Annotated in this window: 66 protein-coding genes and 2 tRNA genes (2 of these 68 only partly in view); 38 read left to right on the top strand and 30 right to left on the bottom strand. The window is 64.5% G+C overall.

Annotated elements, in window-relative coordinates:
- Positions 1-888, bottom strand: partial view of a nucleotidyltransferase family protein gene (locus P0Y59_09045; protein ID WEK01802.1) — the 5' portion only. The gene continues 330 nt to the left of window position 1, outside the view; only the first 888 of its 1,218 coding nucleotides appear in the window; its start codon is at positions 886-888; its stop codon lies off the left edge, out of view.
- Between the two features lie 131 nt (positions 889-1,019).
- Between P0Y59_09045 and P0Y59_09040 the strand changes: the two genes are divergently transcribed.
- From P0Y59_09040 to virB11, 8 genes are read left to right on the top strand one after another with little or no spacing between them, the layout of a single operon-like run.
- On the top strand, positions 1,020-1,355 hold the full coding sequence (locus tag P0Y59_09040; GenBank protein ID WEK01801.1) for a TrbC/VirB2 family protein: 336 nt from the start codon (positions 1,020-1,022) through the stop codon (positions 1,353-1,355).
- Between the two features lie 3 nt (positions 1,356-1,358).
- Positions 1,359-1,643, top strand: coding sequence for a type IV secretion system protein VirB3 (locus P0Y59_09035; protein ID WEK01800.1), 285 nt, complete (start codon positions 1,359-1,361; stop codon positions 1,641-1,643).
- A complete protein-coding gene (locus tag P0Y59_09030) occupies positions 1,622-3,994 on the top strand; it encodes a VirB4 family type IV secretion/conjugal transfer ATPase (GenBank protein ID WEK01799.1) in 2,373 nt (790 codons plus the stop codon). The genes P0Y59_09035 and P0Y59_09030 overlap by 22 nt, the downstream gene beginning before the upstream one ends.
- Entirely contained in the window at positions 3,994-5,259 is a 1,266-nt protein-coding gene (locus P0Y59_09025; protein WEK01798.1) for a type IV secretion system protein, read from the top strand. The genes P0Y59_09030 and P0Y59_09025 overlap by 1 nt, the downstream gene beginning before the upstream one ends.
- Positions 5,256-6,104, top strand: a complete 849-nt coding sequence (locus tag P0Y59_09020; GenBank protein ID WEK01797.1) for a VirB8/TrbF family protein — start codon at positions 5,256-5,258, stop codon at positions 6,102-6,104. The genes P0Y59_09025 and P0Y59_09020 overlap by 4 nt, the downstream gene beginning before the upstream one ends.
- Positions 6,101-6,796 carry a TrbG/VirB9 family P-type conjugative transfer protein gene (locus P0Y59_09015; protein WEK01796.1) on the top strand — a complete coding sequence of 232 codons (696 nt, stop codon included), beginning with the start codon at positions 6,101-6,103 and terminating at the stop codon, positions 6,794-6,796. Before P0Y59_09020 ends, P0Y59_09015 begins: the two co-directional genes overlap by 4 nt.
- Positions 6,796-7,905 (top strand): TrbI/VirB10 family protein, encoded by a 1,110-nt coding sequence (locus P0Y59_09010; protein ID WEK01795.1) that lies wholly within the window; start codon positions 6,796-6,798, stop codon positions 7,903-7,905. Before P0Y59_09015 ends, P0Y59_09010 begins: the two co-directional genes overlap by 1 nt.
- Positions 7,902-8,900: a P-type DNA transfer ATPase VirB11 gene (virB11, locus tag P0Y59_09005; protein WEK01794.1), complete on the top strand. Its 999-nt coding sequence runs from the start codon at positions 7,902-7,904 to the stop codon at positions 8,898-8,900. The genes P0Y59_09010 and virB11 overlap by 4 nt, the downstream gene beginning before the upstream one ends.
- 407 nt (positions 8,901-9,307) lie before the next feature.
- Here virB11 and P0Y59_09000 read toward each other — a convergent pair whose 3' ends face one another.
- Positions 9,308-9,637 (bottom strand): hypothetical protein, encoded by a 330-nt coding sequence (locus tag P0Y59_09000; protein WEK01793.1) that lies wholly within the window; start codon positions 9,635-9,637, stop codon positions 9,308-9,310.
- A gap of 125 nt (positions 9,638-9,762) precedes the next feature.
- Here P0Y59_09000 and P0Y59_08995 point away from each other — a divergent pair, with 125 nt between their 5' ends.
- Both P0Y59_08995 and P0Y59_08990 read left to right on the top strand, forming a co-directional pair.
- A complete protein-coding gene (locus tag P0Y59_08995) occupies positions 9,763-10,479 on the top strand; it encodes a DJ-1/PfpI family protein (protein WEK01792.1) in 717 nt (238 codons plus the stop codon).
- A gap of 40 nt (positions 10,480-10,519) precedes the next feature.
- Positions 10,520-10,723 (top strand): hypothetical protein, encoded by a 204-nt coding sequence (locus P0Y59_08990; protein WEK01791.1) that lies wholly within the window; start codon positions 10,520-10,522, stop codon positions 10,721-10,723.
- Here the strand turns inward: P0Y59_08990 and P0Y59_08985 are convergent.
- Positions 10,720-11,205, bottom strand: coding sequence for a hypothetical protein (locus P0Y59_08985; GenBank protein WEK01790.1), 486 nt, complete (start codon positions 11,203-11,205; stop codon positions 10,720-10,722). The two genes, P0Y59_08990 and P0Y59_08985, sit on opposite strands and share 4 nt — an antisense overlap.
- A 317-nt stretch (positions 11,206-11,522) precedes the next feature.
- Complete coding sequence (gene pncB / locus P0Y59_08980; GenBank protein WEK01789.1) at positions 11,523-12,827, bottom strand: nicotinate phosphoribosyltransferase; 1,305 nt, start codon at positions 12,825-12,827, stop codon at positions 11,523-11,525.
- Positions 12,828-12,889: 62 nt separating this feature from the next.
- Between pncB and P0Y59_08975 the strand changes: the two genes are divergently transcribed.
- The 7 genes from P0Y59_08975 to P0Y59_08945 all read left to right on the top strand — a co-directional run bounded on the left by P0Y59_08975 (position 12,890) and on the right by P0Y59_08945 (position 16,252).
- Entirely contained in the window at positions 12,890-13,474 is a 585-nt protein-coding gene (locus P0Y59_08975; GenBank protein WEK01788.1) for an isochorismatase family protein, read from the top strand.
- Between the two features lie 155 nt (positions 13,475-13,629).
- Positions 13,630-14,112, top strand: coding sequence for a hypothetical protein (locus P0Y59_08970; protein WEK01787.1), 483 nt, complete (start codon positions 13,630-13,632; stop codon positions 14,110-14,112).
- A gap of 164 nt (positions 14,113-14,276) precedes the next feature.
- Complete coding sequence (locus tag P0Y59_08965; protein ID WEK01786.1) at positions 14,277-14,600, top strand: metalloregulator ArsR/SmtB family transcription factor; 324 nt, start codon at positions 14,277-14,279, stop codon at positions 14,598-14,600.
- Complete coding sequence (locus tag P0Y59_08960; protein WEK01785.1) at positions 14,597-15,007, top strand: SRPBCC domain-containing protein; 411 nt, start codon at positions 14,597-14,599, stop codon at positions 15,005-15,007. The genes P0Y59_08965 and P0Y59_08960 overlap by 4 nt, the downstream gene beginning before the upstream one ends.
- A gap of 43 nt (positions 15,008-15,050) precedes the next feature.
- Positions 15,051-15,269, top strand: coding sequence for a hypothetical protein (locus tag P0Y59_08955; protein WEK01784.1), 219 nt, complete (start codon positions 15,051-15,053; stop codon positions 15,267-15,269).
- 7 nt (positions 15,270-15,276) lie between these two features.
- Positions 15,277-15,708, top strand: a complete 432-nt coding sequence (locus P0Y59_08950; GenBank protein WEK01783.1) for a DUF1801 domain-containing protein — start codon at positions 15,277-15,279, stop codon at positions 15,706-15,708.
- A gap of 124 nt (positions 15,709-15,832) precedes the next feature.
- Positions 15,833-16,252, top strand: coding sequence for a DUF1801 domain-containing protein (locus tag P0Y59_08945; protein ID WEK01782.1), 420 nt, complete (start codon positions 15,833-15,835; stop codon positions 16,250-16,252).
- 44 nt (positions 16,253-16,296) lie between these two features.
- Here the strand turns inward: P0Y59_08945 and P0Y59_08940 are convergent, their stop codons facing one another.
- Complete coding sequence (locus tag P0Y59_08940; protein WEK01781.1) at positions 16,297-16,599, bottom strand: hypothetical protein; 303 nt, start codon at positions 16,597-16,599, stop codon at positions 16,297-16,299.
- Positions 16,600-17,028: 429 nt separating this feature from the next.
- On the opposite strand from P0Y59_08940, the gene P0Y59_08935 reads away from it, so the two are divergent.
- The 5 genes from P0Y59_08935 (at position 17,029) to P0Y59_08915 (ending at position 20,343) form a co-directional block, all read left to right on the top strand.
- Positions 17,029-17,226, top strand: a complete 198-nt coding sequence (locus tag P0Y59_08935) for a hypothetical protein (GenBank protein ID WEK01780.1) — start codon at positions 17,029-17,031, stop codon at positions 17,224-17,226.
- Positions 17,227-18,558 (top strand): SPASM domain-containing protein, encoded by a 1,332-nt coding sequence (locus P0Y59_08930; protein ID WEK01779.1) that lies wholly within the window; start codon positions 17,227-17,229, stop codon positions 18,556-18,558. It abuts the gene before it with no gap.
- A gap of 204 nt (positions 18,559-18,762) precedes the next feature.
- A complete protein-coding gene (locus P0Y59_08925; GenBank protein WEK01778.1) occupies positions 18,763-19,035 on the top strand; it encodes a helix-turn-helix transcriptional regulator in 273 nt (90 codons plus the stop codon).
- Positions 19,032-19,676 (top strand): hypothetical protein, encoded by a 645-nt coding sequence (locus P0Y59_08920; GenBank protein ID WEK01777.1) that lies wholly within the window; start codon positions 19,032-19,034, stop codon positions 19,674-19,676. Before P0Y59_08925 ends, P0Y59_08920 begins: the two co-directional genes overlap by 4 nt.
- A 148-nt stretch (positions 19,677-19,824) precedes the next feature.
- Positions 19,825-20,343, top strand: a complete 519-nt coding sequence (locus tag P0Y59_08915) for a hypothetical protein (GenBank protein ID WEK01776.1) — start codon at positions 19,825-19,827, stop codon at positions 20,341-20,343.
- 126 nt (positions 20,344-20,469) lie between these two features.
- Here the strand turns inward: P0Y59_08915 and P0Y59_08910 are convergent.
- Positions 20,470-20,546 (bottom strand) — tRNA-Arg (locus P0Y59_08910).
- 82 nt (positions 20,547-20,628) lie between these two features.
- Between P0Y59_08910 and P0Y59_08905 the strand changes: the two genes are divergently transcribed.
- Positions 20,629-21,372 carry a queuosine precursor transporter gene (locus P0Y59_08905; protein ID WEK01775.1) on the top strand — a complete coding sequence of 248 codons (744 nt, stop codon included), beginning with the start codon at positions 20,629-20,631 and terminating at the stop codon, positions 21,370-21,372.
- A complete protein-coding gene (locus P0Y59_08900) occupies positions 21,365-21,697 on the top strand; it encodes a hypothetical protein (protein ID WEK01774.1) in 333 nt (110 codons plus the stop codon). The genes P0Y59_08905 and P0Y59_08900 overlap by 8 nt, the downstream gene beginning before the upstream one ends.
- Positions 21,698-21,726: 29 nt before the next feature.
- On the opposite strand, the gene P0Y59_08895 is transcribed toward P0Y59_08900, so the two are convergent.
- From P0Y59_08895 to purS, 4 genes are all read right to left on the bottom strand, one after another.
- Positions 21,727-23,847, bottom strand: a complete 2,121-nt coding sequence (locus P0Y59_08895; GenBank protein WEK01773.1) for a DUF4157 domain-containing protein — start codon at positions 23,845-23,847, stop codon at positions 21,727-21,729.
- 311 nt (positions 23,848-24,158) lie between these two features.
- Positions 24,159-24,229, bottom strand: a tRNA-Cys gene (locus tag P0Y59_08890).
- Positions 24,230-24,559: 330 nt separating this feature from the next.
- Complete coding sequence (gene purQ, locus P0Y59_08885) at positions 24,560-25,228, bottom strand: phosphoribosylformylglycinamidine synthase subunit PurQ (GenBank protein WEK01772.1); 669 nt, start codon at positions 25,226-25,228, stop codon at positions 24,560-24,562.
- Positions 25,225-25,455: a phosphoribosylformylglycinamidine synthase subunit PurS gene (gene purS, locus P0Y59_08880; protein ID WEK01771.1), complete on the bottom strand. Its 231-nt coding sequence runs from the start codon at positions 25,453-25,455 to the stop codon at positions 25,225-25,227. The genes purQ and purS overlap by 4 nt, the downstream gene beginning before the upstream one ends.
- Positions 25,456-25,599: 144 nt before the next feature.
- Here purS and P0Y59_08875 point away from each other — a divergent pair, with 144 nt between their 5' ends.
- Entirely contained in the window at positions 25,600-25,749 is a 150-nt protein-coding gene (locus tag P0Y59_08875; GenBank protein ID WEK01770.1) for a hypothetical protein, read from the top strand.
- 40 nt (positions 25,750-25,789) lie between these two features.
- On the opposite strand, the gene P0Y59_08870 is transcribed toward P0Y59_08875, so the two are convergent.
- From P0Y59_08870 to P0Y59_08855, 4 genes are all read right to left on the bottom strand, one after another.
- The gene (locus P0Y59_08870) at positions 25,790-26,569 is read right to left on the bottom strand and encodes a phosphoribosylaminoimidazolesuccinocarboxamide synthase (GenBank protein ID WEK01769.1); all 780 of its coding nucleotides are present in this window, start codon (positions 26,567-26,569) and stop codon (positions 25,790-25,792) included.
- A gap of 203 nt (positions 26,570-26,772) precedes the next feature.
- A complete protein-coding gene (locus P0Y59_08865) occupies positions 26,773-27,672 on the bottom strand; it encodes a hypothetical protein (GenBank protein ID WEK01768.1) in 900 nt (299 codons plus the stop codon).
- Positions 27,673-27,821: 149 nt separating this feature from the next.
- Complete coding sequence (locus P0Y59_08860) at positions 27,822-28,739, bottom strand: alpha/beta hydrolase (GenBank protein WEK01767.1); 918 nt, start codon at positions 28,737-28,739, stop codon at positions 27,822-27,824.
- A gap of 48 nt (positions 28,740-28,787) precedes the next feature.
- Positions 28,788-28,970, bottom strand: coding sequence for a hypothetical protein (locus tag P0Y59_08855; protein ID WEK01766.1), 183 nt, complete (start codon positions 28,968-28,970; stop codon positions 28,788-28,790).
- 112 nt (positions 28,971-29,082) lie between these two features.
- Between P0Y59_08855 and gcvA the strand changes: the two genes are divergently transcribed.
- From gcvA to P0Y59_08840, 3 genes are all read left to right on the top strand, one after another.
- A complete protein-coding gene (gene gcvA, locus P0Y59_08850) occupies positions 29,083-29,982 on the top strand; it encodes a transcriptional regulator GcvA (protein WEK01765.1) in 900 nt (299 codons plus the stop codon).
- A 52-nt stretch (positions 29,983-30,034) separates the two neighbouring features.
- The gene (gene parC / locus P0Y59_08845; protein ID WEK01764.1) at positions 30,035-32,287 is read left to right on the top strand and encodes a DNA topoisomerase IV subunit A; all 2,253 of its coding nucleotides are present in this window, start codon (positions 30,035-30,037) and stop codon (positions 32,285-32,287) included.
- A 152-nt stretch (positions 32,288-32,439) separates the two neighbouring features.
- On the top strand, positions 32,440-34,083 hold the full coding sequence (locus P0Y59_08840; GenBank protein ID WEK01763.1) for a bifunctional diguanylate cyclase/phosphodiesterase: 1,644 nt from the start codon (positions 32,440-32,442) through the stop codon (positions 34,081-34,083).
- Here P0Y59_08840 and P0Y59_08835 read toward each other — a convergent pair.
- From P0Y59_08835 to P0Y59_08820, 4 genes are read right to left on the bottom strand one after another with little or no spacing between them, the layout of a single operon-like run.
- Entirely contained in the window at positions 34,053-35,258 is a 1,206-nt protein-coding gene (locus P0Y59_08835) for a CCA tRNA nucleotidyltransferase (GenBank protein ID WEK01762.1), read from the bottom strand. The genes P0Y59_08840 and P0Y59_08835 overlap by 31 nt on opposite strands.
- On the bottom strand, positions 35,246-35,848 hold the full coding sequence (locus P0Y59_08830; protein WEK01761.1) for a CoA pyrophosphatase: 603 nt from the start codon (positions 35,846-35,848) through the stop codon (positions 35,246-35,248). Before P0Y59_08830 ends, P0Y59_08835 begins: the two co-directional genes overlap by 13 nt.
- The gene (locus P0Y59_08825) at positions 35,845-36,411 is read right to left on the bottom strand and encodes a DUF1285 domain-containing protein (protein WEK01760.1); all 567 of its coding nucleotides are present in this window, start codon (positions 36,409-36,411) and stop codon (positions 35,845-35,847) included. The genes P0Y59_08830 and P0Y59_08825 overlap by 4 nt, the downstream gene beginning before the upstream one ends.
- Before the next feature lie 38 nt (positions 36,412-36,449).
- On the bottom strand, positions 36,450-36,962 hold the full coding sequence (locus P0Y59_08820) for an N-acetyltransferase (GenBank protein ID WEK01759.1): 513 nt from the start codon (positions 36,960-36,962) through the stop codon (positions 36,450-36,452).
- A 92-nt stretch (positions 36,963-37,054) separates the two neighbouring features.
- Here P0Y59_08820 and P0Y59_08815 point away from each other — a divergent pair, with 92 nt between their 5' ends.
- The 3 genes from P0Y59_08815 (at position 37,055) to P0Y59_08805 (ending at position 38,458) form a co-directional block, all read left to right on the top strand.
- Positions 37,055-37,687 (top strand): glutathione S-transferase N-terminal domain-containing protein, encoded by a 633-nt coding sequence (locus P0Y59_08815; protein WEK01758.1) that lies wholly within the window; start codon positions 37,055-37,057, stop codon positions 37,685-37,687.
- Between the two features lie 61 nt (positions 37,688-37,748).
- Positions 37,749-38,120: a dihydroneopterin aldolase gene (locus P0Y59_08810; GenBank protein ID WEK01757.1), complete on the top strand. Its 372-nt coding sequence runs from the start codon at positions 37,749-37,751 to the stop codon at positions 38,118-38,120.
- A 2-nt stretch (positions 38,121-38,122) separates the two neighbouring features.
- The gene (locus P0Y59_08805; GenBank protein ID WEK01756.1) at positions 38,123-38,458 is read left to right on the top strand and encodes a hypothetical protein; all 336 of its coding nucleotides are present in this window, start codon (positions 38,123-38,125) and stop codon (positions 38,456-38,458) included.
- On the opposite strand, the gene P0Y59_08800 is transcribed toward P0Y59_08805, so the two are convergent.
- The gene (locus P0Y59_08800) at positions 38,455-39,276 is read right to left on the bottom strand and encodes a hypothetical protein (protein ID WEK01755.1); all 822 of its coding nucleotides are present in this window, start codon (positions 39,274-39,276) and stop codon (positions 38,455-38,457) included. The genes P0Y59_08805 and P0Y59_08800 overlap by 4 nt on opposite strands.
- Positions 39,277-39,530: 254 nt before the next feature.
- Between P0Y59_08800 and P0Y59_08795 the strand changes: the two genes are divergently transcribed.
- From P0Y59_08795 to P0Y59_08775, 5 genes are all read left to right on the top strand, one after another.
- Positions 39,531-40,190: an energy transducer TonB gene (locus P0Y59_08795; protein ID WEK01754.1), complete on the top strand. Its 660-nt coding sequence runs from the start codon at positions 39,531-39,533 to the stop codon at positions 40,188-40,190.
- A gap of 89 nt (positions 40,191-40,279) precedes the next feature.
- Positions 40,280-41,059: a MotA/TolQ/ExbB proton channel family protein gene (locus tag P0Y59_08790; protein ID WEK01753.1), complete on the top strand. Its 780-nt coding sequence runs from the start codon at positions 40,280-40,282 to the stop codon at positions 41,057-41,059.
- Positions 41,060-41,153: 94 nt separating this feature from the next.
- Entirely contained in the window at positions 41,154-41,639 is a 486-nt protein-coding gene (locus P0Y59_08785; protein WEK01752.1) for a biopolymer transporter ExbD, read from the top strand.
- A gap of 28 nt (positions 41,640-41,667) precedes the next feature.
- Positions 41,668-42,096, top strand: a complete 429-nt coding sequence (locus tag P0Y59_08780) for a biopolymer transporter ExbD (GenBank protein WEK01751.1) — start codon at positions 41,668-41,670, stop codon at positions 42,094-42,096.
- Between the two features lie 184 nt (positions 42,097-42,280).
- Complete coding sequence (locus P0Y59_08775; protein ID WEK01750.1) at positions 42,281-42,637, top strand: tetratricopeptide repeat protein; 357 nt, start codon at positions 42,281-42,283, stop codon at positions 42,635-42,637.
- Positions 42,638-42,953: 316 nt separating this feature from the next.
- Here the strand turns inward: P0Y59_08775 and dcd are convergent, their stop codons facing one another.
- A complete protein-coding gene (dcd, locus tag P0Y59_08770) occupies positions 42,954-43,508 on the bottom strand; it encodes a dCTP deaminase (protein ID WEK01749.1) in 555 nt (184 codons plus the stop codon).
- 232 nt (positions 43,509-43,740) lie between these two features.
- On the opposite strand from dcd, the gene P0Y59_08765 reads away from it, so the two are divergent.
- On the top strand, positions 43,741-43,896 hold the full coding sequence (locus P0Y59_08765; GenBank protein ID WEK01748.1) for a hypothetical protein: 156 nt from the start codon (positions 43,741-43,743) through the stop codon (positions 43,894-43,896).
- A 9-nt stretch (positions 43,897-43,905) separates the two neighbouring features.
- Here P0Y59_08765 and P0Y59_08760 read toward each other — a convergent pair whose 3' ends face one another.
- The 3 genes from P0Y59_08760 to P0Y59_08750 are packed head-to-tail and all read right to left on the bottom strand — an operon-like array spanning position 43,906 to position 45,537.
- Positions 43,906-44,364, bottom strand: a complete 459-nt coding sequence (locus P0Y59_08760) for a cytidine deaminase (GenBank protein ID WEK01747.1) — start codon at positions 44,362-44,364, stop codon at positions 43,906-43,908.
- Positions 44,361-45,050: a GH25 family lysozyme gene (locus tag P0Y59_08755; GenBank protein WEK01746.1), complete on the bottom strand. Its 690-nt coding sequence runs from the start codon at positions 45,048-45,050 to the stop codon at positions 44,361-44,363. Before P0Y59_08755 ends, P0Y59_08760 begins: the two co-directional genes overlap by 4 nt.
- A gap of 4 nt (positions 45,051-45,054) precedes the next feature.
- Positions 45,055-45,537, bottom strand: a complete 483-nt coding sequence (locus P0Y59_08750; protein WEK01745.1) for a UPF0262 family protein — start codon at positions 45,535-45,537, stop codon at positions 45,055-45,057.
- A 127-nt stretch (positions 45,538-45,664) separates the two neighbouring features.
- Here P0Y59_08750 and P0Y59_08745 point away from each other — a divergent pair, with 127 nt between their 5' ends.
- Positions 45,665-47,170, top strand: a complete 1,506-nt coding sequence (locus P0Y59_08745) for a replicative DNA helicase (GenBank protein WEK02539.1) — start codon at positions 45,665-45,667, stop codon at positions 47,168-47,170.
- Positions 47,171-47,188: 18 nt separating this feature from the next.
- Here P0Y59_08745 and P0Y59_08740 read toward each other — a convergent pair whose 3' ends face one another.
- The 7 genes from P0Y59_08740 to astD form a co-directional block, all read right to left on the bottom strand.
- Positions 47,189-47,947 (bottom strand): phosphoadenylyl-sulfate reductase, encoded by a 759-nt coding sequence (locus P0Y59_08740; protein ID WEK01744.1) that lies wholly within the window; start codon positions 47,945-47,947, stop codon positions 47,189-47,191.
- Complete coding sequence (locus P0Y59_08735) at positions 47,940-48,365, bottom strand: DUF934 domain-containing protein (GenBank protein WEK01743.1); 426 nt, start codon at positions 48,363-48,365, stop codon at positions 47,940-47,942. The genes P0Y59_08740 and P0Y59_08735 overlap by 8 nt, the downstream gene beginning before the upstream one ends.
- Positions 48,358-49,989: a nitrite/sulfite reductase gene (locus tag P0Y59_08730; protein ID WEK01742.1), complete on the bottom strand. Its 1,632-nt coding sequence runs from the start codon at positions 49,987-49,989 to the stop codon at positions 48,358-48,360. The genes P0Y59_08735 and P0Y59_08730 overlap by 8 nt, the downstream gene beginning before the upstream one ends.
- Before the next feature lies 1 nt (position 49,990).
- Positions 49,991-50,287, bottom strand: a complete 297-nt coding sequence (locus P0Y59_08725) for a DUF2849 domain-containing protein (protein WEK01741.1) — start codon at positions 50,285-50,287, stop codon at positions 49,991-49,993.
- Positions 50,284-51,072 carry a uroporphyrinogen-III C-methyltransferase gene (cobA, locus tag P0Y59_08720; GenBank protein ID WEK01740.1) on the bottom strand — a complete coding sequence of 263 codons (789 nt, stop codon included), beginning with the start codon at positions 51,070-51,072 and terminating at the stop codon, positions 50,284-50,286. The genes P0Y59_08725 and cobA overlap by 4 nt, the downstream gene beginning before the upstream one ends.
- Positions 51,073-51,169: 97 nt before the next feature.
- Complete coding sequence (locus P0Y59_08715; protein ID WEK01739.1) at positions 51,170-51,841, bottom strand: hypothetical protein; 672 nt, start codon at positions 51,839-51,841, stop codon at positions 51,170-51,172.
- A gap of 76 nt (positions 51,842-51,917) precedes the next feature.
- Positions 51,918-53,233, bottom strand: the 3' portion of a protein-coding gene (astD, locus tag P0Y59_08710; protein ID WEK01738.1) for a succinylglutamate-semialdehyde dehydrogenase. The gene runs 97 nt beyond the window's last position; 1,316 of the gene's 1,413 nt are visible here — the last part of the coding sequence; the start codon falls outside the window, past its right edge — the gene reads right to left on this strand; the stop codon is at positions 51,918-51,920.

Below are 53,233 nucleotides of genomic sequence, written 5' to 3'. Positions count from 1 at the left end.
GAACGCTGCGTTGGCGAGCATGATCGCCGATGCGGCGGGCCGCGCCGCGCCGCCGGCCTGCGCCGCTGCCCAGAGGCCGGCGCCGCCATCCTCGCTGGTGCCAAGCAGGGCGGCGATGTCGGCCAGCCATTTCAGCCGGGCCCAGGCGTGGCCTGAACCGTGGACGCACAGATAGGTGAACAACGCCGGATCGGCGAGCGTCCGAAGCGCGCCGGAGCCGGGAACCTCGACCATTCGATGATCGCTCACGGGCGGCATACCCGCTTCGCCCGCAGCATCGGAAAGCCGCCAGTGCAATTCCACCCTTACCCGGCGTTCGGAATGGACGTGCACGCTGTCCTTGGAGATCGTCTGATAGGTTCTGAGCGCGCCGGGCGGGAGAGGTCGCGACGGTGCGGTCATCCTGTAGCCGGCCTGATCGAGCACGGTCCACGCCCGGGCGACGTCGGCGGGGGCCACGACCATATCGATATCGATCGAATCGCGTACCGCGATCGACCCATAAGCGCGGATGGCAAGCGCCGAGCCCTTCAGGAAAAGCGGCTCGATCCCTGTTTCCTCCAGCAGGTTTTGAAGGCGAAGCGCCTCTCCCGCATTCTTGAGCGCCGATAGGGTCGTCTGGTGAGCGCGGTTGGCGATGCCGCGTGGCGCCGGGAGCCCGGCATGGGTCAATCCCTCGCGGACAAGTCCTGCCACGCGGTGCCGGGCGGCGATCCGTTCGACGCATCCCCAATCCATGCCGGTGGCGGCCAGGGCGACGATCCGCGCGGTGCGCTCGTCCGACTGCGGTCGGGCGATACTGGCGCAGACGAGCGCGAATTCAGGGGATGCCTTGAGGCGAATGGTGCTGCTGCCTGATCGTGGAATGGGGCCGGTACAGCGTAGCATCCCGCTGGAAAAAGGGCGATTGGCAATCGCGCGCTTCGTCCCGCTGCTGGAAACCCGTTGCCGAAAGCTGTTGGCAAGTGCCGAGCCAGCGCGCAAAGTCGAGATCGGGCGAATCAGACTGTTACGCGGGGATGTACGGGTTGAACGGCAAGAAAATACGCGGCGGTGGCTGGTTGGCTGCTGCCTGGGCGACGATCCAATCCAGTGCTGCCCTTGCGCAGGACACACTTGCCGATCCGCAAGGCTCGGGCGCGATCGTTTCTGCCGTGCGGTGGCTTCAGGGCACTTTGCTCGGTACGGTCGCGACGGTCGTCGCCGTGATAGCGGTTGCCTCGGTCGGTTTCCTGATGCTGACCGGCCGGATCAACTGGCGCTACGGCGCGACGGTGATCCTGGGGTGCTTCATCCTGTTCGGGGCGGCAAGCATCGTGGCCGGCATCCAGTCCACCGCCAGCGCCGGATACTGACGCATGAACGGGCTGGAGCGGGACCCGCTGTTCGTCGCGCTCACCCGGCCGCAGATGTTCGCCGGGGTTACCTACAGCTATTTCGTGTTCAACGCGGTCATCGCGACCGAGCTGTTCCTGATTTTCCACGCCTTCTGGGTGCTTGGGGTCGCGCTGATCGTCCATCTCGTCGGGGTGGTGCTGTGCGTGCGGGAGCCGCGCATCTTCGACTTGTGGCTGACGCGCCTTGGTCGCTGCCCGCGTGTGCGCAACCATAAGATCTGGCGATGCAACTCCTACCGCCCCTGACATCCGACCGGCGGGCGGTCGCCCGCGAAAAATTCGCGGGATCCCATCTTCCATACGCGCGGCACGTCGACGATCATACGATCGAGACGCGCGATGGACTGCTCATGCAGTTCATCCATCTGCGCGGCCTGTTGTTCGAGACGGCCGACACCGACGAGATCAACTATCGCAAGGTGCTTCGCGACGCGATGCTGCAGGCGATCGGATCGTCGCGCTTCGCGCTGTATCACCATGTCATCCGTCGCCAGGCGGAGGTGGAGCTGCCGGCAAAATTCCCGGATGAATTCTCCGGGCAACTCGATGCTGCGTGGCGGGCGCGGCTGGCGACCAAGCAGCTTTACGTCAACGACCTGTTCGTGACGCTGATCCGGCGGCCATTGCAGGGGCGCGTCGGCATCGCCGATCGGGTGCGCGGCATATTCGGACGCGCGACCACCACGTCGGAGGCGGCGTCAGCCAATGAGCTGCGCCAGCTCGACGGTGCGCGCGATGCGTTGCTGGCGCAACTCGGCAGCTACGCGCCGCGACTGCTTGGTGCCTATGAAACCAGGCAGGGCATGTGCTCGGAGCCGCTCGAATTCCTGTCAGCGCTCTACAATGGCGAGATGCGGCCGGTGCTGATGCCGATGCAGGATGCCGGCAGCTATATCCCCTATCGCCGAGTCAGTTTCGGCGAGGAGACGGTGGAGCTTGGTCCGGCGGGCAACACCGCGCGCGGCTTTGTCGGGCTGGTCTCGATCAAGGATTATCCGGCGCAGACCGCGCCGGGCATGCTCGACGAATTGCTGCGGCTGCCCTTCGAACTGACCGTGTCGCAGTCGTTCGGTTTCGTCGACCGGCAGGCGGCGCTTGGCAAGATGAACCTGGCGCTCCGGCGCATGCGTTCCGCCGAGGACGAGGCGGTGAGCCTGCGCGGCGAACTGTCGAACGCGAAGGATGAGGTCGCCGCCGGCCGCGCCGGGTTCGGCGAACATCACATGACGATCGCGGTGCGCGGCGACACGCCCGCCGCGGTCGATGCCGGCGTGGCCGAGGTACAGGCATCTCTCGCGGATCTCGGTATCATCGCCGTGCGCGAGGAGATTGCGCTGGAGCCGGCCTTCTGGGCCCAGTTTCCGGGCAACTTCAAATATATCGCGCGGCGCGGGCTGATCTCGACCGGCAATTTCGCGGGATTCGCCAGCAGCCATAATTTCCCGCTCGGGCGTGCGGAGGGCAATCACTGGGGCGATGCGGTGACGCTGCTCGAGACGACGGCGGCGGGACCCTATTATTTCAACTTCCACCAGGGCGATCTGGGCAATTTCACTGTGATCGGACCATCGGGCTCGGGCAAGACGGTGGTGCTCAACTTCCTGCTCGCCCAGGCGCGAAAGTTCCATCCGCGCGTGATCTTCTTCGACAAGGATCGCGGCGCGGAACTGTTCATCCGCGCGATCGGCGGACGGTACGATCTGTTGCGTCCGGGCGAGGCGTCCGGCCTCAACCCGCTTCAGATCGAGGACAATCCGGGCAACCGCCAGTTCCTGATCGACTGGGTCGCGCAACTCGCCGGCGGCGCCGACATCGACGACATGGCGAAGATCAGGGACGCGGTCGACGCGAACTTCGCCCAGCCGCGCGAGCATCGGCGACTTCGCCATTTCGCCGAGCTGTTTCGCGGGGGGCATCGCCCGCATGCTGCCGATCTCTGGGCGCGACTGAGGCCCTGGTGGGGCGAGGGCGAGCGGGCCTGGCTGTTCGACAATGAGGAGGATCTGACCGATCTCTCCGCCGAGGCAGTCGGGTTCGACATGACCGCGATCCTCGACGATCCGGCGGTGCGGACCCCAGCGATGATGTACCTCTTCCACCGCGTCGAGGAACGGCTCGACGGGACGGCGGCGATCATCGTCGTCGACGAGGGATGGAAGGCGCTCGACGACGAGGTGTTCGTCCGCCGCATCAAGGATTGGGAGAAGACGATCCGGAAAAGGAACGGCATCGTCGGCTTCGCGACCCAGAGCGCGCAGGACGCGCTGGAAAGCAAGATCGCCAGCGCGATCATCGAGCAGGCAGCGACCCAGATCTTCATGACCAATCCGAAGGCGCGGGCAGCCGATTATGTCGACGGTTTCGGCCTGACGCCGCACGAATATGAGATCGTACGGACCTTGCCCGACGACGCGCACTGTTTCCTGATCAAGCATGGCACCGACAGCGTCGTGGCGCGGCTCAACCTGTCGGGCGAGCGCGATATCCTGACGATCCTGTCGGGCCGCGAGCGCACGGTGCGACTGCTCGACGAGATCCGCGCCGAGAGCGGGGACGATCCGCAGAGCTGGATCCCGCGCCTGCTGGAGCGTGTCTGATGGCATGCCCATCGATCTCTCCCGGCGGCGCCTTCCTTGCCGGCGTGCTGAACTATGTCGATTGCCAGGTCCAGGCGATCGGGGAGAATGGCTATCAGGCCCTGACCGCGCCGGGCTCGACCGTCGCGGTGCTGCTGACCGGGCTGCTGACCATCTTCGTCGCGCTGTTCGGCTATCGCATGATCCTGGGGCAGGTGCCCGGTGCGCGCGACGGCGTGCTGGCGCTGGTCAAGATCGGCGTGGTGCTGGCGCTGGCGACGAGCTGGCCCGCTTTCCGCACGCTTGCCTATAATGTCGCGATGCACGGGCCGGCCGAACTGGCGGCGAGCATTGGCGGTTCAGCCGGGCTGCCCGGGTCGGGCGGTGGCCTGGTCGGGCGGCTCCAGGGGATCGACAATGGCCTGTCGGAGCTTCAGCGGATCGGCACCGGCAAGCCGGCCGACGCCGAGGAGATCGTCGGGCCGACCCAGCCGCTGACGCCGCAGCAACAGCAGCAGCAATATCAGCGGCTGCAGCAATTGCAGCAAAAGCCGCGCTGGGACCCGACCCGCGACGCGACCATGCTCAGCCAGGCGCGGACCCTGTACCTGACCGGCGCGATCGCGTCGTTCGCGTCGGTGCGGGTGGTCGCCGGGCTGCTCCTCGCGCTCGGGCCACTGTTTGCTTTGTTCCTGCTGTTCGATGCGACACGGGGCCTGTTCGAGGGCTGGGTGCGCGGAATCGCCGGGGCGGCGCTAGGCGCATTGTCGACGGCGATCGTGCTGGGCGTCGAACTGGCGCTGATGGAGCCATGGCTCCTCCAGATCCTGGAACTGCGTCGCCAGAACATCCCGACGCCATCGGTGCCGACCGAGCTGCTCGCGCTGACCCTGGTGTTCGCGCTGACCCTGCTCGCGGCGCTGATCGCAACCGCGCGCGTTGCGCAGGGGTTCCGCATGCCGGTCGCGTGGCGCGGCACGGTGTCGCGCTGGGCCGAGATATTGCGCGATCAGGCTCCACGGCCTGCGCTGGCCGGCACCCAGCAGCACGAGATCGCCGACCCGCGCACCCGCGCTCATTCGGTGGCCGACGCGGTCGCCGCCAGCCAGCGGCGCGAGGCCGGCGTGGCGCCGCCGCCCCCCGCGCAGCTTTCTCATCGGGGGACGACCCAGGCCGTGTCGCGTGATATTCCGGTGGCGGCACCGGTGCCGCTGGGCCAAAGCTATCGGCGCCGCACGCGCGGACGCGTATCGGTCGGCGCGTCCCGGCGGGACAGGAACGCATGAAGAAGACTTCACGAGAATCGCTCGACGCCTATTATCGTGAGGCGGAAAGCTGGGCGAGCGACCGGCAGGATCTGCTGCGTGCCTCGCGCCGTACCGCGTGGATCGTCGCGGCGGCTGCCGGCACGGTCGCGGTGTGCGAAGCGATCGCGCTGATCGTGCTGATGCCGCTCAAGACGGTCGAGCCCTATACGTTGCTGGTCGATCGCCACACCGGCTTCGTCGAAGCACTGAAGCCGCTCGACGCCAATCGGATCGCGCCGGACAAGGCGCTGACCCAGTCCTTCCTGGTGCAATATGTCATCGCGCGTGAAAGCTTCGATATCGCGGAGCTTCAGGCCAATTACCGCAAGACCACCCTGTGGTCGGCCGATCCCGCCAAGGCCGACTATGTATCGAGCGTCCAGGTGTCCAACCCGGCCAGCCCGCTCGCCCGTTATCCGCGGACGACCGTCGTGAGCACCCGGGTGAAGAGCGTGTCGCCGCTGGGTGGCAATTCGACCCTCGTCCGGTTCGACACGCAGCGCCAGGATGCCGGTGGCCATGCCCAGCCGGTCCAGTCATGGGTCGCGGTGATCCGCTACCGCTTCTCGGGCGAGCCGATGACCCGCGAGGATCGTTTCGTGAACCCGCTCGGCTTCCAGGTCACCGGCTATCGCCGCGATGCCGAGGATGTGTCGCCGCCGGAGCCGGCGCCGGCCGCGGCGACCGATTCGTCCACGACGACAACGACGACGACCACCACGCAGGCGCCGGTGCAGAACGGTGTCCCGGCGGCGGCTCCGCCCGCCTTTCCGGTTCCCCAGCGCGCGCCGAACCGTCCAGCGCGGCCGGAGGTCGAGCTTTGAGGTTTGCGGCGTTCCTGCTTGCCCTGCTCCTGCCGGTGGCGGTCACGGCCCAGATACGGCCTACGCCGGGCCCGGGCGATCCGCGAGTCCAGTCGGTGCTCTACGACACCAACCAGGTCGTGCAATTGCAGGTCGCGACGGGCTATCAGCTCAGTGTGGAATTCGCGCCGGACGAGCGGGTCGAGAATGTCGCGATCGGCGACAGCGGCGCGTGGCAGGTCACACCCAACAAGCGCGGCGATCACCTGTTCATCAAGGCGGTGCAATCAGGCGTCACCACCAACCTGACCGTGGTGACCGACGCCCGCACCTATGTGTTCGATCTGCTGCCCTTGTACGGACCGTTGCCGGACATGGCCTATACGGTGCGCTTCACCTACCCAGCGCCCGCCGTCGCGAGCATCGCGACGGCCACGCCAGCTAAGCAGCCCGGCCGCTACAAGCTCGGCGGGTCGCGTGCGATCCGACCGACCGAAATCGATGACGATGGCGAGAAAACCTATATCGTCTGGCCGCCGGACAGGCCGCTGCCGGCGATCTTCGCGATCGACGAGAAGGGGCGGGAGATGCTGGTCGACGGCGCGATGCGCGACGGCCAGTATGTGATCGACAGCATCAAGCCGAAGCTGTTGTTCCGTCTCGACAAGGATCTGGCGAGCGCGGTGCGCGTGATCCCAAGGGCGAAGCGCTGATGGGGATATCATCCTCTGCCGATCGCGGCGATCCCCGGATCGGCGCCGAGGGGGAATCCAGCGTTCGACCGGTGGTCGCGTTGCCGCCGTCGGGCATGCCCTGGTGGATATTCGCGATCGGTCTCGGCCTTGTCGCGGTGATCCTGTTCAGCGTTCTCGACATGCGGCGACGGTCGCTGACGGCGCCGATCATCAAGCCACGCTTCGACGACAATCTCGGTGGTGCCGCCCCGCAGCCGGCACCGCTCTACATACCGCCGGCGCCACCCGCGCCGGTCGCGGTCGAGACCCCGGCACCACCGCCGCCGCCACCACCATCGCCGCCGCGCATGCAGCCGCCGCAGATCGTCTACGTGCCGCAACCGATGGCGCAGCCACCGGTCAATATGGAGCCGCCGGCACGGGCGCGTGCCACCGCGGATCCGGCACTGGTCCTCGATACGACGACGGGCGATGCCGGGGCTGTCGCTGCCGCCGACGGCGCGCCGGCTGCTGCCGGAGACGGCGGCGGTACCGCACTCGCCACGCGTGCCCGCGCGAGCGTGATGCGGCATCGCCCGACCACCGTGCCGCAGGGCACGCTGATCCCCGCCGTGCTGGAGACGGCGCTCGATTCGACCAGGCCAGGCCTTGCCCGCGCGCTCATTCAACGCGACGTGCGCGGCTTCGACGGCAGCAGGGTATTGATCCAGCGCGGCAGCCGGCTGATCGGCGAGTATCGCGCCGATCTCCAGCCCGGCCAGAATCGCGCGATGGTGATGTGGACCCGCCTCGTCCGCCCGGATGGCGTGACCATCGCGCTGGGGTCGCCCGCCGCCGACCCGCTCGGACGCGTCGGGATCAAGGGCAAGGTCAATACCCATTTCTTCGAGCGTTTCAGCTCGGCGATCCTGCAATCGGCGCTCGATGTGGGGGTCAATCTCGCCTCGCGCATCGGCAATTCGAACTCGCCGGTGATCGTCGCGCTGCCGAACACCTTGCAGAACGCGACCGGGGGATTGACCCAGGCCCAGCAGATCCAGCCGACCCTGAAAGTGAAGCAGGGCACCGCGATCAGCGTGTTCGTGGCGCGCGACCTGGATTTCACCAGCGTCGAGACCAAACGGTGAGCGCGGCGGCGCGGGACGACCGCCCGGTCTATCTGCGCAGCTATCTCTCGCCGCTCGCGGGCGTGCTCGAACGGACGGACGTGACCGACATCTATGTCAATCGTCCCGGCGAGGTCTGGGTCGAGACGACCAGTGGCACGATCGAGCGGCACGAAACGCCCGGGCTCGACGAGGCGACGCTCTCGCGACTCGCGCGCCAGATCGCGGCACTCTCGCACCAGGGTATCAGTCGCGAGCATCCGTTGCTCTCCGCTACCTTACCGGATGGCGCGCGCGTTCAGGTCGTCGGGCCGCCCGCGACGCGCGGGCCGCTCGCCCTCGCGATCCGCAAGCATGTTTCGCCCGACCTCGCACTCGGCGACTATGTCGCCAGCGGGGCCTTTGCCGAAACGCGGCATGGCGAAGAAGACACGACCGACGTGGATCGTGCGCTGACGTCGATGCTCGATTCAGGCGATATCGCCGGCATGCTGGCCATGGCGGTCAAGGCGCGCAAGAATATCCTCGTCTCCGGCGGTACCTCGACGGGCAAGACCACCTTCCTCAACGCGCTGATCCGCGAGATCCCGGCTGAGGAGCGGCTGATCCTGATCGAGGATACCCCCGAGCTTCATCTGCGCCATGACAATGCCGTCGGCCTGCTCGCGGCACGGAGCGCGCTGGGCGAGGCGCGGGTGAGCGCTGACGATCTGCTCGGTGCGTCGCTGCGCATGCGGCCCGACCGGATCATCCTGGGCGAACTGCGTGGCGAGGAGGCCTATGCGTTCCTGCGCGCGGTCAATACCGGCCATCCCGGATCGATGACCACCGTCCATGCCGACAGCGCCGAACGAGCGGTCGAGCAGATCGCCTTGCTGGTGTTGCAGACCGGCACGCGGCTTAACCGGGACGATGTGCTTCACTATGTCCGCAGCACGGTCGATGTGTTCGTCCAGCTCGCCCGCGCGGGTGGGCGGCGGCATGTGGCCGAGGTGGTGCTACGCCGGCGGGGATAATGGTTTTCGGTCACGTTGTGGCTGGTTAGTTGCCTGCGCGGGGCAGCTTGTCGGCGCGTGCTATCGACACGACTTCCCTTTCTCCAGATCCGGCATGGGCGGTCGAGAAGCTGCTGCCTGACGGGCAATTCCCTGTTATTCCCGATTAACAGGGAATTTTGTTTTTTCTTCAGCCGTTCTGTGGGCTCTGTGTTCAATATTCTCTTTATATAAAAGAACCTTATAGCAAGATTCCCTGTTATCGAAGAACAGGGAATTTCAAACCCGGGAACAGGGAAAATTCCGCCGGAACAGGGAATTCGATGTTGACCACAATGAGAAAAAGCGTGGACGGGAGCCTTCGCCCGACGCCACGCTGCGCCATTCTTCACGCCCGTTGAATCGATCCGCCAGCGTACGGGCATGAATCAGGTTTCAGCACGATTCCGGTGAGGGCGCAGCACGGCGCGGGGGCGGAGGACATGGGCGCAGGCGGCGTGGCTGTTCGCCTTGGCGGGATCTTCCGGCGGAAACTGGCCGGTGTCGGGAAGGGCTATCCAGGAGATGCCCTCGGCCGTGCAGAGTTCGACAAGATGCTGGCCGGGGCCAGCGGCCTGCACCGGCGATGCCGACAGGACGAACAGGGCTGGCCCGATCAGCAGGAGACCCGGGCGCTCGCCGGACAGGCGGCGGCGCGGGCCGGATTCATCTTCGTCGCAACGGCTCTCTTCCTCCGGCACGCAACGCCCTTTCCTCAAGCGGCAGCGATCCGCGGCGCGTAAGCGGCTGTCGACGGCATCATGGAGCGCTTTGCAGTCTTCGGCGACGGCAAAAAGCCCCGATATGGCGTCATCACAGCATCGGTTCCGCCGGGTGACGCGCTATGTTGCGTCCGGGCTGGGTGGAGGATGCGGCGATGGAAGGTCATGGGGAAGGAAAAGACAGCGGCAAGCCGGTCATCGGCATGCCGGTGTATGATTCAGTCGACATGCTGGACGTCACCGGTCCGTATGAGATGTTCACCTGGGCGGGGTTCGAGGTCGAACTGGTCGCGGCGGAGAGCCGCATGCACTGCTTTCGCGAAGGTTTCCGTTTCGAGGTGCTGACGACGTTCGCCGAAGCGAGCCCGGACTATGCTGCCCTGTGGGTGCCAGGCGGCGACCCGGCCGCGCTTAACGTGCTGATGAAGGACGACACCTATCTTGGCTTCCTGCGCGACAAGGCGGCGGTCACGCCTCTGGTCGCTTCCGTGTGCGAAGGGGCGATGCTGCTGGCGGCGGCGGGGCTGCTCGACGGCTATGAGGCGACGACTCACTGGGCCTTCATCCCGTGCCTCAAGCGCTACCAGGGAGTGAAGGTGGTCGAGGGCTATCCGCGCTACCACCTCGACCGCGACCGGCTCACTGGCGGCGGCATATCCTCCGGGCTCGACGAGTCGTTGCGACTGATCGAACTGCTGAAGGGAACCGAGGCGGCCAAGCAGGTCCAGCTCACGACTCAATATTATCCCTGCCCGCCGGTCGGCGGTGCGATCCCCGGCACCGACGAGTGTCCGCTGGATACCGCCGGGGATAGGATCCCGCTCTGCATTCCCTGCTGACGGGGTTGCAGCGGGCCCTCACGCGCCGCATCTAACGGCGATGCGAACCACTTCCGACAGCGTATCCGTGCGCCTCTATCATTTGTCCGATGGTGATGACGGGGGAGGGGCTTCGACCCTGTTCTACGGCCCGCTCGGCGAGGCCATGGCCATTGCCGCGGCCCAGCCGGAAGAGGTTCAGGGCGGCCTGTTTCTGGCGACGGACAATGATGTGGTGGCGTATCTCGACCTGATCGACGGCTAGCGCCAGACCCGCACATCGAACCAGTCGGCCGCGTCCTCCCCATAGAGCAGGAGGATGGCAAACGCCTCAATGGTCAGCTGGACGAGCGAAACCGCCAGCGCCGCCGTGCCGCCATCATTGACCGGATCGACGATTCCGATGCTGCGCAGGAAGGCGACGCTCGTCACCACGCCCAGCACCCATCGCGCGACCAGCGCGCCGCGCGCTGAGCGCGACTTGAACAGGAAGACGAGCAGCATCAGCGACAAGGCGAAAGCGGCGCCGAACATCCTGATCGCCAGGATCCTGCCGGCAAGGGTCGCGGCTGCCTCAGGCGCGATCGGAAAGCCGAAGGCCATCGATCGCGCAGTGTACAGCGCGAGCGTGACGGAGAGGATGACGGAGAAGCCGAACAGCAGCGCGAACAGGCGGATCGACAATGGTTGTGGCACGATATTTCCCCACCGGATCGACTGCGTATAGCCGAGCGCATTTCGATCCATGCCGCTCGCTTGTTCGGGAGCGAGTAGCCGATAGGGGATTAAAGGCCCGTAAAGTGGCGGGAACGCCGTTCTGCGGCGACTGAAATATGTCGTGGATCATTGTCACGTCTAAGTCGGAGCGACATTCACGTTGGCAAGGTTGCAGCAAAGAGAAGGATTCGCGCAGAGGCGCGGAGGACGCCGAGCTGATGTGAACTCGATCACCACGTGCTTATAGTCGCAAACCGCCTGAGCCGCAGGCCCGACTTTCTCAGCGTCCTTCGCGCCTCCGCGCGAATCATCTTCCTGGGCGGCCGGTTGTGAAAGTCGATCCGGTCCTAAACGACCACCTCGCTCGCAACGCGGCCAGCTTCGCCGAAGACCCGCAGATAGCGCTGGATCTCGGCGGGGTCGCCGGTCGCCTTGGCCGGGTTGTCGGAGAGCTTGACCGCCGGGTGCCCGTTGGCGCTCGTCACCTTGCACACGAGCGAGATCGGCTCGAGCCCGGCGCCGCCATGCGGATCGCAGCCACGGAAATCGTTGGTGAGATTGGTGCCCCAGCCGAAGCTCATGCGAACGCGGCCGTTGAAATGGCGATAGGTGCGCTCGATCGAGTCCACATCCATGCCGTCGGAGAAGATCAGCAGCTTGGTACGGGGATCGACGCCATGTTGTTTCCACCAGGTGATGATCTGTTCGCCGCCTTCGATCGGCGGCGCGCTGTCCGGGCGGAAACCGGTCCAGTCGGCGACCCAGTCGGGCGCGCCGGCCAGGAAGGCGGTCGTGCCGAAAGCGTCCGGCAGGACGATCAGCAGGTTGCCGGCATAATGCTGGCGCCATTCCTCCAGCACGCGATAGGGCGCGGTGGCGAGTTCGGCATCGTCGCGGGAGAGGGCGGCCGCCACCATCGGTAGCTCATGCGCGTTCGTGCCGATCGCCTCGAGATCGGCGTCCATCGCCAGCAGCACGTTGGACGTGCCGATGAAGCGGTCGCCGAGTCCTTCCTTGAGCGCCTCGACGCACCAGCGTTGCCACAAATGGCCGTGACGTCGCCGTGTCCCGAAATCGGAGAGGACAAGATCGGGCAACTGCTTCAGCCGTTCGACCTTGTCCCACAGGCGTGCCTTGGCGCGGGCATAGGTGACGTCGAGCTCGAAGCGGTCGTGATTGCGCAGAGCAGTACGCGAGCGCAGCTCGTTGATGATGCAGAGCGCCGGAATCTCCCACATCATGGTGTGGGTCCAGGGCCCGGCGAAGCGAAGCTCATATTGGCCGTCGACGATGCTGAGCTCATAGGGCGGCAGCTGGAAATCGGCGAGCCAGGCGATGAAATCAGGCGCGAACATCCGCTCCTTGCCGTAGAAGCTGTTGCCGGCGAGCCAGATCAGCTCCTTCTTGCCGAACCGCACAGTGCGCGCATGATCGAGCTGGGCGCGCAATTCCGCCTCGTCGATGAACTCGGCGAGCCTGACCGCCCTGGTACGGTTGAGAACCGAGAAGGTCACCTCGACATCCGGATGGAGATGCCGGATCATCTGCAGCATGAGCAGCTTGTAGAAGTCGGTGTCGAGCAGGCTGCGCACGATCGGGTCGAGCCGCCAGCCGTGATTGTAGGAGCGTGTCGCGATGTCGGTCAGAACCATGGCAACCTTTTTCCGGCAAAAGCCGCGAGCGTCTACCCCCACAAATGCCGCCGGAGCGTGAGATGAAGAAGATCGTGATCGTCGTCGACACCCAGGCCGACTTCATGAACCCCGACGGCGCTCTGGCGGTCGGCGGAGCGGATGCGCTGGTCGCGCCGATGAACGCCTGGCTCGGAGCGTTGAGTCCCGACGAGACCGCCGCGGTGCTGTTCACCTTCGATACGCATTTCGCCGACACCTACCCGTCGTCGCCGGAAGCGGCCGAATTCCCGATCCACTGCATCCGGGAGACCGCCGGATGGCACAATGTCCTCGATGCTGGCCGGGTCGACCCGGCCATCCCGGTCTGGCGGCTGGAAAAGGGCGTGTTCGCGATGTGGGAGGAGGACGGGCTTACGGTGGAGCCGATCGGCGGTGGCGCGCCGGTCGATCGCGAGGCCTTTTTCCGTGACCTGAAGGCATCGGGTGTCGGCGAAGCGATCGTGATCGGCGTGGCGGCGGATTATTGCGTGCGCTGGGCGATCGACGGCCTTGTCGACCGCGGCTTAAGCGTGACCGTGCCCGAAGCGCTCACGCGTGGCATCGCCAGGCCGATCGAGCAGGTCCTGGCCGACGACTTCGCAGGGCGCGCCGTGGCTCTCGCGTGAGAGCGATTGACGACGTTCGCTTGCACCATTGTGGACGGGATCGTGCCGCTTTGGGATGCCGACGGCCCATGCCCGCCCTTGGAACGGCCATGACGCCTGCGCTATCATCATCCTGAAATCGCGGCGGGACAGCCCGGCCGGGTGAAGGGCGCTACATGAAGCTGGTCAGTGAACGCTCCGAAACAGTCATCGCGCAGGAGGCGGCCGCGATGGCAGTCGCCTCCGCGGTTCGAGAACTGACGGCGAACCTCATTCTCGTGTCGCGCGGCGCCGGCAAGGCGCGGGACGTTGGCGGTCAGGCGCTGGCCCTGATCGAGTCGTTCCAGGAATATCATGACGCTTTCGGGCGACTGCCCGAGCAGGAGCTCACCGAATTCCTCGACCATGACCGCCTGTGGGGCGATGTCGACTGGTCGAGGTTCGACGACGATTATGCCGACCGCCATTTCGCCACGATCAAGATGGTCCGGGGTGCGTTGCAGATGACGGCGTCGAGCCTGCAGGGGCAACGGAGCGACTATCTGGCGGGCGAACGCGAGCTGCATGACGGCAGCCGTGCGCGTCAGGATACCCTGGCCAGGGCCGATGTCAGTCCCGGCAAGGCTTCTCGCTGGTCGCTGGGGCGCACGGCCAAATAGCAGGAGCCCGAGGGCGCCCTGGACCTATTCATTACTGGTTATGTGACTGGCCGTCCGTGGTGCGCAGCGTTCGCTTTCCGTGGCAGGGCTAGTTGTGCCCACTTGACTCATTCATATCTCAATGGTTATGGATTGATCAATAGCCAGGAAGTTATCGATACCGGATGCCCGACACTCAGGACATACTCTTTCGGACGCTCGCCGATCCGACGCGACGGGCCATTTTCGAACGGCTGTGCCGTGACGGCGAGCAGACGGTCGGGGCGTTGACGGCGCGTGCCGGCGTTTCGCAGCCTGCCGTCTCCAAGCATCTCGGGGTCCTGAAACAGGCCGGGCTGGTGCGCGACCGGCCGGACGGTCGCCAGACGCATTACAGCGCGCAGCTCGGTGCCCTGGCCCCGCTGATCGACTGGACGAGCCAGATGGCCGGTTTCTGGCAGAGCCGGTTCGACGATCTCGAGGATTTGCTCAGAAGGATGGATCAATGAACGATACCGCGACCGAAACGCGCACCGTCACCGTCGAACGCGAGATAGCGTGGCCGCCGGAAAAGATCTGGCGCGCGCTCACTCAACCGCACCTGATCGGGGAATGGCTGATGAAGGGCGATATCAAGCCAATCGTGGACCATCGTTTCCATTTCAGCGCCGACTGGGGTGGCGTCGATTGCCGGGTGCTTGAGGTCGAGCCGAACAGGATTCTGTCCTATAGCTGGGGTGGTCTTGGCCTCGAGAGCGTCGTTACCTGGACTCTCAGCCCGACCGACACGGGGACGCGCCTGCGCATGGAGCAGTCGGGCTTCAAGTCGGATCAGCAACAGGCTTATTTCGGTGCGAAGGCGGGGTGGCCCCGGTTCCTGGGCAATCTCGAACAGCTCCTGGCGCGGATGGACTGACGCCCCGGCGTTTCGGCGCCATCCTTCGACGGAGATTCTGTACATGTTGAACGCATGGATTCGGCAAGGCCATCGCTGGCTGTCCATCCTCTTCACGGCGACCGTCATCGCCAATTTCGTCGCCATGGCGCTGGGGACACCGCCGCCCTGGATCGTCTATTCGCCGCTGCTCCCGCTCTTCCTGCTGCTGTTCAGCGGCCTGTACATGTTCGTGCTGCCCTACGCCGCCAGATGGCGCGGCGGGCGGCGCGCCGTCGGGTAGTGGCGGAATGGCCGACAAATCGAAGGGCGACGCCGCCGCGCCGTCTCTCCTCGCCGGGGGCAACCCCCAGATCGCGAAGGGCGAGGGGGATGCTCCGGTGCAGGCCTATATCGCGGCCATGCCTGACTGGAAAAGCGAGGTCGGGCGCCGCCTCGACGCGCTGATCGAGCGAACTGTTCCCGGCGTGCGCAAGGCAGTCAAATGGAACTCGCCGTTATACGGGGGCGAGGGTGAGGGCTGGTTCCTCGGAATCCATTGCTTCAAGCGATATGTGAAGCTGGCTTTCTTCCGCGGCACGTCGCTGGACCCGGTGCCGCCCGGCGAATCCAGAAGCAACGACACGCGCTATTTTCATATCCACAAGGGTGACGACCTCGATGAGCAGCAACTCGCCGACTGGGTGAGGCAGGCCAGTCAATTGCCCGGCGAACGAATGTGAGCAACTTTTGCCCGCGAACGGATGTGAGCAACCTTAGTACGCGAACGGATGTGAGCAACCTTTGCACTCGAACGGATGTGAGCAACCCGGGGGCTCTCGGGCGACAACGATCATGGAGAAGAGGATGACCAGTTCGAAGGAAGAAGGCGGGGACTCCGCCTCCCAACTGATCGATGCGCGGATCAGGGAACTGGGCGACTGGCGGGGCGAGTTGCTTGGCCGGCTCCGCGGCCTGATCAGGCAGGCCGAACCCGATATGGTCGAGGAATGGAAGTGGCGCGGCGTTCCGGTGTGGGAGCGCGAAGGCATGATCTGCACTGGCGAGACGTACAAAAATGTCGTGAAGCTGACCTTCGCCAAGGGGGCCGCGCTGGAGGACCCGTCGGGCCTGTTCAATTCGAGCCTCGATGGCAATGTCAGGCGCGCGATCGATTTCCACGAGGGTGACAAGGTCGACGAAGAGGCGCTGAAGACGCTCGTTCGCGCGGCGGTGGCGCTCAACATGTCGACCGGTCGCCCCGCCCGACGCCGGAAGGGCGAATGAAGGTCATATGTGGTCACCGAGATCGCCGGGATCGCGCCGGACGGTCAGCCCCAAAGTGGATCGAGTTGTTCGTGAAGGTCGAACCCCGTCAGATAAGTCGTTTCAATGGTTTGGATTGATAGCGACTCTTGCGGGCCATCATCGGCGGGACAACGAAATACCGTCACGATGAGGCTTGGCGTCCCCACGACAAGAAGTGTCGCGCGGCTCTCATCCGAACCGTAGATTCGATATCGACCGCGCTTGATCGCCGCGCGCGCGGTGCTTTCCAGCGGATGCCCGAGGGCTTGCTCGCTCGACACGACCCGCTGTGAGCTGTGGCGCTTCCGGCCGCCGAGCAGGCTCATCAAAAATCTCATTATTCAAAGATATCGGACATGGGCGCTGCTCCCGGGCGCGAGTCGTCACGTGCACGAGCGAGCGCTTTGGCTGGTGCTGGGGCAAGGCGGGACTGGGCCGAATTGGCGGCGTCGGGCTCCCCGACTTGATCAGCTCAGCGGAGAAATGGTGATTCCAATCAGGTTGCGATGATGGACCGCGTTCTTGTTCCGGTAACCGGGGTTGGAATTTCGTGCCTATCGAAAGCTCAGAATCGGATCAAAAACCATAGTTCCCTTGTTCATCGAGACGTACCCGGAGCGTTATTCCGATGAGAACCCCCTTCGTCATTTGCGCATTCGGGAAAGGACCGTGCAGTGACTGCAAAACAATTGAATTGCGATCGTATAAGAGTCGATGCATCTTCACTCGGTACTCGACTCGCCTGGAGATAAACCATGAGTGATGCGGAAAATGCGGATTCATACAATAACGAGCATGCGCGTCGCCTGATCGAGAACGTGGTCGCTTCGAGTGATGAGTGCGACGCCTATACGATCACTTGCAAGCCGAAGATGCTGAGCTGCGATCCCGTGTCGCAATGCATGGATTTCAGCTCTCCGGGATGCTCGCCGCTTGAAAAACAGTCCAATTGAATGACCTCCGCTACGCTCGCCGCGTCTGTGTTCAACGTTGCGGTGAAGCGGGATGGCGACGCGTTCGAGGCCATTTATAATACGGCGACGGGAAATTACCTGGTCCTCGACGATCGGTTGCGCGCGCTCTACGGCGCTATCCGCTCAGGCGATGTGCTGGCGGAGGATGGCGACATTCTCCACCAGGCAGGTTTCGCTGTCGACCGCCAGATCGACGAGGTCGAATCCGTCGGCATCGCCTTCAACACCGCCCGGCAAAACAAATACGCGCCGCATCTGACCATCACCCCGACGATGGATTGCAATTTCGGTTGCGATTATTGTTTCGAAACGCATGTCAAAGGAATGATGAGCGTCGCTGTCCAGGATCGCCTGGTCGCGTTCGCCGATGGCCTTTGCGAGTCGGCCGGGCCATCCCCGGCGCTCAGCGTGACCTGGTTTGGCGGCGAGCCGCTGATGGGGCTCGCGGTGATCGAGCGGCTGAGCGGTATGTTCCAGGAACGCGAGCGCAGCGGCGCGATCGGGGCCTATAAGGCCAACATTATCACGAACGGATATGGGCTGAGCGTCAAGACCTGCGCCATGCTCGATCATTGCGGTGTCTCGCACGTGCAGATCACGCTCGACGGACCGGCCGAGGTGCACGATTCGCGTCGTTTCCTCAAACGGAGCCGGGGCGGCACCTTCGCCAAGATCGTCGCCAACATCCGCCATATTCCCGCGTCGATGGCGGTGCTGGTGCGGATGAATGTCGATCGTTCGAATCAGGACCGGTTCGAGGACCTGTATCGCGAACTGGATGCCGAGGGGCTGCTCGACCGTATCCAGGTCGATCTTGCGCATGTCGAGAATTTCTCCCGTCAGCCGACAGCCGCGACGGTGCTTACCGCGCGCGAGTTCGCGCAGTTCAAGTCCCACGCCATCGCGGTCTGCGCGCGAAACGGCTGGCCGATCGCGCACGCGGCCCCGACGCCGAGCCTCACTGGCGTGTGCCAGGTGGATTCGATCAACGCGTTCGTGGTGTCGGCGAAAGGCGAACTCTACAAATGTTGGGCCGAGCTCGAAAATGACGGGCGCTGCATCGGTCGGCTCGACGATCCGGCGGGATGGCCGCGCCTCGCGAAAAGCCCGCTCAGCGAGCGCGACCCGCTTGACGACAGCGAGTGCCGTGCCTGTGCGCTGCTGCCGACCTGCATGGGCAGCTGTCCTAAAGTGCGCGACCTCAACCGCAATTTCCACGGCAAGCAGTGCCCGCCTTTCAAATATATGTTCGACGAACTGGTCTATCGTCAGTTCGGCCCCGATACGAGCATCCGCAAGCTGCTTTATTGACTGCCGGCTTTCGGGCCGCCGCGCGGACAGGGTTCTGCTGCCGCGCTCCATGCTCTCGGCGAAGAATGCGGAAAGGACATGTTGCGCGCCATAGCTGCTGGCGCGCCCAGGGTCGTTCGGGTCCCATCGCGCGACCCGGTTTGACTCTTAAATCTACATATGTTGTATTGAGCCATGGCCCGAAAACGACAACCGTCGAAGCAGATGCGCATCCTCCTCGATTCGCTGTCAGGGCAGCGAGAGCAATGGCGGCATGGATATGATCTCATGAAGGAGACCGGCCTCTTGTCCGGAACGCTCTATCCCTTGTTGATGCGGATGACCGACCAGGGGCTCGTCGAGGCCGAGTGGCGCGAGCCGGCGCAGCCTGGCCGGCCTGCCCGGCACGCCTACCGATTGACCGCGGCTGGCTTGGCGCTCGCGCTGGAGATGCCCGATGACGGCGAGACTCTTCCATCGGGAAGGGCGCTGGCATGAAGACCGCTGTAGCGCGCGCCGTGATGGCCCTGGCCGCATGTTGCCTTGACGAGAGCCGGCGCGAATGGTCGGCGGCGATGCGCATCGAGTTCGAGACAGCGATCGTGGAAGGAAAACCGCTGCTGTTCGCGACCGGCTGCCTGGTGGCGGCCTGGCGCGAGTTGCTGACGCGGGAACAAGGCCGCTTTGTCCTGACGAGCTACGCGCTGGTACTCGGCCTGATGATCCCGATGGCCGCGCTTCAGATCGGATGCGCGCTGCTCGGACTGCCCTATCTCTATCCGGGACAGCGCGGGCTTTCCGGCGCGCTGCTTGAAGGCGGCGCGCATGAAGCCCTTCTGCGTGGGGTCTATCAGGCCGCCATCCCCTCGCTTGCGTTTCTTCAGTTGTTGATTGGCCTCGGGCATCTTCGCATCGCCTGGCTGATGCTTGAACGCGACTGGAGCGGTGTCACGCGCCTGGCAATGTTCATGGCGGCCGCCGCCGCGACGCTTATCCTCTTCATGAGCGTGCTCTTCCTCAACGGTACCCAGGCGCTGCTCCAGGGGGCTGTGCTGACGATCGAGCTTGCAACCGTCTCGATGGTGGCGCGGTGGCACGCCCAGCTATTCCCCGCGGCCGCCAGCGAACAGCCCGGGTAGATATTCCAGCCGCTTTTGTTTGCCGGAACTTCGGGAGCACCGCCCCGGAGATCGAGCCCGTGCGCCTGCAAGCGGTGCCGCGACGCGACGCGAATGATCGCGGGAAAGTCAACGCCGAGGCCGCGCCTCGAAACAAGGGAGACGTCACATGCCGTACTCATATCCACGCTTCGGACCATGGTTCCTCCAGGCTGCCGTGGCGGCCCTGTTCGTCGGCGGGCCTGCCAGTGCGCAGTCGGCTCCTTCGGCTGCCGAGCGGTCGCCCTTCCTTGGTGAATGGGAACTGGACCTGACGCGGATGCCTGATAGCTATGGGCCGCCCCCGAAGCGGGTGATCTATACATTCGACGATGTCGGCTCGGGCCAGTGGCGGACGAAGATCGACATCACCGCGCCGGACGACAGCGTCAGGCATATGGCGGTCCAGTATCGACGCGACGGCAAGATGGCGCCGGGCGAAGGCGATACCAGTGAAGCTGACAGCGCCGCGATGAATTCGCCGGCTCCCAATGTGCTCGTCATGGGCCTGTCCAAGAACAAGACCCTGGGGGCGGTGCGAGTCTACGCCATTTCGGCCGATGGCAAGGAAATGACCGAATCCGCCGCCAACGTCGACAATACAGGCGCGCCTTTCGTGCGCAACTTTCACTTCAGGCGCATTCGCTAAGCCTTTCGGCCGATCTCCATGCCCCTGCGAGTCCTCCCCGATCCAGCAGGAGGAAACCGGAGTTCCAGGGTATGGAGGTCGGCCGCTTTGCCGCCGGGACGGAAAGCGGCAGGGAAAGGGGGGATCTGGCGCGCCCGGCAGGAGTCGAACCTGCGGCCTCAAGATTAGAAGTCTCGTGCTCTATCCAACTGAGCTACGGGCGCGCGATGGCGCGGGGATTAGCGCGGATTGCGCGGGGACGAAACCGGCTTCATAAAATACTCGTAAGAACCTTGGGGGACCGGCATGGCGGAAGGAAACGGGGTGAGGGCCGTCAGCGCGGCGGATGTCGCCGGCGGGCAGTTCCGCTATTATGATTTTGTGATGGCCGCGTTCGTCGCGATCATCCTGCTGTCCAATGTACTCGGTGCGGGCAAGGTCGCGGTGGTGAACCTGCCCGGCATCGGCCTGTGGCCGTTCGGCGCCGGCATCCTGTTCTTCCCGATCAGCTATGTCATCGGCGATGTGCTGACCGAGGTCTATGGCTATGCCCGTGCCCGTCGCGTGATCTGGGCGGGCTTCGTCGCGGTCGCGTTCATGGCGTTCATGTCCTGGGTCGTCGTCGCGCTGCCGCCATCACCCGACTGGAAGAACCAGGCTGCGTACGAGACGATCTTCGGCCAGGTGCCGCGCATCGTGTTAGCGTCGATGATCGCCTTCTGGGCGGGTGAGTTCGTCAATTCCTATGTCCTGGCGCGCATGAAGATATGGACTCAGGGCAGGCATCTCTGGACGCGGACGATCGGCTCGACGATCGCGGGGGAAGGGGTGGACAGCCTCATCTTCTACCCGCTCGCCTTTATCGGCGCGGTCGGCTGGACCAACGATCTGGTGCTGAAAGTGCTTGTTACTCAATGGGTGCTGAAGGTGTCGTGGGAGGTGCTGCTGACGCCGCTCACCTATCTCGTCGTCAATTTCCTGAAACGCCGCGAAGGCGTCGATGTGTTCGACGACGGCACCGATTTCACGCCGTTCAAAGCGCGTGTTTGATCATCTCAGCGTCTTTCAGACCGGCAAGCTCTGGCTGACCACTCATACCGGTCTCTCGAAGGACGCGCTCCACGTCTATATCGGGTTGCTGATCCTGCTCGTCGCGGCGCAATTGCTCAGGCGAAGAGTGGGCGACTGGATTCCGCTGACCGTCGTTGCGGTGGCCGCCCTGGCCGGCGAACTATGGGACATGCGCGACGTCTATGTCCTCCATCGGAAGTTCGATCTTGCGGCGAACTGGCACGATATCTGGAATACGATCCTCTGGCCGGCCGTGATTACCCTGGCGGCGCGTTGTACCACATTGTTTCGTCGGGGCGGGTGAACGCAGGGGGCGAGAGGTCGCCTTCGGGTTTAGAGTCCTTCCTGTCCGAGTTCGTGTTTGGCGCGGTCGGTCTGTCCTTCGGGTGTCATCAGGTCCTTGTCGTCCAGTCCGTGCAGGATGGCTACGCGCAGGAACATTTCCCTGGCTCTGCTCTTGGCCTCCGAGCGGGAGAAATTCCCGCTGGCGATGCGCGTTTCAAATACGCCGCCCCGGCGCCGGTTTCGCCGCTGGCTGTGCTCGGCCTCGATTCTCTGGGCCTGTTCGGTGGGCTCGACCGTGCGCGGGGCCAGCAACTCGGCTGTCCTCTGGCCATATTGCGCTATTTCTTCCCGGGTGGGTGCCCGCTGCGGGGCCGTCAGATATTCGGGAAGGGGCAGGCGGTCTTCATGATCCTCCGGGCGTAAGCTGGGGTCGTCGCGAGAGCGGGGGTTGCCGACTGAATCGGGCCGGATGCCGGCACCTGGAACCACAAAGGGTCCGTCCAGTTTTGGCGTGAGCAGGTCTTCAATGGTGATCCCTGTCCTGGCCCCTTTGTCGCCCACGACCAGCAGATCGGACGGGGTGGCGTCTCCTGAGCGTCCGCCACAGGCGCTGATCAACAATGTAAGAAGCATTTTCTTATGCTCCGCATAGAGCCGCTGCTCTTCGGGGGTAAGGGAATAGTCAGCGATCCAGCTCAGCGAACTCTTCATCAGGAGCGGGGTAAAATTCTTGACCGTGCCCCCAAATCTGTCTTCCTCCGGTATGCTGCCCATGATCAGGTAAAGTGCCTGTACCGCCAATATTCCCCGGATACCCCGCAATGGGGTCGCCGCCCGCACGCTTTCGTGTTCGCGAAACACCTCCTCCACATGGGCCGAGATGGTTGCCGCCCGCACCAGGGCTTCGCGATAAATCTGTGCAATTTCCGCGGCTCTGTCTCCATTCGCGACGCCGAAGACTTCCCTCGCATGTTCTTCCGAAAGATCGGTGGATCTTGCGTAAGACATGAAGAGATCGGGTATCTTCTGGGTTTCGATACCGAAATTGATCTGCATCGAGCTGGCTTCCAGCTTCAAGGCGTCGGGCTTTATCCCGCCGGTATTGATCGGTCCGACATAATAGGCGCCGTTGAGCTGGCCACGGCTGGTCAGGTCGTTGGTGATGCCGCCAATCGCGTCCACCATGTCGAAGATGTTGTCCAGAACGGTCGATACTTCGTGCATCTCCTCGACGGGCGGATCGAAGATGAACTCGGTTATATTGGTGGACAGCGCTTGTGCCGGGGTTTCCCCCATCAGGGGGGCAAGCCTGCTTCCCTGATGGTCCGGTCGGATGACGTAACCGTCACCCTCCATCATGGTCAGATCCTTGTCCAGAAGCGCGCCCTCTTGCAGGGCTGATCGTTCCTCGTCGGGCAAAGGTCTTCTGAGGGCAGCTTGCTGGGCCTCGCTCAGATGGCCCAATCCGTCCACCGGGATGGGAAATTCAAGCTCAAGCCCCATCCTGCGTTGTACGGCAGGAGTGCTAGTGGGAGCCGTTGCGCGCAACTGCGTGCCGGTGGACGGAGGCTCGATCCCCTCGGCCGCACTCGGGATGCCTGGCATGCTGGCGGCCTTGTTCCCCATCGTGTCGGCCTCTTGCTCAAGGCCTTCGTCATCATTGACCGGGACGTCGCCTTTCATCTGCATCGTCGGCTGGACGCGTCCCTGGGCCTGCTGCACGACATGCCATGCCTCATGCGGCAAATGCCGTTCCTGGCCGGGGGCGACATGGATGTCGGTGCCCTGGGCATAGGCATGAGCGTTGAGCTGGGCCGGCTTGTCGGAATTGTAGTGGACGTTGACGTTGTCCAGCGAAACCCCGGAGAGAGATTCGACACCTGCCTTGAGAGTGTCGGGCAGGCCGGTGCGGTTGGCTGGCTTTTCCGCGCGCTGGATTGGCCTGCCGATCATGGCGGAGAGTGCCTGGACCCGGGGGCTGGCGTTGGTCTCTGCCCGTAATTGCGCCGCGGCCTGTACGCCCGGACGGCCGTTGATCTGTTCCGAGAGCTGCGCCAGATAGCCTTGCTGACCACCCGACAGTTGCGCCGCTTCTTCGAGGCAGGCGCTGCAGCCCTGCCGCTGCGCGACGAGTGATGACGGGCCGGGCTTGTGCGCTGTTTCCTGCATCGCTTTTGTCCCTCCATCGCAATGAATCTTGCAATCAGTGGTGGCCTTTAAGGGCCCCCAGGGCGGAAGTTACGGCTCCGGCGACTCGCGCGGGTAAAATGAAGAGCGGAGGGTATCCCACCCGATCCAATCAGCAAGTTGGAATCCGGGATGAGAGGGCGGTATTGAGCCGTTTAGGTTGCATCTCGATATGTCAGCTTCCGGGCCGGGTCCGCAGGGGTGCAAGGAAAAGAGACCCCATCACCGTCGGAGCGTTGAGGCGTGCTTCACCGTTGGGGAAAATATAACCATATGGGTTCAATGGACGAGGGAGTCCGAAGCCGGAATCGAACCGGCTCATCGCGGATTTGCAATCCGTCGCGTTCCCATTCGCCACCCGGACACTGCTGCCCTCAGGGGTGGCCGGCGGGATTTGCACCCGCTGTCACCGGAATCACAAACCGGCCGCGCACTGGATTGCGTTCGGCCACACCTGAAGGCAGCAGAATTCTGGGGATTTCACTGGCAGGGACTGGTGAGGGCGCTGTCGGCGCCTCCCGTCAGTCAGACGGACATCCCTATTGTGTCGCGCCCCGAGCGGGGTGCGCGACTATGCGAGCGTCAATGTCGACAGCTGGCGAGGCGCGGTTGCGCAAAAGGAATGGTCATAGCCATGAATCGACTATGCCATCATGGCTCTCACGGTGCAATAGCCTATTTGGCTAAGTCCGGGTCAGGCTCCGACGGTTTCGAGCAACCCTTCGAACAGCCGCCGGCCATCAAGGCCGCCATGTGCCGCTTCGATGCGGCGCTCGGGATGCGGCATCATGCCAAGCACGTTGCCGGCCGCGTTGAGCACGCCGGCAATCTTGCGCGCCGATCCGTTGACCTGGCCAGCATAGCGGAAGGCGACTCGGCCTTCGCCTTCGAGGCGGTCGAGCGTTTCCGCGTCGGCGAAATAATTGCCGTCATGATGCGCCACGGGAACGGTGATCGTCTCGCCCTGGCCATAGCGGCTGGTGAAGGCGGACTGAGCGTTGGCGACGGTCAGTTCCACGTCGCGGCAGACGAAATCGAGTCCCTCGTTGCGCATCAGCGCGCCCGGCAGCAGCCCTGCCTCGGTCAGCACCTGGAAGCCGTTGCAGATGCCGAGCACCGGGAGGCCGCCGTCAGCCGCGTCGACCACGGCGCGCATGATCGGCGATCGTGCCGCGACCGCGCCGGAGCGAAGATAGTCGCCATAGGAGAAGCCGCCGGGCAGCGCGACCAGGCCGACGCCGTCGGGCAGGCTGGTCTCGCCATGCCACACCATGGCCGGTTTCACCCCGGTGATGGCTTCAAGCGCGACGGCGATGTCGCGATCGCAATTGGAGCCTGGAAAGACGATGACCGCTGTCTTCATGCCCGTTCAACCCGATAGTTCTCGATCACGGTGTTGGCGAGCAGCTTGCGGCACATCTCGTCGATGCTTGCGTCGCTGGTGTCGTCAGCGACGTCGAGCTCGATGAGCTTTCCGGCGCGGACATCGTTGATGCCGGCAAAGCCAAGACCGTCGAGCGCCTTGTGGATCGCCTTGCCTTGCGGATCGAGCACGCCGTTCTTCAGCGTGACGAAGATGCGAAGCTTCATGGGCGTTTCCTGGGCTTGGGATTGGTTGGCGCCCCTATGGCGAGCGCAGCGCCCTGCCGCAAGCTTCATGGAAAATTTACGCGGTCGTATCAGCCTCCAGCTCAAGGCCTTGTGCTGGGCAGGGCGGCATGGGGAGGTCGGGCAATGGCCGGGCTGGCAATGATCATGTTCATCGCGTTGTTCGCGTTCGGCGGGCAATATTTCGGCTGGAGCGACGCGGGTGGCCGAGTCCAGCTCGCCCTGTTCAGCGCCTATGTCTTCGGCATTATCTGCGGTTATCGAGTCAAAGGCTGAGGAATGGCGGCCACGCATCGCGCGGCCGCCACGATCGGGTTTATTTGCCCTTGCTCAGCCGGTGCTTTTCGAGATCGAGCACCGCGCCGTCGGCGCCCTCGGGCAGCAGGCCGAGCCGGCGCGCGACTTCCTGATAGGCCTCGACCTCGCCGCCGAGATCGCGGCGGAACCGGTCCTTGTCGAGCTTCTCGTTGGTTTCCATGTCCCACAGGCGGCAGCCATCGGGGCTGATCTCGTCGGCAAGGATCACCCGGGCATAGTCATTGTCCCAGATGCGACCGAATTCGAGCTTGAAATCGACCAGCCGAATGCCGATCCCGGCGAACAGGCCGCACAGGAAATCGTTCACGCGGATGGCGAGGTCGGCGATGTCGTGCATCTCCTCCTGGCTCGCCCAGCCGAACGCGGCGATATGCTCGTCAGTGATCATCGGATCGCCGAGCGCGTCGTCCTTGTAATAATATTCGATGATCGTGCGGGGCAGCTGAGTGCCTTCCTCGATCCCGAGCCGCGTCGACAGCGATCCGGCCGCCACGTTGCGGATCACCACCTCGACGGGGATGATCTCGACCTGGCGGATCAGCTGCTCGCGCATGTTTAGGCGGCGGATGAAATGAGTCGGCACGCCGATATGGCCGAGCAGGGTGAAGATATGCTCGGAGATGCGGTTGTTGAGCACGCCCTTGCCGCTGATCGTGCCCTTTTTCTGGGCGTTGAACGCAGTCGCATCGTCCTTGAAATACTGGATCAGCGTGCCGGGTTCGGGACCCTCGTAGAGGATCTTGGCTTTGCCTTCGTAGATCTGGCGGCGGCGAGCCATGATGGCGTTACCCTTGGGAAAATGAGCAGCCCCGGCGGCGCGGATGCGCGGGCCGGGGCCGGAAGACCGGCGCTATATCGGAAGGCCGACGGCGGCGCAATCAGCTTGGCCGGGACCTTTCCGGTCGGGATCGGCACGTGTCCCGCAGGAAACATGCTGCAGGTGTACACTGTGATTGCCACGTTTCACGGCGCCTGCGGCGCCTAGTTGGCTGGTTCGGGTTCCGGCTCGTTGTCGCGCGCGAACCAGCGCTGGATCACGGTACGATCCTCGCCGGTTTCAGGAGGTGCTGAAGGCAATTCGGGGGCGGGCGTCCGGTCGGCCGGGCCCTGGACGATCCGGCGCAGGATCAGCGCGCCGCCAACCAGGAGGAGCAGCCACGGGCCGACGCCCGCGAGGATCGTGGCCAGCCCGGCGAGCGACGACAGCAACGTCTGGCCGGCCGTGTCGAAAGTGGCGTCCGATCCGCCCAGGCCACTCACCGCGCTGCCCGAGGCATAGGTGAGAAGTACCGGCGTCGTCGCCACGCCGGTGCCGACACCCTGGTCGACCTCGCCGATCGTGCCGATCGCGGCGCGAAGCCGATCCGTCCTGGCTGAAAGCTGTACCCGCTCCTCGGGCGAGACGTTGCCCCGCAATTGCGCCTCGGCATTGCCTAGCGACTCGCGCAACCGGGCGACGACCCCGTCGCTGCGCCCGGCGGCGGCGCCTGAATCGGCGCCGGCAATATCGGCCCCGGTCATCGACCCGCCCGCGCGGGTCACGGCATCCGTCGCCCCCTTGCCATAGGCGCGGGCGACGGTTGGATCGAGTTTCAGCGTCAGCGTTGCCTCGACACGATTCCGATCGTCGACATTGTAGCGGATCGCCATGATCCGGCAGCGCGCCGGGCCGAGCTGATCGCAGCCGCGAGCATGGCTTTCCTGCACCGCTGCGATGCGCGAGCCGGGCATGCGGAAAGCATAGTGATAGTCGAAAGCGCTGGAAGATCGGGAGCTTACCGGCTGATCCGATGGCGCGCCCGCAGCGCCGCTCGCCTGACCGGGTGCTTGTTCGCATCCGGCGAGCACAAGAAATGCCGCCAGCACAGCCACGATTCGCATCGGTGATTCCCCCGTCGATCGGGGCAGAGTATAGTATAGAAATGGTTAACGCGGAAATGGTCGATCAGGTGACTGGGTGCCGTTTCGAGAACTCCGGATCGAGATGGACGCGGCGATGATCAGCAGCGTCGAGCGCGCGTCCTCCAGAGTCAGTGTTTGAGCGCCGCGCGGATCAGTCGTTTGGTCTCGGTCCAGGCTTTGGTATCGGGTGTCACCAGTTCGACGTGGCCGGTCGCGGGCACGATGTGAAGCCTGGCGTTGTCGCCTGCCTGCCTGGCCTTGGCCTCATAGCCGGTGCCGAGCCGGATCGGGATGATCCTGTCCTCGGGGCCGTTGACCAGATCCTGCGGCACGCCAATCGGTAACAGGCGCGGGATCGAGGTATCGGCATAGACGTCAGGGCGGGCGTCCGGCGGGCCGACCAACTGCCTGACGACATCGGTGCCGCATCCATTGTCCGGGCTGGCCGCCGTCGCCTCCAGGTCGGGCAGTCCGCCAAGGCTGATCACATGGGCGATCGGCAGCGGTGCGGCGGTGCGCAGCGGGCTGCCCTTGGGCAGTTTCGGCCGTGCGGCGAGCCACAAGGCGAGATGGCCACCGGCCGAATGGCCGACCGCGACGATATGCCCGGTATCGAGATGGAAGCGCTTCGCGTTTGCGACCAGCGAATCGGCGGCCGCGGCCGCGTCGAGGAAGGTGCCGGGATAACCGCCGCCCGGGCGATCAACGCCTCGATAATCAATATTCCAGACAGCGATTCCGTCCTTGCGGAGGTCATCGGCGATCCAGTTCATCAGGCTGCGATCGGCGATACTGGTCGTCCAGCAGCCGCCATGCACCATCACGACGGTCGGCAGTGGGGGCGGCAATGGGGTCGGCAATGGGCCTTTGCCCGCGGGCAGCCAGACATCGACCTTCTGCATGTCGTCGTCGCCATAGGCGATCGTCGCATCGGGTCTCGGCTGCGGTCTCGCGGTGAGATCGGCCCAGGTGAGCAGGGAGGGAGCAGTTGCGGTCATCACCGCAGGGATCAACGCGAGAAGCGCGATCGGGGCAAGCCTGAACATGCTTCCCCGATACGCGTTCCCCGCGACAGTGTCGAAAACCGCCGAGTATCAGGCAGCGGGCTTGAATGCCGGGGTCTTGCCCTTGGCCCGTCGCGCGCGCCAGGGCGCGTCGAACTGATGGGCCTGGAGCTTGTCGAAAGCATCCATCGCCGCGCGAAACAGCTTATGGATCGTCTTGCTCAGATGCTGGTGATTACCGGCCCAGGCCTGGCTGTAGAAATCGTCACGCACCGCCATTCTCCTTTTTTGCTGGCGTTGATCACGAAACGGATATGCGCCTGTGCTCATTGGGGCGCCAACAAATCGTTGGACACGATCCATAAGCCTGCCTTATCCATCGAATATGCGCCGCATTCCGCCTCTCTCCGCTGTCCGGGTGTTCGAGGCGGCTGCGCGCCACGAGAATTTCACTGCCGCGGCGGCCGAACTCGGCATGACTCAGGCGGCGGTGAGCTATCAGGTGAAGCTGCTCGAAGAGCGGCTCGGCGTGCCGTTGTTCCGCCGCGAGAAGAAGCGCGTCCTCCTGACCGAGGCAGCCCGCCGGATCGCGCCGCAGGTGGGCCGTGCCTTCGATGCGCTCGATTCGGCCTTCGCCACGATCCGCGCCGAGGATGAGGGGCTGCTGACCGTCTCCACCTCCAACACCTTCGCCAATACCTGGCTCGCCTGGCGTCTCGGCAGTTTCCAGATGGCGCATCCGGATATGGCGGTGCGCCTGCTGACCAGTGACATGCTGGCCGATTTCACGACCGACGATGTCGATATCGCCATCCGCGCCGGCCGCGGATCATGGCCGGATCTCTCGCAGGACCTGGTGTTGCCGATCGATTTCACGCCGATGTGCAGCCCGGGTTTCCAGCGGCGCCATGGGCCCGTGTTCGAGCCGGCCGACCTGCTCCGCCTGCCGTTGATCAGCCCGCACGACAGCTGGTGGTCCCATTGGCTGCGCGAGGCCGGCGTCGACGCGCCGGACAGGATGCCCCGCCGCGGCGTCAGGCTCGATTCCCAGGCGCATGAAGGCCATGCGGCGATGGCCGGGCAGGGCATGGCGATGTTGACCCCTTTCTTCTGGCGCAACGATCTGGCCGACCGCCGGCTGGTGCGGCCGTTCGAGCAAGTATCGACCCGCGGCTATGCCTATTGGCTGGTCTGCCCCGAGGCACGGCGCGGCGTGCCCAAGATCAAGCGATTCCGTGAATGGCTGTTCGCCGAGCTGGCGCGCGACCTGCCGAGCCCGGTCTGAACAGACCGCCCGATCCTAGCCTAGCCCGATTCCGCCTGCTAACCGGGGCCCAATGCCTACCGATATCCAAGAGCCCGATCCCTTCAACGCCATCGTCGACGCGCCCTTCGACAGTGCTCTGTCGGAGCGCTACCTCGTCTATGCGCTCTCCACGATCACGGCGCGCTCGCTGCCCGATGTCCGCGATGGGCTGAAACCCGTTCACCGGCGCCTGCTCTGGGCGATGCGCCTGCTTCGGCTCGATCCGGCGCAGGGCTACAAGAAATGCGCCCGCGTCGTCGGCGACGTGATCGGTAAATATCATCCGCATGGCGACCAGTCGGTCTATGACGCGATGGTTCGCCTCGCGCAGAGCTTTGCCATGCGGTATCCGCTCGTCGACGGGCAGGGCAATTTCGGCAATATCGATGGCGATAACGCCGCCGCCTATCGCTACACCGAGGCGCGGCTGACTCAGGTCGCGATCGACCTGATGGACGGCCTCGACGAAGACGCCGTCGACTACCGTCCTACCTACAATGGCGAAGACCAGGAGCCCGAGCTGTTCCCGGGCATGTTCCCGAACCTGCTTGCCAATGGTGCCGCCGGCATCGCGGTCGGCATGGCGACGAGCATCCCGCCGCACAATGCCGCCGAACTGTTCGACGCCGCGATCCTGCTGATCGACCAGCCGGAGGCGAGCGACGCGCAGGTGCTGGAGCATGTGAAGGGGCCGGATTTTCCGACCGGCGGGCAAGTGGTCGACAGCGCGGCCGCGATCGCCGAAGCCTATGCCACCGGGCGCGGCGGCTTCCGTGTCCGGGCGCGCTGGCATGTCGAGGACCAGGGTCGCGGCACCTGGAACGCGATCGTCACCGAGATTCCGTACGGCGTCCAGAAGGGCAAGCTGATCGAGCAGATTGCGACGATCATCAACGACAAGAAGCTTCCGATCCTGGCGGACGTGCGCGACGAATCCGATTCGGAGGTGCGCATCGTCATCGAGCCGCGCGCTCGCACGGTCGATGCGACCCTGCTGATGGAAAGCCTGTTCCGGATGAGTGATCTGGAAAATCGGGTCAGCCTCAACCTCAACGTGCTCGACGCGCGCCGTACCCCACGCGTGATGTCCCTGCGCGAGGCGCTGTTAGGCTGGGTCGATCACCAGTTCATCGTGCTCCAGCGTCGTACCGCGCACCGGCTGGCCAAGATCGCCGACCGGATGGAACTGCTGGACGGCTACATCATCGCCTTCCTCAACCTGGACCGGGTGATCGAGATCATCCGCACCGAGGATGAGCCCAAGCCGGTGATGACCGCCGAGTTCGAATTGACCGACCGCCAGGCCGAGGCGATCCTGAACATGCGCCTGCGCTCGCTGCGACGGCTCGAGGAGATGGAGCTTCGCAAGGAGCGCGACGGGCTGGAAACCGAGAAGGCAGGCCTTGAGGCGTTGCTCGGCAGCGACGCGCGCCAGCGGACCCGGCTGAAGAAGGACTTCGCCAAGCTGCGCGATCGCTACGGCCTGGAAACCGAACTGGGCAAGCGCCGCACCACGATCGAAGAAGCTGCCCCCGCCCGCGAAATCCCGCTCGAGGCGATGATCGAGCGGGAGCCGATCACCGTGATCCTGTCGCAGCGGGGGTGGATCAGGGCGATGAAGGGCCATATCGAGCCTGCCGCCGCGGCCGACCTGAAGTTCAAGGAAGGCGACGCGGCCTTCCTGCATTTCTTCGCGCAGACGACTGACAAGATCCTGCTCGCGGCGGAGAATGGCCGTTTCTACACGCTCGCGGCGGACAAGCTGCCTGGCGGCCGCGGTTTTGGCGAGCCGGTGCGGGCGATGATCGATCTCGACGGCGATGTCGGGATCGTCGCTTTGATGCCGGCGAGCCGTGCTGAGAAGCTGCTGGTCGCCGCCACCGACGGCCGCGGCTTCATCGTGCGGACGGCGGATACGATCGCCGAGACGCGCAAGGGCAAGACGGTGGTGACGCCGCGTCTGGGCGCGAAGCTGAAGATCGTGCGCCCGGTCGATCCGGCGGCCGATTATGTCGCGGCGATCGGCGACAACCGCCGCCTGCTCGTCTTTCCATTGACCGAGCTGGCTGAACTGGCGCGTGGCCAGGGTGTCCAGTTGCAGCGGTATCGCGACGGTGGCCTGTCCGATGCGATCACTTTCGTCTTCGCTGACGGGCTGAGCTGGGCGATGGGCGGCGAGAGTGGACGGACTCGTACCGAAAGCGATCTTGCACCGTGGCGCGCGGCACGCGGCGCGGCCGGGCGAATGCCACCCACCGGCTTTCCAAGGGATAACCGTTTCTAGCCATTTTGGTGGTATCAAGTGGCTGAAATACTGTGCAAGCTTCAGCCGCTTTTAACCTGTTCCCGGTAACGCTACCCTGGATGATGCCGTTCAGGTCCCGGGTCTTGAAAGCGGAAGAGCCTCCCGTATCGATGGAGGCCGGTGACGCGCGCATGAACGATCTGGACCGGATCGGAGCGACGTTCGATCTCCTTCCCATCCCGGCGGCGCTCGTGATCGCGGCCGACGGCGATGTGTCCATCCAGATGGCAAACCGGCCGTTCCGCCAGGCCGGCCTTGGTTCCGCGAGCGGTGCGTCGCCGCTGATCTCGCTGATTGCGACGCGGATCACCAAGTTCGTCCAGAGCGATTCGCTGCGCGAGGATTTCCCCTGGCAATTCGGCGACGCAGTCGATTGCCGCTATTATCAGGTCACGCTTGCGCGCCTGACGCGCAACGCCGAGGGGCGCTGCCTCGTCACCCTGATCGACCAGACGTCCGAATTGCGCACCGAGCATAATCTTCGTCGCGAGATGATGACCGACAGCCTGACCGGCCTCGCCAATCGCGCCGGCTTCAGCGATCATCTCGAGGCGCTGATCGACGACACGACACAGCAGGCGCGCTACGCCGTGCTCATCGTCGATCTCGATCGTTTCAGCCGCGTGAACGCCTGCCTCGGGTCGATGGCCGGCGACGAGTTGCTCATCACCGTTGCCCGGCGTCTCAAGGGCATCCTGCGCGCGCACGACGTGCTCGCCCGGACCGGTGGTGATGAATTCGGTATCCTGCTGACGCTCGAGGATGGTCCCGGTGACGCCGACCATGTCGCCAGGCGAATCCAGGGCGCGCTGGGCACGCCGTTCCAGCTTTCCGATTTCGAGATCCGGGTCGCTTGCTCGATCGGCATCGCCTTCGGGTCGAGCCAGGTCGACGATGCCGAGGAACTGATCCGGCACGCCCAATTCGCGGTGCGGCGGTCCAAGACCAGCGGTCGCGCCGAAGCCTATCAGACCCAGGCGTTCGACATCGCGCGCGAGCAGTTCGGCATGGAGACCGCGCTGCGCCGCGCGCTCGACCGGGGGCAGCTTCGGCTCAGCTTCCAGCCGATTTGCGATCTTGCGACCGGACAGATCGTCTGCTTCGAATCACTGGCGCGATGGGCCGACGACGACGGCACCGAATTTTCGCCCTGCGATTTCATTCCGGTCGCCGAGGAATCGGGGCTGATCGTTCCGCTCGGTCGCTGGGCGATCGAGGAGGCGGTGCGCACGCTTGCCGGATGGGACGCGCGGGCGGGCGGCAATTGCGGCGTGAAGCTCGCGGTCAACCTGTCGGCGATCCAGCTCCAGCGCGACAGCATCGCGCCGGTGGTCGAGCGCGCGCTCACCGGCAACGGCCTTGACGGTTCGCGCCTCACCCTTGAACTCACCGAAAGCGCGCTCGTCACTGATCCCGATCGAATCGCGGGAATCATGCATGCGCTGAAGGGGCTCGGCACGACGCTGGCGATGGACGATTTCGGCACCGGCTATTCGAACCTCGCCTATCTCCAGAAGCTGCCGATCGATATTCTCAAGATCGACCGCAGCTTCGTGACCGGCATGCTTGCCGACCGCGACAAGATCGCGATCGTGCGTGCCATCCTGTCGCTTGCCCAGGCGCTTGGTATGCAGACGACGGCCGAGGGAATCGAGACCAACGAACTTGCCCAGACGCTCGCCGCGCTTGGCTGCACCTATGGCCAGGGCTTCGTCTATGCGCGGCCGCTCGAGGCCGACGCGGCCTATTCGCTGCTGGAAGCCCGCAGGAACTGAGCGGTCGCCGCGTCGGCGATCTGGTTCACCCGCGCTGCATCAGGAAAGCCCTCGGCGATCCATTGCTCCTCGATCTGGCGCAGCGTGCGCGCGACCTCGGGGCCCTTGCGCAGGCCGCGTTCGACCAGGGCGCCGCCGGTGAGCGGCAGGGCAGGGGATTCCCAGGCGAGTAGGGACGTCACGTCCTTTTCCGGACGATCCGACAGGAGCAGGCGATCGATCGCCAGGTCCCTGCCGAGCCGGTAGCCGATCACCGTCGCCGGCTCGTCGCCCACTGGCTCGGCGGCGCTGACCAGTCGTCGCCGCTCGACCTTGGACAGTTTCAGCCGCGCGCCGATATCGTCCGCCACGCGGGTGTCCGCCGGGAGCAGCGATGCGAGCCGCCGGATCGGATCCGGATCGATCCCCGCCGCGGCCTCACGCGCGACCAGCCGCGCCAGTTGTCCGGTGCTTTCGATTTCCGGAAGTACCGGGACGAAGATCGCATGGTCGATCATCAGGTCGACGACGCGGACTGCGTGCACCGCGACCAGCAGCCGGAGCAGTTCGGCCGCGATCCGCTCGCGCGACAGGGCCATCAGGTCGTTCGCGCGTTCAGTGCAGGCATCCAGCCCGGCCTCGTCCGGTGCGTCGCCGAACCGGGCGTGGAAGCGGAAGAAGCGCAGGATGCGCAGATGATCCTCGGCGATTCGTTTCAGCGGATCGCCGATGAAGCGCACCCGACGCGCCTCCAGATCGTCGATCCCGCCGAAATAATCGAAGATCTTCCCGGTCAGTGGATCCGCGTAGAGCGCGTTCATCGTGAAATCGCGTCGCGCGGCGTCCTCCTGCCAGTCGTCGGTGAAGGCGACGGTCGCGTGCCGGCCATCAGTGGCGACATCGCAGCGGAGGGTGGTCACCTCGACTGGACCGCCGGACAGCACTGCCGTCACCGTGCCGTGCGCGAGGCCGGTCGGCACTGCCTTGATGCCATTGCCCTTGAGCAGGGCGATTACCCGGTCGGGAGAATGAGTCGTCGCGAGATCGACATCGGCCACGTCGATGCCGAGCAGCGTGTCGCGCACGGCGCCGCCGACGAAGCGCACCTTGCCTTCGGCTGCGCCCAGCACGTCGCAGAGCCCCACCAGTCCGTCGCGTCCGCGCCACGCGGCCTGCGGCAGGATCATCCGTTCCATCGCAGCCGCCGGGAGAGATTGACGATCATCGCGGCGGTCGCGCCCCAGATGCGGTGGCCGTCCCAGTTGATCTCATAATAATGCCGGTTGCGGCCCTGCCATTCGACGGTCGCCTCGACATGGTTCGCGGCGTCGAGGACGAAATCGAGCGGCACCTCGAACACCTGCGCCACTTCGGCCGCGCTGGGAACCAGGATCAGGTCGGGTGGGACGATGCCGATCACCGGGGTCACGTCGAAGCCAGTGACGGTGCGATAGCGGTCGGCCTCCCCGATCACGATCACCCGGTCGCGCGGCAGGGCGATCTCCTCTTCCGCCTCGCGCAGCGCCGCGTCGATCGCGCCGCTGTCGCCCGGGTCGATCCGGCCGCCGGGAAAGGCGACCTGGCCGGGGTGGCGCGACAAGGTGTCGGTACGCTGGGTCAGGATGACGCCGGGCCTTGAACGATCGGTGACGGCGACGAGCACGGCGGCGTTCATCAGCGGCGTCGACTGATCGAGTTCAAGGTCGCGATGGTCCCCGGTCAGTAGCACGGTATCCATGCCGTGTCCGGCTTCGAGCGCGTTGCGCAGGCGATCGGCAAGGGTCATTCAGTCCGCTCCAGAGGGAAGAAGGCGCCGTTGCTCCACACGCCGGGCGGCACATCGTCGCCCGCCAGCGCGATTGCGGCGAGATCGTAATAGACCGTCCGGGCGACCAGCGCCTCCAGCCCGCCCCGGACATGGAGATAGGGGCGGGGGCTATCCCCGCGTTCTTCGAAACGCAGGGGATGGTCGCTGCCGGCCGTCACCAGATCGCCGGTGTTGAGGCGAAAGGCCAGCCGCGAATCGCGACCTTCGCCTTCGACCTTCATCTCTACCGCGACGAAAGGCGCGTCCTCCACCGCGATATCGAGCTTCTCGACTGGCGTGACGAGCACATAGCCGCCATCCTCCTCACGACGCAGGATCGTCGAGAACAGCCGGACCATCGCCTGACGCCCGATCGGCGATCCCTGATGGAACCAGGTCCCGTCGCGCGCGATGCGCATCTCGCTGTCGCCGCAATGAGTCGGGTTCCAGCGTTCGACCGGCGGCAGTTTCCGTTCCCCGGCGAGGCGCGCGATATCGGCGAGCGACAGCGCGGCAAGATCGGGAAGCGGGTCCATCGGCATCGGTAGGCGGTAGGACAGGCCTGCCCGGGCGTAAAGCGTCAGGCGAGCGCCACGGTTCGAGGGGCGAGCATGCCCGCGCCGTCCGGGACCGAATCGCCCATTGCCAACAGCCGGCGCTGCTCGACGGGCCCCGGTACGCGCCACCCGGCCGTTCGATCAGCGGTGAAGCCGAAGAACCGGCCATAATATTCCGGGTCGCCGATCAGCATCAGCGCACCGGCCTCGCCCGAGGCCACCGCCGCGTTCAGTGCATAGAGCATCAGGTCACGCCCGATCCCGTCACCCTGCCGCGCTGGCTCGACGGCGACCGGGCCGAGCATCACCATCGGCACATCCCGGCCATCGTCACCGTCGAACAGGATCGGCCAGCACTGGATCGTGCCGACCAGCGCGCCGTTTTCCAGGGCAGCGAAGCTCAACCGGGGAATCGCGGGCATGCCCTGGCGAATCCGGTAGGCGGTTCGCTCGTGCCGGTCCGTGCCGAACGCGCGGTCGAGCAGATGCTCGACTGCCTGCGGTTCAACTTCGGAAATCGGCGCGATCCTGATCAATATGGTTGCTCCTGCGAGTCCCGGCATGGACGCACGGGGCCGCGCGCTTTAGCGGTGGTACGCCTGAACGCAAGCCGAATTGGAGGCGCGCGATGAAGCTGTACGATGCCGAATTCGCCCCAAGCCCGCGCCGGGTGCGCATCTTCCTTGCCGAGAAGGGCATCGAGATCGAGCGCGTGATGGTGGATCTCCGCCGGAACGAGCAACTTTCCGATCCCTATCTCGCCGTGAATCCGCGCGGCGCGGTGCCAGCGCTTGAGCTGGACGATGGTGAGGTCATCTGCGAATCGGCCGCGATCTGCCGCTATTTCGAGGCGCTGCACCCGGAACCCGCATTGTTCGGGAGCACGGCCCTCGACATCGGCCGGATCGAATCCTGGACTCGCCGAATCGAATCGGACGGATATGCCGCCGCCGTCTATGCCTTTCGCAACGTCCATCCCGCCTTTCAGGATCGTGCGGCACCGGGCAAATGGCCGGCGATGCCGCAGATACCCGAACTGGGCGCGCGCGGGCTGATCATGTGGGGCGCTTTCGTCGAGGCGCTCGATGTCCGGCTGGCGGACCGCGACTGGATCGCCACCGACGCCTTCAGCTTCGCCGACATCTCAGCGCTCGTGACGATCGATTTTGCCCGAGCCGCTAAATTCCAGGTACCCGAGGATTGTCGTTCGGTTGCGCGCTGGCACGCGGCGGCCAGCGCGCGGCCAAGTGCCGCGGCCTGAGGCGGCTTTCCACCGCTTCCTCATCTGCTATGGCGCCCGCCACACCATGAAAGGGCCGCGCTTGGACGATCGTCTCAGCCTTGAAGTGCATGATCTTGAGGTGCCGGTTCTCACCGGCATCTATTCAGAAGAAACCCATCTGCCGCAGCCGCTGCGGATTTCGTTGACGGTCGATCTCGATTGTCCGGCGCATTTCGCCCCGGATTCGCCTCTGGGCGCGACGAAGAATTATCTGGATCTGAAGCGGGCCGCGACGACGGCGCTGCCCGAAGGGGTGCATTTCACCCTGGTCGAAGGTGTGGCCGATCATATCGCCGAAATCCTGTTCCTCCAGGACAAGCGCGTTGCGCGGGTGCAGATCAAGATCATCAAGCTGGCCATTGCCGAAGCTGGCGAATCAATCGGCATCACACTCGTCCGTCACCGGAAATGAGCATGGAGGAGGCCGTTCGCGAATCGCTTGCGACGGCCACGGGCTCGATCCTGGTCACGGCCGAAGCGGGACGGGCACAGCAGACCGTGCAGCGCCTTCGCGCGGCGGAGGCCGACATCGTCCTTCTCTTGCTCGATTCGTCGGTGCCCGCGATCGAGCGCGCGATGTTGATCGCTGCGATCGGGCCTCTCGCCGTCGAGCTCGCATCATATACCCGAATCGGGGCGATCGACGTAGTGGCGGGGGCGGAAGAGGGCGATGTCGCCGCCGCTGCGCGCTTCCTCGCCGCCGCGCGGTCGACGACCGGCCAGATCCTCAGGGTCGCACCCGAAGTTTAGCGGCCACCGCCCCGGTTGCAGGGACCGAGCGAGCGAATCACCAGGCGGTAATCCTCGCGCGCGATGGCCGCGTCGCTATCGCTGAGCGACGTCAGGCTCGATGCGGGCAGTTCCGGCGGCAAGGCGCAGGCAAGGCGATACCACAACAAGGTATCGCGCGCCGGCGGCACGGCGCCCTCGCCGACAAGCTCGCTCAACGCCACTGACCAGCGCGGCTGCTCGCCGGGCGTCCGCTGGATGCCGATCGAAACAGGCCGGCTGTCTGCGGTGGTGAGGAATATCTGGGTTTCGCCTGATCCGGGCAGGTCGCCGGTGACATGAAATGCGTTGCCGATCCCGGTCACCTTCGGAGGGGCATCGGGACTGAGCGTTTCCTGGGTGATTCGCCGGGTCAACGCATCGGCGCCGGGCGTCCAGTCGCGCTGGGCATCGGGGCGGACGAGCTGAACGAGAGTTGAGTTACCCGGAACGGGCCGGGCAAACAGCAGGACACGGAGCTTGCGCAATTTCGGCAGCTTCCCGCGCGTATCCACAGGTACATCAAGTACATAAGCGATTCGCGGCGGCAATGCTGCAGTGCCGCGAATCAGGGCCAGGACGTCTGCTTCGACATAAAGCCGGGCCATGTTGGCGGCTACGCCGGCGGCATCCGGGCCCTTCAGGCGGGTGGAGCTTCGAATGGTCGCATCGATGATCGCGGGGGCCGCGAGAACCAGATCAGCATAGTCGGCATAGGGCGGGGCGATTACCACCGAATCGGCGGGAATCTGCGGTCTTTGCTGGGCTGAGGCACCAGTTGCGGCCGCCGCGAAGGCCATCGCAAACGCGAGTTTCGGAGCTGAAATCATTCGCTATGGGTTACGCGTTCGTTCCGATATTATACAGAAATAATTCTGCCACGTCGGGATTGTACGTTTGTTGCGTGAGACAAAGCGTTTGCGTCAGGGTTTGGGGGGTCATATAGGATCGCCCCTGTCCAAGGATACATCAGCCCACGACAGGCAGATCGGACGAACGGACGTTACGGATCGGCGGTTCGCGTCGTGTACGGATAGAGGAGTTTCGTTTCTGAATGGCTTATGCTGACCGTAATGTAAGCGGCAACCGCGTGGTGGCGATCGTGATCGTGTCGGTGATTGTCGCCGTCATGGGCTACGCCTTCGTCACCGGACTCACGTACAAATACGTGAAAGCGATGTCGGAGAAGTTGAAGACCTTCGACGTCGAGGAGCCGCCACCCCCGCCACCCGACGAGCCGCCGCCCCCTCCGCCAGATCAGCCGCTCGAGCCGCCTCCGGTCGTCTCGCCGCCGCCGATCGTGCAGACTCAGGCGCCGCCGCAAGTCGTCATCCAGACAGTGCAGGCTCCGCCGCCGGTCTTCGTGCCGACGCCGGTCGCAGCGCCGCCGCCACCTCCACCCGCGCCGCCTCGCATCTCGCAGGCAGCGGGCCTGAAGGGTAACCCCGGCCAGTTCTTCAATGACGATGCCTATCCATCGGAGGCGATTCGCGCCGGTGCTCAGGGTCGAGTCGTTGCGAAGCTGACGGTGGGCGCCGATGGCCGCGTGAGTGCATGCAGCATCACGACGTCGAGCGGTAACAGCTCGCTCGACGACACGACGTGCCGCATCGCGCGCAGCAGGGTGCGCTATACCCCGGCCAAGGACGAGAACGGTCAGCCGACCGTGTCGACGGCAACGCTGCCGGTCCGTTGGGTATTGCCTGAGAATTGACGATAGGGATTCGGCCCGGTGCGCCATGCCCCGGGCCGTTTCTGGATAGACCTGACAGTAAAAAATACAGCCTAGAGGAAACCAACTAAATGCTCACCACCATCCTTGCGGCCGGCGCCGCAGCAGCCGCCCCCAAGGGCGAAAATCCTTACGGCCTGATCCCGGCGCTCCGCGAAGGCGGCCTGATCTCGCAGACCGTGTTCGGCATCCTGGTGCTGATGCTTTTCGTCTCGCTCTACATCCTGTTCACCAAGCTGTTCGAGCAGCAGAAGGTGATCAATCAGCACAAGCGCGTGAGTGGTGGCTTCTGGAACAACAACAGCCTGCGTGAAGCATCGGCCAAGCTCGAGAAGAACTCGGCCTACAAGCAGATCGTCGACGACGGCCTGTCGGCTCAGGAGCAGCACACCCGCCTGACCGATCCGGTCGAGGCGCATGACTGGCTGCACGGCTCGCTCGCCCGTTCGGAAGCGTCGATCAACTCGCAGCTCAACTCGGGCCTGGCATTCCTGGCGACCGTCGGCGCGACCGCACCGTTCATCGGTCTGTTCGGTACGGTTATCGGCATCTACCGCGCGCTCATCAAGATCGGCGCGGCCGGTCAGGCTTCGATCGACGCCGTTGCCGGCCCGGTCGGTGAGGCGCTGATCATGACCGCTCTCGGTCTCGTCGTCGCCGTTCCGGCGGTGCTCGCCTACAACTGGCTGCAGCGTCGCAACAAGTCGATCGCCGAAGACCTGAACGCGTTCTCGAACGACGTGCTCGGCTATCTGGCGTCGGACGGCGCGGTTCGCCCGGCAGCTGCTGCCCGCAAGGGTGCGGCTCCGGCAGCCAAGCCGGCGGCTGCGACCACCACGGCAGCACGCTGATGACGGGGCGGGGCGCGCGCCGCGTTGGCGCCGCCCCGCCTCTCGCCCCCGGAGTTTTCCCGGTGGCCCAGTTGCAAGGATAGGATAGTCCTCAATGGCAATTAGCGTTGGCGGCGACGGCGCCGAAGAAAAACCGATGTCGGACATCAACACGACCCCGATGGTGGACGTGATGCTGGTGCTCCTCATCATCTTCCTGATCGCGGTGCCCGTCGTGCTGCAGTCGGTGAAGCTGAAGCTTCCCGACATTCGTTACGATCCCACGACCACGAAGCCCGAGAACGTGTCGCTCTCGATCCTGCAGAAGCCCGATGGTTCTTGCGGCATCTTCTGGGGTACGGCGCCCGTCGGCCATCAGGAGCTGCTCGACAAAGCGGTAGCGAAGCTGAGAGCCGAGATCGCGCGTCAGGGCGGTGTCGGCAATCCCGATCTGGAGCTTCCCGAGGCTCATATCCGCGGTGACGTGAATACGCCGTATCGCTGCATTGGTGGCGCAATCTACACGATGCAGATGGCAGGCTTTGCCAAGGTCGGCTTCATTTCCGAGCCTCCGCCCGGCGGCAACGCCGAGCGCATGTGACCGGTCAGAGCTTCAGGAGTAATATGATATGGCAATGAGCGGCGGCTCCGATGACGGCCAGCCGATGATGGATCTGAACACGACGCCGTTGATCGACGTCATGCTCGTGCTCCTCATCATGTTCATCATCACCATTCCGATCCAGACGCACGCAGTGAAGGTCGATCTTCCGATCAACGACCCGAACAACAAGCCGCCACCGGTCGATCCGCAGAAGAACAAGGTCACGATTGACCCGGCGGGAACGATTGCGTGGAACGGTGCGCCGGTCGACAAGGTCACTCTCCAGCAATATCTGGAAGCGACGAAGAGCATCAATCCGGAGCCGGAGCTGCATTTCCAGCCGGATCCCCAGGCGCGTTATGCGCGGGTTGATGAAGTGCTCGCGGTCATCAAGCGCTCTGGCGTGACCAAGCTCGGCTTCATCGGCAACGAGCAATATCGCAACGATTTCTGATCGATCCGATCAGCGCGAGATAAATGGGGCGGTCCTTCGGGGCCGCCCTTTTTTGTTGTCTGGCGTTGGTCGCCCGCATCGCTCTCTCCTCGCGCGCAACTCTATTGCAGCGGAGTCACTAAAGTGACACAAGAGTGTCATAAAAATGAAACCTTTCAAGGAAAGGTCGTCGAGGAGAAGAGCAATGCGCATTGGTTCTGGAATATTGATTGCCGGAATTGTCTTGGCGGGCGCGGCTACCGCTGCCACCGCAAGCGACCGCACCGGTTTCATCGCCATCAAGCAGGGTGATTTCAGCACGGCGGAACGTACGCTGGTCGCGGAGCGCAGAATCTATCCCTCACGCCCGGAACTGATGCTGAATCTTGCAGCGGTCTATCGTGGCACGGGCCGCCGGGACGAAGCACGGGTGCTGTACGAGGCTGTGCTGGCACGTCCCAATACGCTGATGGACGTCACTGCCGATCGCACTGCATGGTCGCACACGCTTGCCACTGCAGGGCTTTCCCGGCTCGATGCACGGCAAATGTCGTCACGTTAGAACCGTCGTGCGTAAAATCCGATCCGTTCGTCCCGAGTAACCGTCGAGCGTGACGAGATGGCGTATCGAGGGACAGGCGTTTCGCGCTTCAATTGTACCTCGATACGAGCTCTCGATACGGCTGCGCCTGTTCGATCTCTACTCGGCACGAATGGGCAGGTGGTTCTGATTTAGCGCTCGATGCACCGGGGCGCTCCCGGGCAGGGCTGGGCCCGTCAGCCACGTGAAAGCGTGAAAATCGGAGATCCGCAACAGGTTCGATTCCGTTCGAACCAGCGTTGACCGTGTCGCTTCCCTTTGCCCGCAACCAGCGGGATCAGAGTCTCGGCAGCGTGACGCCACGCTGGCCCATATATTTGCCGGAGCGGTCGGCGTAGCTTGTCTCGCAGGGCTCGTTGCCCTCCAGGAACAGGAACTGGCACGCGCCTTCGTTCGCATAGATCTTGGCGGGCAGGGGAGTGGTGTTCGAGAATTCCAGCGTAACATGCCCTTCCCAGCCGGGCTCGAGCGGTGTGACGTTCACGATGATGCCGCAGCGCGCATAGGTCGATTTGCCGAGGCAGATGACCAGAACGTCGCGCGGCACCCGAAAATATTCCACCGTCCGGGCCAGCGCGAAGCTGTTGGGCGGAATGATGCACACATCGGTCTTGCGGTCGACGAAGCTGTTCGACGAGAAATCCTTCGGATCGACGATCACGCTGTCGATGTTGGTGAAGACCTTGAACTCGTCCGACACGCGCGCGTCATAGCCATAGGATGACAGGCCGTAGGAGATGCACCCGTCGCGCTGCTGGCGATCGACGAACGGCTCGATCATCCCGTTGGCGAGCGCCTGCTCGCGAATCCAGCGGTCCGACATGATCGACATTGAGCGCCTCCCTTGAGCCGACCGCTTTCGCGGGAATGGCTCTTCGGGGCAAGGCCGATTGCACTGAATGAGGAACTGTCAGCTATTGCGAGTCGATGGAGTCGTACCGGCTGCTTGTCCGGCCTGTGCGCCGGACGTTGATGAACGGATATCGGGCTGTCAGGATATGGATCGGCATATGGTGAGGGGGGAGGACAGGGTGATTGCGGACGGACCGGAAGAACCAAGGCGATTGAGCGCGCCATTGCTGTTGGGCATGCTCGCAATGCCGGTGATCTTCGTCTGGTTCTTTCTGCGCCGCGGTTACTCGCAGGCACTTCGTCGCGCCGCGTTTACCTATACCGCTACCTTGTTGGCGATCGGCCTGATCGGCACTCTCGGTCGCTGAGCGCCCGGTTCAGTCGATTCCGAGATCACCCGGCCCGAAGGCGTGCGGCAGCAATTCCGACAGGAGATGCCGCTCATGCAGGTCTCCTTCGGCGCCCGCGCACCATATCGCAATGTCGCGCTTGCCCATCTGCGCTGCCTCGTTGATCACCTGGCGGCAGCGGCCGCAGGGGCCGACCGGCTTCGTGCCGGTGGGCTTGCCGTCGGCATCCATCATCCCGCCGATCACGCCGATCGCGACGACATCGCGCAGCCGGCCCTGGGCGTTGACCGTCGCCAGCGCGACCGTCTCGGCGCACAGGGACAGGCCGTAGCTCGCATTCTCGAAATTCGTGCCCGTCACGACGCTGCCGTCAGTCAGCAGCACCGCCGCGCCGACGCCGAAGCGCGAATAGGGGGCATGGGCGTTATGCGCCGCGTCGCGGGCGGCGGCGATCAGGCGATCACGGACGTCGCTATCGCTGGTCATGGCGCGACCACGTTCCAGCGCACGGGGCCCGCAATTCCATCTATCCGTCTCATGTCGTTCGCCTGCCACATCCGCCAGGGCCTTGCCGTATAATCGGGTGGAAAGAAATCCTGCACCGCCCAGATGGTTCGCGGAATGGCGCTCGTCACCTGATAGCTCGCCTCGAAACGCTTGCTGATCTTGATCAGTGTCGGCTTGCCGCTGTGCGCTTCGACCATCGTCAGGAACCGTCGCAACTCGCCGAGCACGACGTCGCGAACCGGCCGCGATTCGCATCCCGGATCGAAATCGATCTCCACCGCCGGCGGCAGGGCGTCGCTCGTGCGCGGTACCGTGGTGTTGAAATTATTCGCCTGGTCCGCGGCGAGGCGACATAGCGAATAGACGTGGACCGCACCGCGGCGCATGCCCGAGGCATAGACATCCGCCCAGTTGTCGGCAAAGCGCTCATCCCGCCCGTCAGCGCCATAGGTCGCCCTGAGATACGCGAAGTCAGCGCCGCCGGCCTTTACCGTCGGCCATTCGACCGCGCCCTGGTCTTCGGACACGTCGACGCCCTGGAAATCATATTTATCGGACGGGCGCCAGCTCAGCGCGAAGGTCCAGGCGACCACGCCGGTCAGTGCCAGGACGATGCCCAGCGCGCCGATCTGACCGATCCGGCGTCCCCAGAGGCGCGATGCCATCCCGTCAGCCCTTGATGTGCAGGACGCAGATCAGCGTGAACAGCCGGCGCGCGGTGTCGAAATCGATCTCGATCTTGCCCTCCAGGCGTTCCTTCAGCAGCTCGGCCGCCTCGTTGTGGATACCGCGGCGTGCCATGTCGACCGTTTCGATCTGCGCCGGCGTCGCGTGCCGGATCGCTTCGTAATAGCTGTCGCAGATCGCGAAATAGTCTTTGATGGGCCGGCGGAAGCGGCCCATCGCTAGGACATAGGTCTCAAGGTGCGAGTCGTCCTCGCGATGGATCGCGATGGCGAGCCGGCCTTCCTCTACCGCCAGCGCGATCCTGAACGGCCCGCCATAATTGTCGGGATAGGCGCGCTGCGGGCAGAAATAATTGCCCTCGACCAGGTCGAAGATCGCGATTCGCCGTTCCTGCTCGATGTCGGCCGACCGCCACAGGATGGTGCGCTCGTCGAGGGAGACGGCGATGATGCGCGGGTCGGCCATGTCGTCGCCGTAAAGGGGAAGGCGTCCGGGAACAACACGCTCGCATTCATCGGGTGTTGAGGACTTATCCCCGCTATTGTGCGTCGCGGTCTATTGAGCCGGCGTGCGACCTCTGGGAAAGGACGGCATGGCCACCGCGACCCTTCAAGAACCGATTCTCCCCGACGCCCAGACGCTCCCCCAGAATGTCGAGGCGGAGGCAGCGATGCTCGGCGCGATGATGATCGACAACCGGCTGGCCGACGATCTGATCGACAGGCTGGAACCCGATCATTTCTTCGAACCGGTCCATGGCCGCATCTTCGCTGCGATCAAGACCGCGCGGAGCAACGATATGCTGGCTACGCCGGTGACGCTGCGTCCGATGTTCGAGCAGGATGAGGGAATGCGGGAGCTGGGTGGCCCGAGCTACCTGGCCGAGCTCACCGGATCGGGCGCGGGCCTGATCGGTGCGCGGCAGTTCGCGCAGCAGATCTACGATCTCGCCATGCTGCGGACATTGGTGAGGGTTGGCCGTGGGCTGGTCGAGGGCGCGATGGACACCTCGGAAGAGGTCAATCCGCGGGCGCAGATCGAGGCGGCGGAAGAAGAACTCTACAAGGTAGCCCTTGACGGCGGGAGCGAGACCCAGACGAAGAGCTTCCTTCAGGCCGCGAAAATATCCCTGAAGATGGCCGAGGTCGCCCTCAATTCGGGCGGACATATTTCAGGCATCACCACCGGCATCGAAAGCCTGAACACCAAGATCGGTGGCATGCATCGGTCAGATCTCATGATCCTGGCCGGGCGACCGGGCATGGGCAAAACCTCTCTCGCCACCAACATCGCGTTCAATGCTGCCCAGCGGTGGATGCGCGACATGGAGGACGGCATCGATCCCGACCGCTCCCTGGGGGCAAAGGTCGCGTTCTTCAGCCTGGAAATGTCGGCCGATCAGCTCGCCGGTCGTATCCTGTCGGAGCAGGCCAGGATCAATTCCGACGTGCTGCGGTCAGGCAAGATAAGCCATCAGGAATTCAAGCAGCTCGCGACGACGGCGGGCGAGCTCGAGAACCTTCCGCTGTTCATCGATGACACGGCCGGCCTGACGATCGGCGCGCTGCATACGCGGGCGCGGAGGCTTCAGCGTCGGCACAATAATCAACTGGGCCTTATCATCGTCGATTATCTCCAACTCCTGACGGGCTCGGCGAAGAGTTCGGGAGACGGGCGTGTTCAGGAGATTTCGGAGATCAGCCGTGGTCTCAAGAATGTGGCCAAGGACCTGAATGTTCCCGTGATCGCGCTGTCCCAGCTAAGCCGCGCGGTCGAGCAGCGCGAAGACAAGCGCCCGCTATTGTCGGATCTGCGCGAATCCGGCTCGATCGAGCAGGACGCTGACATGGTGATGTTCGTGTATCGCGAGGACTATTATCTCAACATGACCCAGCCCGAGATTCCGACGGCGAGCAGTCCGCCAGGCGTGGGGGACAAGCATGCGATGTGGACGGAGCATTTCATGCGCGTCCAGGGCCAGGCGGAACTGATTATCGCGAAGCAGCGCCACGGTTCGACCGGCAAGGTGACGCTCAAATTCGAGCCACACATCACCAAGTTCAGCGACCTGGCGCCAGGCGAAGGCTATGGCGGATAGGCGGTCGCCGCTACGGGCTCAGAAAACCGGCTCTTCGCCCGGTTTGTCGGCGACATGGATTCCGCACTCGACCTTGTCCCAGCCACGCCAGCGTCCTGCGCGGGGATCTTCGCCGGGCTGCACCTTGCTGGTGCAGGGCTGGCAGCCGATCGACAGATAGCCCTCAGCCTCAAGCGGATGGCGGGGCAGGGCGTTCGCCTCGAAATAGGTTTCCAGGTCAGCCTTCACCCAGTCGCCGAGCGGATTGACCTTCAGCCGGCCGTCCTCGACCTCGAAGCGCGGGATGTTCTGTCGCGTGACCGACTGGAACGCCTTGCGGCCTGAAATCCAGCTGTCGAGGCCCGCCTTGGCGCGCTTCAGCGGCTCGACCTTGCGAATCTCGCAGCATCCGTCGGGATCATAGGACCAGCGCAGGCCCTTGTCGTCCTTTGCCGCGAGCACCGCCGCATCGGGCTCGACGACCCAGCTATTCGCCAAGCCGAAGCTGTCGACGAGCGTCTCCCGATAGGCGAGCGTTTCGGGAAACATCTTGAGCGTGTCGACGAAGATCACCGGCACGTTCGGATCGGCCTGGGCGACGAGGTGGAGCAACACTGCGCTCTCGGTGCCGAACGAGGAGACGACCGCCGTCGTGCCGAGAATGTCTTCGGCGAACAGCGCCTTCAACATCGTCAGCGTGTCGACACCCGCGAAGCGCTCATTGAGCGCATCCGCATCCGCCTGAGTGAAGACGGGTCGGGCATCGATGACGTCGATCTTCCGCGCGGCTTCAGCCATGCCGACGTTTCCACACCGGCACCGCGCCATCGGCTGCCGCCTGATAGACATGCTCGTAGCGCGTCAGCGAGGCGTGCAGGGTAGTGGCGTCGATCTCGGCCTGGGGGGCGAAGCTGTCGAAACCGCAGCGCTTCATCAGCGGGATCTGGTCGACCAGCACATCGCCGGCCGCGCGCAGTTCGCCTTCATAACCTGCCTCGCGCAGGATCCGCGCCGAGGAATAGCCGCGGCCGTCGCGAAAGGTCGGGAAACTCACCTCGATCAGCCCGATCTGTCCGAGATGCGGGATCAGCGCGCGCGCATCGTCGCCGGATTCGATCCGGACGGCGGTGGCGTTGGTCTGGCCGAGGAAGGAATCGAGCGTAACCGCGGGCTCGTCGTGCGGCGCGTCGTCGCGGAAGCGCAGAAGATCACCCATAGATCGCCTCCTTGAACGGATCGATGCCGACTCGGCGATACGTGTCGAGGAAGCGTTCGCCGTCCTCGCGGAGCGAGACATAGCGGTCGGTCACGCGTTCGACCGCATCGACGATGCCGTCCTCGTCGAAGCCGGGGCCGGTGATCTTGCCGAGGCTCGCATCCTCAGCCCCCGAGCCGCCGAGCAGCAGCTGGTAATTTTCGGTGCCCTTCTTGTCGACGCCGAGGATGCCGATGTGACCGGCATGGTGATGACCACAGGCATTGATGCAGCCGCTGATCTTCAGCTTCAGTTCGCCCAGGTCGCGCTGCCGCACCGGATCGGCGAAGCGAGTCGCGATCTTCTGCGCGACAGGAATCGAGCGCGCATTGGCGAGGCTGCAGTAATCGAGACCGGGGCAGGCGATGATGTCGCTGATCAGGTCGAGATTGGCCTCCGCCAAGCCGCCTTCGCTGAGCGCCTGCCATACCGCGTAAAGATCGGCCTTGCGGACATGCGGCAACACGATGTTCTGGGCGTGGGTGACGCGCAGCTCGTCGAACGAATAACGCTCGGCCAGCGCCGCCATCAGGTCGATCTGAGCCGCCGTCGCATCGCCCGGGATGCCGCCGATTGGCTTCAAGCTGATATTGACGATCGCATAGCCCGGCTGCTTGTGCGGCTTCACATTCTGGTCGAGCCAGACGGCGAAATCGGGATCGCTGCGGCTGACCAGCTCGCTCGCACCCTGCTCGAACTTCGGCGGGGCGAAGAACGCGGTGATTCGATCGAACTCGGCCTTGGGCGGATCGATGCCCAGCGCCTTCACGAGCACGAATTCCTCCTCGACCTGACGACGATATTCGTCAGCGCCAAGCTCGTGGATCAGGATCTTGATCCGTGCCTTGTAGATATTGTCGCGCCGGCCATAGCGATTGTAGACGCGCAGGCATGCCTCGACATAGCTGAGCAGGTCGTCGGCGCCGACGAAATCCTTGATCTCCGGCGCGACCATCGGCGTGCGGCCCATGCCCCCGCCGACGAAGATCTTCCCGCCCAGTTCGCCATCGCGCTCGAGGAGCTGGATGCCGATATCGTGCAGCCGCATCGCGGCACGATCTTCGTCGGCGGCGATCACCGCGATCTTGAACTTGCGCGGCAGATAGCTGAATTCCGGGTGGAAGGTGCTCCACTGGCGCAGCAATTCGGCCCAGGGACGCGGATCAGCGACTTCGTCCGCTGCGGCGCCAGCATATTGATCCGACGAGATGTTGCGGATGCAATTGCCGCTGGTCTGGATGGCGTGCATCTCTACGGTCGCGAGATCGGCCAGGATATCGGGCGCATCGGCCAGCTTGATCCAGTTGTACTGGATGTTCTGCCGCGTGGTGAAATGACCGTATCCGCGATCATATTTGCGCGCGATATGCCCCAGCATCCGCATCTGGCGCCCATCGAGCGTGCCATAGGGGATGGCGACGCGCAGCATATAGGCATGAAGCTGGAGGTAGAGCCCGTTCATCAGCCGCAGCGGCTTGAACTGGTCCTCGGTGATCTGGCCGGCGAGGCGGCGCTTCACCTGATCGCGGAACTCATCGACGCGGGCGTCGACGATCGCCTGATCATATTGGTCGTATTTGTACATCTCAGATTACCCAGTTTCCTGCCGACGGGTCGGCGGGCTTCAATGTCAGGTCGAGCCGCACCGTGGGGCCGAGGGCGCGGACGCGGTCCTTGATATGGGCGGGGCGAGGGCCCTCAGGTGTTGCGGTCGCGTCGATCACATAGGCGGCGTTGGTGTGGCGCAGGCCTTCCTCGGCCCGGGCAATTGCCTCACCCTGGTCGCCGACATCCACCGCATCCTCGACATGGCGCGACCAGCCTTCACCGGTCCACCAGATTACATCGCCGGTCGGCAGGTCGTTCCCCGTCAGCAATTTCACGCAACACTCTCCGATATCCTGGCCCAGCGGCCCAGCTTGTCCTCTGCATCCGACAGATCGACCACCTCGCCGACGACGATGATCGCCGGGCTCGCCACCTTCTCGCGATCGACCATCGATCCCAGATCGGCGAGCAACGTCCTGATCGCGCGGCTGCCGGAGAGCGTGCCGCGTTCGAGGACTGCAACCGGCATCTCCGGCGCGACGCCATCGCGCATCAGCTTGTCGGCGATGTCGCTCGCGGTCGCGACGCCCATATAGATCACCAGCGTGCGGCCCTTGCCGGCGAGACCCGACCAGTCCTGATCGGTCAGTCCCTTGCACTGGCCAGCGACGAAGCTGACCGCGCTCGAGTGATCGCGGTGGGTGAGCGGCAGCATCGCCTCGGCCGCGCAGCCAAGCGCCGCCGACACGCCGGGAATTACCTCGACCGGCAGCCCCGCCGCGCGCACCGCCTCGACCTCTTCGCCGCCGCGGCCGAAGATGAACGGGTCACCGCCCTTCAGCCGCACCACGATCGCGCCGGTCTTTACATGGGCGACGATCAGCGCGTTGATCGCGTCCTGCGGCAGGGTATGCCGGGCACGCTGCTTCGCGACCGAGATACGCTGCGCCGACGCAGGCGCGATATCGAGCACGCGGCGGTCGATGAGCCCATCATGGACGACGATGTCGGCGGATTTCAGCGCCTCGACAGCACGCACGGTCAGCAGCCCGGGATCGCCCGGGCCGGCGCCGACAAGGATCACGCGCCCGCGCGCGGAAGGATCGAGAAGACTTGCCATGAGGTGTGCAGATGGTCCCCGGCCCGGAAAGCCGCAACGGATGCTTGCTTGGGGCCCCCTTAGCGAATCTATGCCGCCAGCCCTTCGGCTGGCGCGCTCAGCGCACTTTCTGGAAGTCCGAGTAGCTGACGTTCGTCCGTATCTGCTCGGTTTTGCCCATCATCGAACCGGCGAAATCGCTGACGGAATCGCCGGGCACCGCATGGCCATCGGCCAGTTGCTGGTAGCGCCCATTGACCGCCATGCTTTTTATCGAGGCGACCATCATCATCCTGAAGCCCTTGGTCAAATTCAGCCGGACCCGCTCGACGAACGGCACCTTGCCCCTGGTATTCACCAGCGCTTCGGCCTGCGTATCGGGGGAGGCGTCGTGCGACCCGATTTTGAACGAGCCCTTGGGAAGGCCGGCAAATCTGAAAAGGACATAGCCGGCCGGCGCGTTGCCCCGGGTCGCGGGAGCGCCGATCCAGTCAGCCAGTTCGCCATAGGACGGGACCGGGCCCCGTTTTGTCTTGCGCGACTGGTCGGTTTCCTTGGCCGTCGGCGTGCGCCCGTCGACGCTGATCAGCGACCATCTGTCGGCTTCGGCCCGACGGGGATCGAATTGCTCGACATAGACCTTCCGTGGCGTACCGGCCCGCTCGACCACCAGGGTCCGGCGGAAGCTATAGGCGTCGGAGCGTGTCGCCTTTGCCGACGCGAGAACCTGATTCTGCAGATCGTCGGCATGTGCCGGGCTGCCGGCAAGGCATGAGGCGGCTGCGCCCATGGCGAGTAGGTGGCGTACGAGCAAAATCCCATGCCTTTCCGATGAGTGTCCAAAACCGCAATTCGGCGCGAATATTCTAGCCTTCGCGCAACCCCACGCCGATCGAGGCACGCGCCTGGTCGGCCTCGCTCGATACGACCGGATAGGCTGCATAGTCCGCCGCATAGAAGGCGGTGGGGCGGTGATTGCCCGACAGGCCGATCCCGCCGAACGGAGCCCTTGAGGAGGCGCCGTTGGTCGGCTTGTTCCAGTTGACGATGCCCGCGCGGGCATTGGCCCAGAACTGGTCGTACAGCGCCGGGTCCTGGCTCAGCAGCGACGCTGACAGACCGTAGCGGGTGTTGTTCGCCTCGGCGAGCGCATCCCCGAAGGTCTTGGCGCGGATCACCTGCAGGATCGGCCCGAACAGCTCGATATCGGGCCGGTCGCGCATCTCCGTCGTGTCGATCAGCGCGGGGATCAGGAAGGGGCGTCCCTCGACCACGCGCTCCAGATGCCGGATCGGGCGGCCGCCGCGCATCATCAGTTCCAGGAAGCTTTCGGTCAGCAGGTCGGCGGCTTCATTGTCGATCACCGGGCCCATGAAGGGCGCTGGCGTCGCATGCGGCTCGCCGACGATCAGCCGGCCGACCAGCTTGTTCACCGCCTCGATCAGCGGATCGTAGAGTTTCTCGTCGACGATGAGCCGGCGCGCGGCGGTGCAGCGCTGGCCGGCAGTGGTGAAGGCGGATTGCACGATGACCACCGCCGCGCTGTGCAGGTCGGGCGTGTCCCAGGCGATGATCGGGTTGTTGCCGCCCATCTCCAGCGCCAGGATCTTGTCGGGCCGGTTGGCGAAGGCGCGGTTGAGGGCGACGCCCGTATGCGCCGATCCGGTGAAGAGCAGGCCGTCGATACCGTCATGCGCGGCCAGCGCCTTGCCCTCGGCCGGACCGCCGATCAGCACGCGGAGACACCCTTCGGGCACGCCGCCCGCATGGAAACATTCGACCAGGAACACGCCGGCCGCGGGGGTCTTTTCCGATGGCTTGAACACCACCGCATTGCCCGCGAGCAGGGCCGGAATGATATGCCCGTTGGGCAGGTGCGCCGGGAAATTATAGGGGCCGAGAACCGCCAGCACGCCGTGCGGCTTGTGGCGCAGCGCCATGCGCGATCCCATCGGCGCGTCGATCCGGCGCTGCGAGGAACGCTCGGCATAGGCGCTGACCGAGATGTCGACCTTGGCGATCACCGACTCGACCTCGGTACGGGCCTCCCACAGGGGCTTGCCGGTCTCGCGCGCGATGAGGTCGGCAAAAGCGTCGGAGCGGGCGCGAACCACATTGGCGAAACGCCGCAGCGTCTCGATTCGATAGGCCAGCGGCCGCGCGGCCCATTCGGCCCAGCTTG

This window comes from Candidatus Sphingomonas phytovorans (genome assembly GCA_029202385.1).
GTDB classification, from domain to species: domain Bacteria; phylum Pseudomonadota; class Alphaproteobacteria; order Sphingomonadales; family Sphingomonadaceae; genus Sphingomonas; species Sphingomonas phytovorans.
The sequence above is the reverse complement of the archived record's forward strand: the minus strand, read 5'-3'. Positions and strand labels throughout refer to the sequence as shown.

Coding starts and splice junctions, on each gene's coding strand:
- P0Y59_09020 (WEK01797.1), top strand. CDS start 5,256: ATGAAGAAGACTTCACGAGAATCGCTCGACGCCTATTATCGTGAGGCG.
- P0Y59_08930 (WEK01779.1), top strand. CDS start 17,227: ATGACCTCCGCTACGCTCGCCGCGTCTGTGTTCAACGTTGCGGTGAAG.
- P0Y59_08830 (WEK01761.1), bottom strand. CDS start 35,848: ATGACCCTTGCCGATCGCCTGCGCAACGCGCTCGAAGCCGGACACGGC.
- P0Y59_08970 (WEK01787.1), top strand. CDS start 13,630: ATGAAGCTGGTCAGTGAACGCTCCGAAACAGTCATCGCGCAGGAGGCG.
- P0Y59_08940 (WEK01781.1), bottom strand. CDS start 16,599: ATGAGCCTGCTCGGCGGCCGGAAGCGCCACAGCTCACAGCGGGTCGTG.
- P0Y59_08870 (WEK01769.1), bottom strand. CDS start 26,569: ATGGCTCGCCGCCGCCAGATCTACGAAGGCAAAGCCAAGATCCTCTAC.
- P0Y59_08755 (WEK01746.1), bottom strand. CDS start 45,050: ATGGCATCGCGCCTCTGGGGACGCCGGATCGGTCAGATCGGCGCGCTG.
- P0Y59_08950 (WEK01783.1), top strand. CDS start 15,277: ATGGCCGACAAATCGAAGGGCGACGCCGCCGCGCCGTCTCTCCTCGCC.
- P0Y59_09025 (WEK01798.1), top strand. CDS start 3,994: ATGGCATGCCCATCGATCTCTCCCGGCGGCGCCTTCCTTGCCGGCGTG.
- P0Y59_08795 (WEK01754.1), top strand. CDS start 39,531: ATGGCTTATGCTGACCGTAATGTAAGCGGCAACCGCGTGGTGGCGATC.
- P0Y59_09010 (WEK01795.1), top strand. CDS start 6,796: ATGGGGATATCATCCTCTGCCGATCGCGGCGATCCCCGGATCGGCGCC.
- P0Y59_08895 (WEK01773.1), bottom strand. CDS start 23,847: ATGCAGGAAACAGCGCACAAGCCCGGCCCGTCATCACTCGTCGCGCAG.
- P0Y59_08800 (WEK01755.1), bottom strand. CDS start 39,276: ATGGCCTTCGCGGCGGCCGCAACTGGTGCCTCAGCCCAGCAAAGACCG.
- P0Y59_08905 (WEK01775.1), top strand. CDS start 20,629: ATGGCGGAAGGAAACGGGGTGAGGGCCGTCAGCGCGGCGGATGTCGCC.
- P0Y59_08730 (WEK01742.1), bottom strand. CDS start 49,989: ATGTACAAATACGACCAATATGATCAGGCGATCGTCGACGCCCGCGTC.
- P0Y59_08780 (WEK01751.1), top strand. CDS start 41,668: ATGGCAATGAGCGGCGGCTCCGATGACGGCCAGCCGATGATGGATCTG.
- P0Y59_08945 (WEK01782.1), top strand. CDS start 15,833: ATGACCAGTTCGAAGGAAGAAGGCGGGGACTCCGCCTCCCAACTGATC.
- P0Y59_08835 (WEK01762.1), bottom strand. CDS start 35,258: ATGGAACGGATGATCCTGCCGCAGGCCGCGTGGCGCGGACGCGACGGA.
- P0Y59_08785 (WEK01752.1), top strand. CDS start 41,154: ATGGCAATTAGCGTTGGCGGCGACGGCGCCGAAGAAAAACCGATGTCG.
- P0Y59_08960 (WEK01785.1), top strand. CDS start 14,597: ATGAACGATACCGCGACCGAAACGCGCACCGTCACCGTCGAACGCGAG.
- P0Y59_08815 (WEK01758.1), top strand. CDS start 37,055: ATGAAGCTGTACGATGCCGAATTCGCCCCAAGCCCGCGCCGGGTGCGC.
- P0Y59_08860 (WEK01767.1), bottom strand. CDS start 28,739: ATGTTCAGGCTTGCCCCGATCGCGCTTCTCGCGTTGATCCCTGCGGTG.
- P0Y59_08920 (WEK01777.1), top strand. CDS start 19,032: ATGAAGACCGCTGTAGCGCGCGCCGTGATGGCCCTGGCCGCATGTTGC.
- P0Y59_08935 (WEK01780.1), top strand. CDS start 17,029: ATGAGTGATGCGGAAAATGCGGATTCATACAATAACGAGCATGCGCGT.
- P0Y59_08985 (WEK01790.1), bottom strand. CDS start 11,205: ATGGATCGAAATGCGCTCGGCTATACGCAGTCGATCCGGTGGGGAAAT.
- pncB (WEK01789.1), bottom strand. CDS start 12,827: ATGGTTCTGACCGACATCGCGACACGCTCCTACAATCACGGCTGGCGG.
- P0Y59_08995 (WEK01792.1), top strand. CDS start 9,763: ATGTTGCGTCCGGGCTGGGTGGAGGATGCGGCGATGGAAGGTCATGGG.
- P0Y59_08745 (WEK02539.1), top strand. CDS start 45,665: ATGGCCACCGCGACCCTTCAAGAACCGATTCTCCCCGACGCCCAGACG.
- cobA (WEK01740.1), bottom strand. CDS start 51,072: ATGGCAAGTCTTCTCGATCCTTCCGCGCGCGGGCGCGTGATCCTTGTC.
- P0Y59_08825 (WEK01760.1), bottom strand. CDS start 36,411: ATGCCGATGGACCCGCTTCCCGATCTTGCCGCGCTGTCGCTCGCCGAT.
- P0Y59_08740 (WEK01744.1), bottom strand. CDS start 47,947: ATGGCTGAAGCCGCGCGGAAGATCGACGTCATCGATGCCCGACCCGTC.
- P0Y59_08775 (WEK01750.1), top strand. CDS start 42,281: ATGCGCATTGGTTCTGGAATATTGATTGCCGGAATTGTCTTGGCGGGC.
- P0Y59_08840 (WEK01763.1), top strand. CDS start 32,440: ATGAACGATCTGGACCGGATCGGAGCGACGTTCGATCTCCTTCCCATC.
- P0Y59_08735 (WEK01743.1), bottom strand. CDS start 48,365: ATGGGTGATCTTCTGCGCTTCCGCGACGACGCGCCGCACGACGAGCCC.
- P0Y59_08915 (WEK01776.1), top strand. CDS start 19,825: ATGCCGTACTCATATCCACGCTTCGGACCATGGTTCCTCCAGGCTGCC.
- P0Y59_08715 (WEK01739.1), bottom strand. CDS start 51,841: ATGGGCGCAGCCGCCTCATGCCTTGCCGGCAGCCCGGCACATGCCGAC.
- P0Y59_08875 (WEK01770.1), top strand. CDS start 25,600: ATGGCCGGGCTGGCAATGATCATGTTCATCGCGTTGTTCGCGTTCGGC.
- P0Y59_08865 (WEK01768.1), bottom strand. CDS start 27,672: ATGCGAATCGTGGCTGTGCTGGCGGCATTTCTTGTGCTCGCCGGATGC.
- P0Y59_09030 (WEK01799.1), top strand. CDS start 1,622: ATGCAACTCCTACCGCCCCTGACATCCGACCGGCGGGCGGTCGCCCGC.
- purQ (WEK01772.1), bottom strand. CDS start 25,228: ATGAAGACAGCGGTCATCGTCTTTCCAGGCTCCAATTGCGATCGCGAC.
- purS (WEK01771.1), bottom strand. CDS start 25,455: ATGAAGCTTCGCATCTTCGTCACGCTGAAGAACGGCGTGCTCGATCCG.
- P0Y59_08805 (WEK01756.1), top strand. CDS start 38,123: ATGGAGGAGGCCGTTCGCGAATCGCTTGCGACGGCCACGGGCTCGATC.
- P0Y59_08975 (WEK01788.1), top strand. CDS start 12,890: ATGAAGAAGATCGTGATCGTCGTCGACACCCAGGCCGACTTCATGAAC.
- P0Y59_08990 (WEK01791.1), top strand. CDS start 10,520: ATGCGAACCACTTCCGACAGCGTATCCGTGCGCCTCTATCATTTGTCC.
- dcd (WEK01749.1), bottom strand. CDS start 43,508: ATGTCGATCATGTCGGACCGCTGGATTCGCGAGCAGGCGCTCGCCAAC.
- P0Y59_08750 (WEK01745.1), bottom strand. CDS start 45,537: ATGGCCGACCCGCGCATCATCGCCGTCTCCCTCGACGAGCGCACCATC.
- P0Y59_08790 (WEK01753.1), top strand. CDS start 40,280: ATGCTCACCACCATCCTTGCGGCCGGCGCCGCAGCAGCCGCCCCCAAG.
- P0Y59_08925 (WEK01778.1), top strand. CDS start 18,763: ATGCGCATCCTCCTCGATTCGCTGTCAGGGCAGCGAGAGCAATGGCGG.
- P0Y59_08965 (WEK01786.1), top strand. CDS start 14,277: ATGCCCGACACTCAGGACATACTCTTTCGGACGCTCGCCGATCCGACG.
- P0Y59_08760 (WEK01747.1), bottom strand. CDS start 44,364: ATGACCAGCGATAGCGACGTCCGTGATCGCCTGATCGCCGCCGCCCGC.
- P0Y59_09040 (WEK01801.1), top strand. CDS start 1,020: ATGTACGGGTTGAACGGCAAGAAAATACGCGGCGGTGGCTGGTTGGCT.
- parC (WEK01764.1), top strand. CDS start 30,035: ATGCCTACCGATATCCAAGAGCCCGATCCCTTCAACGCCATCGTCGAC.
- P0Y59_09035 (WEK01800.1), top strand. CDS start 1,359: ATGAACGGGCTGGAGCGGGACCCGCTGTTCGTCGCGCTCACCCGGCCG.
- P0Y59_08955 (WEK01784.1), top strand. CDS start 15,051: ATGTTGAACGCATGGATTCGGCAAGGCCATCGCTGGCTGTCCATCCTC.
- gcvA (WEK01765.1), top strand. CDS start 29,083: ATGCGCCGCATTCCGCCTCTCTCCGCTGTCCGGGTGTTCGAGGCGGCT.